The 54,027-nt window shown below is 68.6% G+C and carries 58 protein-coding genes (1 of these 58 only partly in view); 22 read left to right on the top strand and 36 right to left on the bottom strand.

The genetic code is table 11. The features are described from left to right. Together BM004_RS30260 and BM004_RS30255 are read left to right on the top strand one after the other, a co-directional pair. A protein-coding gene (locus tag BM004_RS30260) for an SLAC1 anion channel family protein (RefSeq protein WP_093218907.1) crosses the window boundary here: on the top strand, positions 1–272 show its 3' portion. It extends 754 nt beyond the left edge of the window; 272 of the gene's 1,026 nt are visible here — the last part of the coding sequence; the start codon falls outside the window, past its left edge; the stop codon is at positions 270–272. A 71-nt stretch (positions 273–343) separates the two neighbouring features. Next, entirely contained in the window at positions 344–562 is a 219-nt protein-coding gene (locus BM004_RS30255; RefSeq protein ID WP_093218906.1) for a hypothetical protein, read from the top strand. Here the strand turns inward: BM004_RS30255 and BM004_RS30250 are convergent. The 4 genes from BM004_RS30250 to BM004_RS30235 form a co-directional block, all read right to left on the bottom strand. Next, positions 547–1,746, bottom strand: coding sequence for a M24 family metallopeptidase (locus BM004_RS30250; RefSeq protein WP_093218905.1), 1,200 nt, complete (start codon positions 1,744–1,746; stop codon positions 547–549). The two genes, BM004_RS30255 and BM004_RS30250, sit on opposite strands and share 16 nt — an antisense overlap. After that, positions 1,743–2,894: a branched-chain amino acid ABC transporter substrate-binding protein gene (locus BM004_RS30245; protein ID WP_093218904.1), complete on the bottom strand. Its 1,152-nt coding sequence runs from the start codon at positions 2,892–2,894 to the stop codon at positions 1,743–1,745. Before BM004_RS30245 ends, BM004_RS30250 begins: the two co-directional genes overlap by 4 nt. 145 nt (positions 2,895–3,039) lie before the next feature. Continuing rightward, entirely contained in the window at positions 3,040–3,957 is a 918-nt protein-coding gene (locus BM004_RS30240; RefSeq protein WP_093218902.1) for a LysR family transcriptional regulator, read from the bottom strand. Positions 3,958–4,046: 89 nt separating this feature from the next. Continuing rightward, positions 4,047–4,460, bottom strand: coding sequence for a RidA family protein (locus BM004_RS30235; protein WP_093218901.1), 414 nt, complete (start codon positions 4,458–4,460; stop codon positions 4,047–4,049). Between the two features lie 128 nt (positions 4,461–4,588). On the opposite strand from BM004_RS30235, the gene BM004_RS30230 reads away from it, so the two are divergent. Beyond that, positions 4,589–5,545, top strand: coding sequence for a LysR family transcriptional regulator (locus BM004_RS30230; RefSeq protein ID WP_093218900.1), 957 nt, complete (start codon positions 4,589–4,591; stop codon positions 5,543–5,545). 1 nt (position 5,546) lies between these two features. Here the strand turns inward: BM004_RS30230 and BM004_RS30225 are convergent, their stop codons facing one another. Then, positions 5,547–6,293: a tRNA-uridine aminocarboxypropyltransferase gene (locus tag BM004_RS30225; RefSeq protein WP_093218899.1), complete on the bottom strand. Its 747-nt coding sequence runs from the start codon at positions 6,291–6,293 to the stop codon at positions 5,547–5,549. 183 nt (positions 6,294–6,476) lie between these two features. On the opposite strand from BM004_RS30225, the gene BM004_RS30220 reads away from it, so the two are divergent. After that, on the top strand, positions 6,477–7,295 hold the full coding sequence (locus tag BM004_RS30220) for a CHAP domain-containing protein (protein ID WP_093218897.1): 819 nt from the start codon (positions 6,477–6,479) through the stop codon (positions 7,293–7,295). Between the two features lie 42 nt (positions 7,296–7,337). On the opposite strand, the gene BM004_RS30215 is transcribed toward BM004_RS30220, so the two are convergent. The 5 genes from BM004_RS30215 to BM004_RS30195 form a co-directional block, all read right to left on the bottom strand. After that, positions 7,338–7,991, bottom strand: a complete 654-nt coding sequence (locus BM004_RS30215; RefSeq protein ID WP_256220117.1) for a bacteriohemerythrin — start codon at positions 7,989–7,991, stop codon at positions 7,338–7,340. Next, positions 7,988–8,746 (bottom strand): SDR family oxidoreductase, encoded by a 759-nt coding sequence (locus BM004_RS30210; protein WP_256220116.1) that lies wholly within the window; start codon positions 8,744–8,746, stop codon positions 7,988–7,990. Before BM004_RS30210 ends, BM004_RS30215 begins: the two co-directional genes overlap by 4 nt. Before the next feature lie 2 nt (positions 8,747–8,748). Beyond that, positions 8,749–9,036 carry a hypothetical protein gene (locus tag BM004_RS30205; protein ID WP_093218893.1) on the bottom strand — a complete coding sequence of 96 codons (288 nt, stop codon included), beginning with the start codon at positions 9,034–9,036 and terminating at the stop codon, positions 8,749–8,751. Positions 9,037–9,167: 131 nt separating this feature from the next. After that, positions 9,168–9,368 (bottom strand): hypothetical protein, encoded by a 201-nt coding sequence (locus tag BM004_RS30200; RefSeq protein ID WP_093131899.1) that lies wholly within the window; start codon positions 9,366–9,368, stop codon positions 9,168–9,170. A 31-nt stretch (positions 9,369–9,399) separates the two neighbouring features. Then, complete coding sequence (locus BM004_RS30195; RefSeq protein WP_093131897.1) at positions 9,400–9,654, bottom strand: hypothetical protein; 255 nt, start codon at positions 9,652–9,654, stop codon at positions 9,400–9,402. Positions 9,655–9,955: 301 nt separating this feature from the next. Between BM004_RS30195 and BM004_RS30190 the strand changes: the two genes are divergently transcribed. After that, positions 9,956–10,177 carry a hypothetical protein gene (locus BM004_RS30190; RefSeq protein ID WP_093218891.1) on the top strand — a complete coding sequence of 74 codons (222 nt, stop codon included), beginning with the start codon at positions 9,956–9,958 and terminating at the stop codon, positions 10,175–10,177. 183 nt (positions 10,178–10,360) lie between these two features. Here BM004_RS30190 and BM004_RS30185 read toward each other — a convergent pair whose 3' ends face one another. Together BM004_RS30185 and BM004_RS30180 are read right to left on the bottom strand one after the other, a co-directional pair. Continuing rightward, positions 10,361–11,047, bottom strand: coding sequence for a class I SAM-dependent methyltransferase (locus tag BM004_RS30185; protein WP_093131893.1), 687 nt, complete (start codon positions 11,045–11,047; stop codon positions 10,361–10,363). A 71-nt stretch (positions 11,048–11,118) separates the two neighbouring features. Next, complete coding sequence (locus tag BM004_RS30180; protein ID WP_093218889.1) at positions 11,119–12,939, bottom strand: MOSC and FAD-binding oxidoreductase domain-containing protein; 1,821 nt, start codon at positions 12,937–12,939, stop codon at positions 11,119–11,121. A 197-nt stretch (positions 12,940–13,136) separates the two neighbouring features. Here BM004_RS30180 and BM004_RS30175 point away from each other — a divergent pair, with 197 nt between their 5' ends. Together BM004_RS30175 and BM004_RS30170 are read left to right on the top strand one after the other, a co-directional pair. Beyond that, on the top strand, positions 13,137–13,724 hold the full coding sequence (locus BM004_RS30175) for a DNA-3-methyladenine glycosylase (RefSeq protein WP_093218888.1): 588 nt from the start codon (positions 13,137–13,139) through the stop codon (positions 13,722–13,724). A gap of 171 nt (positions 13,725–13,895) precedes the next feature. Then, a complete protein-coding gene (locus BM004_RS30170; RefSeq protein WP_093131887.1) occupies positions 13,896–14,723 on the top strand; it encodes an HDOD domain-containing protein in 828 nt (275 codons plus the stop codon). A gap of 54 nt (positions 14,724–14,777) precedes the next feature. Here the strand turns inward: BM004_RS30170 and BM004_RS30165 are convergent, their stop codons facing one another. After that, positions 14,778–15,704, bottom strand: coding sequence for a LysR family transcriptional regulator (locus BM004_RS30165; RefSeq protein WP_093218886.1), 927 nt, complete (start codon positions 15,702–15,704; stop codon positions 14,778–14,780). A 101-nt stretch (positions 15,705–15,805) separates the two neighbouring features. On the opposite strand from BM004_RS30165, the gene BM004_RS30160 reads away from it, so the two are divergent. Beyond that, on the top strand, positions 15,806–16,675 hold the full coding sequence (locus tag BM004_RS30160) for an SDR family oxidoreductase (protein WP_093219001.1): 870 nt from the start codon (positions 15,806–15,808) through the stop codon (positions 16,673–16,675). Between the two features lie 13 nt (positions 16,676–16,688). On the opposite strand, the gene BM004_RS30155 is transcribed toward BM004_RS30160, so the two are convergent. After that, positions 16,689–18,044, bottom strand: a complete 1,356-nt coding sequence (locus BM004_RS30155; protein ID WP_143072560.1) for an NHL repeat-containing protein — start codon at positions 18,042–18,044, stop codon at positions 16,689–16,691. A 306-nt stretch (positions 18,045–18,350) separates the two neighbouring features. Between BM004_RS30155 and BM004_RS30150 the strand changes: the two genes are divergently transcribed. Both BM004_RS30150 and BM004_RS30145 read left to right on the top strand, forming a co-directional pair. Next, positions 18,351–18,575 carry a hypervirulence associated TUDOR domain-containing protein gene (locus BM004_RS30150; protein ID WP_093218883.1) on the top strand — a complete coding sequence of 75 codons (225 nt, stop codon included), beginning with the start codon at positions 18,351–18,353 and terminating at the stop codon, positions 18,573–18,575. Between the two features lie 5 nt (positions 18,576–18,580). Further along, positions 18,581–18,928 carry a DUF3140 domain-containing protein gene (locus BM004_RS30145; RefSeq protein ID WP_093218882.1) on the top strand — a complete coding sequence of 116 codons (348 nt, stop codon included), beginning with the start codon at positions 18,581–18,583 and terminating at the stop codon, positions 18,926–18,928. 27 nt (positions 18,929–18,955) lie between these two features. On the opposite strand, the gene BM004_RS30140 is transcribed toward BM004_RS30145, so the two are convergent. Further along, positions 18,956–19,300 carry a hypothetical protein gene (locus tag BM004_RS30140; RefSeq protein ID WP_093218880.1) on the bottom strand — a complete coding sequence of 115 codons (345 nt, stop codon included), beginning with the start codon at positions 19,298–19,300 and terminating at the stop codon, positions 18,956–18,958. Positions 19,301–19,636: 336 nt separating this feature from the next. Then, entirely contained in the window at positions 19,637–20,362 is a 726-nt protein-coding gene (locus BM004_RS30135; RefSeq protein ID WP_093218879.1) for a DUF4336 domain-containing protein, read from the bottom strand. Between the two features lie 259 nt (positions 20,363–20,621). Here BM004_RS30135 and BM004_RS30130 point away from each other — a divergent pair, with 259 nt between their 5' ends. Beyond that, positions 20,622–20,840 (top strand): hypothetical protein, encoded by a 219-nt coding sequence (locus BM004_RS30130; protein WP_093131872.1) that lies wholly within the window; start codon positions 20,622–20,624, stop codon positions 20,838–20,840. A gap of 29 nt (positions 20,841–20,869) precedes the next feature. Here the strand turns inward: BM004_RS30130 and BM004_RS30125 are convergent, their stop codons facing one another. From BM004_RS30125 to BM004_RS30065, 12 genes are all read right to left on the bottom strand, one after another. Beyond that, a complete protein-coding gene (locus BM004_RS30125; RefSeq protein WP_093218877.1) occupies positions 20,870–22,081 on the bottom strand; it encodes a DUF1501 domain-containing protein in 1,212 nt (403 codons plus the stop codon). 613 nt (positions 22,082–22,694) lie between these two features. Continuing rightward, positions 22,695–24,254 (bottom strand): DUF1800 domain-containing protein, encoded by a 1,560-nt coding sequence (locus BM004_RS30115; RefSeq protein ID WP_093219000.1) that lies wholly within the window; start codon positions 24,252–24,254, stop codon positions 22,695–22,697. Positions 24,255–24,301: 47 nt separating this feature from the next. Continuing rightward, positions 24,302–24,772 carry a hypothetical protein gene (locus tag BM004_RS30110; protein WP_093218876.1) on the bottom strand — a complete coding sequence of 157 codons (471 nt, stop codon included), beginning with the start codon at positions 24,770–24,772 and terminating at the stop codon, positions 24,302–24,304. A gap of 123 nt (positions 24,773–24,895) precedes the next feature. Next, positions 24,896–25,585 carry a DsbA family oxidoreductase gene (locus BM004_RS30105; RefSeq protein ID WP_093218998.1) on the bottom strand — a complete coding sequence of 230 codons (690 nt, stop codon included), beginning with the start codon at positions 25,583–25,585 and terminating at the stop codon, positions 24,896–24,898. A gap of 89 nt (positions 25,586–25,674) precedes the next feature. Further along, complete coding sequence (locus BM004_RS30100) at positions 25,675–27,084, bottom strand: MFS transporter (RefSeq protein ID WP_093131862.1); 1,410 nt, start codon at positions 27,082–27,084, stop codon at positions 25,675–25,677. A 47-nt stretch (positions 27,085–27,131) separates the two neighbouring features. Next, positions 27,132–29,033: a bifunctional sugar phosphate isomerase/epimerase/4-hydroxyphenylpyruvate dioxygenase family protein gene (locus BM004_RS30095; protein ID WP_093218874.1), complete on the bottom strand. Its 1,902-nt coding sequence runs from the start codon at positions 29,031–29,033 to the stop codon at positions 27,132–27,134. A 132-nt stretch (positions 29,034–29,165) separates the two neighbouring features. Continuing rightward, on the bottom strand, positions 29,166–29,930 hold the full coding sequence (locus BM004_RS30090) for an alpha/beta fold hydrolase (RefSeq protein WP_093218873.1): 765 nt from the start codon (positions 29,928–29,930) through the stop codon (positions 29,166–29,168). After that, positions 29,927–31,120 (bottom strand): MFS transporter, encoded by a 1,194-nt coding sequence (locus BM004_RS30085; protein ID WP_371271103.1) that lies wholly within the window; start codon positions 31,118–31,120, stop codon positions 29,927–29,929. The genes BM004_RS30090 and BM004_RS30085 overlap by 4 nt, the downstream gene beginning before the upstream one ends. Positions 31,121–31,170: 50 nt before the next feature. Further along, positions 31,171–31,635: a carboxymuconolactone decarboxylase family protein gene (locus tag BM004_RS30080; protein ID WP_093218870.1), complete on the bottom strand. Its 465-nt coding sequence runs from the start codon at positions 31,633–31,635 to the stop codon at positions 31,171–31,173. Beyond that, positions 31,632–32,864, bottom strand: coding sequence for a 3-carboxy-cis,cis-muconate cycloisomerase (gene pcaB / locus BM004_RS30075; RefSeq protein WP_093218868.1), 1,233 nt, complete (start codon positions 32,862–32,864; stop codon positions 31,632–31,634). Before pcaB ends, BM004_RS30080 begins: the two co-directional genes overlap by 4 nt. 160 nt (positions 32,865–33,024) lie before the next feature. Further along, positions 33,025–33,858 carry a shikimate dehydrogenase family protein gene (locus BM004_RS30070; protein WP_093131850.1) on the bottom strand — a complete coding sequence of 278 codons (834 nt, stop codon included), beginning with the start codon at positions 33,856–33,858 and terminating at the stop codon, positions 33,025–33,027. A 27-nt stretch (positions 33,859–33,885) separates the two neighbouring features. Further along, positions 33,886–34,809 (bottom strand): shikimate dehydrogenase family protein, encoded by a 924-nt coding sequence (locus tag BM004_RS30065; RefSeq protein WP_093218997.1) that lies wholly within the window; start codon positions 34,807–34,809, stop codon positions 33,886–33,888. A 200-nt stretch (positions 34,810–35,009) separates the two neighbouring features. On the opposite strand from BM004_RS30065, the gene BM004_RS30060 reads away from it, so the two are divergent. The 6 genes from BM004_RS30060 (at position 35,010) to BM004_RS30035 (ending at position 40,772) form a co-directional block, all read left to right on the top strand. Further along, on the top strand, positions 35,010–35,843 hold the full coding sequence (locus BM004_RS30060) for an IclR family transcriptional regulator domain-containing protein (RefSeq protein WP_093218867.1): 834 nt from the start codon (positions 35,010–35,012) through the stop codon (positions 35,841–35,843). Between the two features lie 8 nt (positions 35,844–35,851). Then, entirely contained in the window at positions 35,852–36,529 is a 678-nt protein-coding gene (locus BM004_RS30055) for a BRO1 domain-containing protein (protein WP_143072559.1), read from the top strand. Between the two features lie 66 nt (positions 36,530–36,595). Continuing rightward, positions 36,596–37,615 (top strand): Bug family tripartite tricarboxylate transporter substrate binding protein, encoded by a 1,020-nt coding sequence (locus BM004_RS30050; RefSeq protein WP_093218864.1) that lies wholly within the window; start codon positions 36,596–36,598, stop codon positions 37,613–37,615. A gap of 25 nt (positions 37,616–37,640) precedes the next feature. Continuing rightward, on the top strand, positions 37,641–38,306 hold the full coding sequence (locus BM004_RS30045) for a response regulator (RefSeq protein WP_093131842.1): 666 nt from the start codon (positions 37,641–37,643) through the stop codon (positions 38,304–38,306). Further along, on the top strand, positions 38,307–39,746 hold the full coding sequence (locus BM004_RS30040; RefSeq protein ID WP_256220115.1) for a sensor histidine kinase: 1,440 nt from the start codon (positions 38,307–38,309) through the stop codon (positions 39,744–39,746). Positions 39,747–39,758: 12 nt separating this feature from the next. Continuing rightward, positions 39,759–40,772 (top strand): Bug family tripartite tricarboxylate transporter substrate binding protein, encoded by a 1,014-nt coding sequence (locus BM004_RS30035; protein WP_093218862.1) that lies wholly within the window; start codon positions 39,759–39,761, stop codon positions 40,770–40,772. Between the two features lie 49 nt (positions 40,773–40,821). On the opposite strand, the gene BM004_RS30030 is transcribed toward BM004_RS30035, so the two are convergent. Continuing rightward, positions 40,822–41,538: a hypothetical protein gene (locus tag BM004_RS30030; RefSeq protein ID WP_093131838.1), complete on the bottom strand. Its 717-nt coding sequence runs from the start codon at positions 41,536–41,538 to the stop codon at positions 40,822–40,824. 126 nt (positions 41,539–41,664) lie between these two features. Between BM004_RS30030 and BM004_RS30025 the strand changes: the two genes are divergently transcribed. The 5 genes from BM004_RS30025 (at position 41,665) to BM004_RS30010 (ending at position 45,029) form a co-directional block, all read left to right on the top strand. After that, positions 41,665–42,069, top strand: coding sequence for a DUF6194 family protein (locus BM004_RS30025; protein WP_093218861.1), 405 nt, complete (start codon positions 41,665–41,667; stop codon positions 42,067–42,069). Between the two features lie 300 nt (positions 42,070–42,369). Beyond that, positions 42,370–42,504, top strand: coding sequence for a hypothetical protein (locus BM004_RS42130; RefSeq protein ID WP_256220114.1), 135 nt, complete (start codon positions 42,370–42,372; stop codon positions 42,502–42,504). Beyond that, positions 42,486–43,211 carry a dienelactone hydrolase family protein gene (locus tag BM004_RS30020; RefSeq protein WP_218152745.1) on the top strand — a complete coding sequence of 242 codons (726 nt, stop codon included), beginning with the start codon at positions 42,486–42,488 and terminating at the stop codon, positions 43,209–43,211. Before BM004_RS42130 ends, BM004_RS30020 begins: the two co-directional genes overlap by 19 nt. A 27-nt stretch (positions 43,212–43,238) precedes the next feature. Next, positions 43,239–44,465 (top strand): PQQ-dependent sugar dehydrogenase, encoded by a 1,227-nt coding sequence (locus tag BM004_RS30015; RefSeq protein ID WP_093218859.1) that lies wholly within the window; start codon positions 43,239–43,241, stop codon positions 44,463–44,465. Between the two features lie 294 nt (positions 44,466–44,759). Then, positions 44,760–45,029, top strand: coding sequence for a hypothetical protein (locus BM004_RS30010; RefSeq protein WP_371271041.1), 270 nt, complete (start codon positions 44,760–44,762; stop codon positions 45,027–45,029). 330 nt (positions 45,030–45,359) lie between these two features. Here BM004_RS30010 and BM004_RS30005 read toward each other — a convergent pair whose 3' ends face one another. The 7 genes from BM004_RS30005 to BM004_RS29975 all read right to left on the bottom strand — a co-directional run. Continuing rightward, entirely contained in the window at positions 45,360–46,010 is a 651-nt protein-coding gene (locus tag BM004_RS30005) for a hypothetical protein (protein WP_093218858.1), read from the bottom strand. A gap of 85 nt (positions 46,011–46,095) precedes the next feature. After that, positions 46,096–47,319: an ROK family transcriptional regulator gene (locus BM004_RS30000; protein ID WP_093218856.1), complete on the bottom strand. Its 1,224-nt coding sequence runs from the start codon at positions 47,317–47,319 to the stop codon at positions 46,096–46,098. Continuing rightward, positions 47,312–48,118 carry an ATP-binding cassette domain-containing protein gene (locus BM004_RS29995; RefSeq protein ID WP_093131827.1) on the bottom strand — a complete coding sequence of 269 codons (807 nt, stop codon included), beginning with the start codon at positions 48,116–48,118 and terminating at the stop codon, positions 47,312–47,314. Before BM004_RS29995 ends, BM004_RS30000 begins: the two co-directional genes overlap by 8 nt. After that, positions 48,118–49,077 (bottom strand): ABC transporter permease, encoded by a 960-nt coding sequence (locus BM004_RS29990; protein WP_093131825.1) that lies wholly within the window; start codon positions 49,075–49,077, stop codon positions 48,118–48,120. The genes BM004_RS29995 and BM004_RS29990 overlap by 1 nt, the downstream gene beginning before the upstream one ends. Positions 49,078–49,140: 63 nt before the next feature. Then, positions 49,141–50,142 (bottom strand): sugar ABC transporter substrate-binding protein, encoded by a 1,002-nt coding sequence (locus BM004_RS29985; RefSeq protein ID WP_093131822.1) that lies wholly within the window; start codon positions 50,140–50,142, stop codon positions 49,141–49,143. Positions 50,143–50,473: 331 nt separating this feature from the next. Continuing rightward, entirely contained in the window at positions 50,474–50,878 is a 405-nt protein-coding gene (locus BM004_RS29980; RefSeq protein ID WP_143072558.1) for a VOC family protein, read from the bottom strand. Beyond that, on the bottom strand, positions 50,875–54,027 hold a 3,153-nt coding region (locus BM004_RS29975; RefSeq protein WP_143072557.1), incomplete at its 5' end, for an RHS repeat-associated core domain-containing protein. The genes BM004_RS29975 and BM004_RS29980, both read right to left, overlap by 4 nt.

Below are 54,027 nucleotides of genomic sequence, written 5' to 3'. Positions count from 1 at the left end.
CGATGCTCTTCTACTTCGGCCTGTTCGTCTTCTTCTCGCTGGTCTTCAAGATCTTCAAGCGAAGCATTCCCTTCGCGGCCGGATGGTGGGCGCTGAGCTTCCCGCTCGCCGCGCTCAGCAATGCGGCCTTGCGCTATGCGGAACACGCCCGCTACCTGCCGGTGACGGTGCTGGCGGTGGCGCTGCTGGTGCTCCTGAGCGTGCTGATCGCCGTGCTGCTGGTTCGAACGATTCACCTCGTCGCAAGCGGCAAGTTGCTCGCGCCGAAGTGAACGACCCACACGCGCTCACCGATTCCCAAGCGGCTCGGCCGCGACTCTCTTCAACTCAACGGTCCATCACCATGTCGAACCCCGCACGCCTCCGCCCCGCCCAACCCGCGACCACGACCACGACCACCACCACCACCACCGATGCCGCCGGCATCGACGCGGACGCCGCGCGCAAGCAGGCCGCAGACGCGGCCGCCCTAGCCGCCCTTGCCGCCCAGTGGGAACAGGTCGGCAACTGCAGCGGCCTGGACCAGGTCCAGGCCATCGTGCACGCTCAACCCCAGAGCTGAAAGTCGAGCGGGGTGCGCAACAAGCGCACACTGCCGCTCTCGGTGACATGCACCATGTCGCCGAGCGCCGCACCGCCGAGCCCCTTGGCGAAGAAGTTCGGATGCAGCTCGAACATGGCGCCGGTACTCGCCTCCAGCGGCGCCGACCTCCCCGTGTCGAAGGGGTCCGCATACTGCGGAAAGGCCGCCACCGACTGCGGCTCTTCGTAGCTCAAGCCCAGCCCGTGCCCGCTGCGAAAGCGGAAGATGTCGCCGGGCGGTACATGCGGCAGCCCGCGCGACAGGATGCCCTGCACGGCCTTCTCGGCGCCCGCGAGGTCCGCGCCCGCGCCGAACAGCGCCAGGGCCTCGTCGAACATCTCGTGCACGAGGCCGTGCAAGCGCAGGTGCACCGGCAAGGCTTCCACGTACGCACCCATGCGTATCGCGTGGCCCCAGTAGCCGTCGAGCTTCAGCATGACGCCCAGCAGCACCTGGTCGCCGGGCACGGGCTTGCGCCGGTTCTCGTGCGGCAGGTACTGCGGCCTCTGCGCGGCCGGGCCGATGGTGAGCCAGGTCTTGCAGTACTCGGCGCCGCTGACGAGCGCGAAGTGCTCGACGTCGCGCTGGGTCTTCCATGCCTCGCGGTCGTGCCGCAGGAACGCCGGGAAGCGTGAGAACACCTCGTCGCACAAGGCCGCCGCGGCGCTGAGCGCCTCGACTTCAGGCGCCGCCTTGGCGATGCGCCAACGATCCAGCTCGGGTGCGATGTCTTCCCATTGCGCCCGCGGCAGCGCGCGGTGCATCGACTCGATCGTCTGCCATTGCGCTTCGGGCCAACCGGCCTGCCCGATGCGCAAGGCATCGCCGCTGGAAGTCGCCAACAGGCCTTGCACCGCCTCGCCGAGCTTCGATGGCGCGGAGAACACAACCGCATCGATGCCGGCGATGCCCTGCGCCGCATGCAGCTGGAACGGGTTCGACAGGATCAGCGTGCGGCGGCCGCGCTCGACCAGCAAGCTCGTAGACGCTTCGAACCCGTCCCAGTCCGCGAACAACCGCAGGTACGCATTCGAGCGCGTGGCCGCGCCCAGCGCGCCGCCCTGCGCATGGATCAGCACCGCACGCAGGTCCTGCCGAAGCACGAGCTCCTCGAGCTGGCCGAGCCGCTGCGTTCGCAGCCGCTCCAGCGATTGCCCCGTCACTTGAGCGCAACCTTCTTGCCCGCGTCGAAGCGGTAGAGCGTCATGGCCGGGTTCTTCAACTCGCCGCTCGGCTCGAACGCAATGCGCGCCGTGATGCCGTCCAGGTGGGTGTTGAACAGCTCGCGCGCATACACCGCCGGGTCGGCCGAGCCCGCCTTCACCATCGCCGCGGCCAGCACCATGGTGGCGTCGTAGGCGTAGGGCGAATAGATCTGGAACTCGCCCGGGTACTTCGCCTCGTAGCGCTTCTTCCATTCGACGACCTTGGGCGACAGGTCGGCCGCCGTGCCGCTCTCCGCGCAGACCACGTTGGCCAGCGTGGGCGCGCCGCCCGACAGCTCGGCCAGCTTCGAGGTGCAGATGCCGTCGCCGCCGAAGAGCTTCACCTTGTCCATGCCGAGCTGCGCCAGTTGCCGCACCATCGGGCCGGCCTGCGAGTCGGTGCCGCCGTAGAAGATCGCGTCGGGCGACTTGCCGCGAATGGTGGTGAGGATGGCCGAGAAGTCGGTGGCCTTGTCGGTCGTGTACTCCTGCGCCACGATCTGGATGCCCTTGGCCAGCGCCGTCTTGCGGAACACCTCGGCCACGCCCTGGCCGTAGGCGGTGCGGTCGTCGATCACCGCCACGCGCGTGAACTTGAGCTTGTCCGCGGCCAGCGCGGCCAGGCCCGCGCCCAGCTCGTTGTCGTTGGCCATCATGCGAAAGCTGGTCTTGTAGCCGCTTTGCGTGAGCTTCGGGTTGGTGGCCGACGGCGTGAGGTTCGGCAGGTCGCAGTCGCTGTAGATCCGGGCCGCCGGAATGGCGGTGCCGGAGTTCATGTGGCCGACCACGCCGTTGACCTTGGCGTCGCAGAACTTCTGGGCCACCGCCGTGCCCTGGCGCGGGTCGGCGCCGTCGTCTTCTGCGGCGATGACGAAGTGCGCCTTCCTGCCGCCGATCGTTACGCCCTTCGCATTGAGTTCGTCCACGGCCAGGCGCACGCCGTTGGCGGTGTCGCGCCCGAGGTGGGCCTGCGCGCCCGACAGCGGAGAGGCGCTGCCGATGGTGACGGTGAGCGCGTCGGCGGCCGAAGCCGGCAACGGGGCGAAGGTTGCGAATGCAGCGAACGCGAACGCAGCGGCGGGCGGGAAGGGAGCGGGGGTGTGCATCGAAGGGATCTCCGGAAGGGGTTGAACTCCGGACAAAGTGTTCCCGCCGCGGCACCTTGCGGCAAACCAGAAATTCTTGGGGGAGGCCCCAACTTTTTGCGAGGGCTGCGCCCTGCACCCTGCGCCCTGGCTTGCCGCGGCCCGCTCAGCGCGCCAGCACGTCGCAGCGGCTGTTCGCGATGAAGTCCTCGCACGACGCGCGCGCCATGTCCACCAGCGCCTCGGCCAGCGGCGACGCGGGCTCCATGCGAAAGCTCGCGACCAGCGGCAGCGCGGCCGGTGGCGGTGCCACGTCGAGCGGCACCAGCCGGCCGTCGAGCAGGTCCTGCTGGATCACGGCCACCGGCAGCAGCGTGCTGCCGAAGCCCGAGCGCGCCATGTCGATCATGGCGCCGATCGACGAGAAGAAGCTGATGCGCAGGTCCACCGACGCACCCGCGCTCTGGGCAATGTTGCGGTAGACGCCGGAGTCGCGGTAGAACGAAATGATCGGGTGCTTCGCCAGGTCGTCGAAGCCCAGCGGCGCGCCCGCGGGCAACTGCTGCGCCAGCGAGGGGCTGGCCACCCAGCGCATGGCGAGGTTGGCGATGCGCCGGTTGTCGATGAAGCCCGGCGTGATTTCCTCCGAGAGGATCGCGAAGTCGAGCGTGCCGCGCAGCAGGTCGTCGCGCAGCCGCGGCGTGAGGTCGGAGCCGATTTCGAGCGTGGCCCTCGGGTACTTCTTGGCGAAGCGCGAGAGCAGGTCGGGCAGCCAGGTGTGGGCCACCGTCTCGATGACGCCGATGCGCAACATGCCCGAGAACGCATCGGCATGGCCGACCGCATTGAACATGCGCGTCTGCAGCTCGATCATCTTCTCGGCGTAGGGCACCAGCTCGGTGCCGCTGCGCGTGAGCAGCACGCCGCGGTGATCGCGCTCGAACAGCCGCACGCCGAACTGCTCCTCGAGCGTGGCGATGCGCCCCGCCACCGCGGCGGCCGTGGTGTGCAGCATGTCGGCGGCCGCCTTGAAGCTGCCCAGCTTGGCGACGCAGACGAAGGACTCGAGAAATCGGACGTTCATGACGCCCAGATTCTCACCTCGCGGGCGACGGATGCGAAACGCACCTGCGCGGCGTCGAGGCGTCGAGGCGTCGCGCACCGGCCGGCCCTTCACCCGGCTCGGCTGCCGCTGCCCTCCGGCAGCTTGGCGATCACCTTGATCTCGCACTGGAAGCCGTAGAGCCACGTCACGCCGATGCCGGTGAGCGTCGGGTGCGGTGCTTCGCCCCAGTACTCGGGCACGATCTTCCAGACCTTCTCGAAGTTGGTCTCGGGGTCGACGATGAACACCGTGACATCGACCACGTCGTCGAAGCTGCAGCCCGCGGCCGCGAGAACGGCGTTGAGGTTCTCGAAGGCGCGGCGCACCTGCGCCTCGATTTCGGGCTCGGGCGAGCCGTCTTCGCGGCTGCCGACCTGGCCCGAGACGAACAGGAAGCCGTTGGAGCGAACGGCCGGTGAGTAGCGGTTCTTCTCGTAGAGCGCCTGGCGCCCGGGGGGAAACACGACGTCGCGCTGGTTCATGGAATGCAATGCCTTCTTCTCGATGACGATGAAGGGACTTTAGGCAGCGCAGGCGTCGCGATAAACAGGCAAGGCCAACAATCACTGTTTGCAAAACCCAAACAATCACGGAATCGGCAGGAGCAGAGATGGACCGTTTCGATGCGATGCAGGCCTTCGCCCGCGTGGTGGAGGCCGGCAGCTTCACCAAGGCAGCCGCCACGCTGCACATGAGCAAGACCAGCGTGACGCAACTGGTGCAGCAGCTCGAGGCGCGGTTGCGCGTGAAGCTGCTCAACCGCACCACGCGCAAGGTGAACGTCACGGCCGACGGCGCGGCCTACTACGAGCGCGTGCTGCGGCTGCTGGCCGACATGGACGATGCCGAGACCAGCCTGTCGAGCGCGGCGGCCTTGCCCCGGGGCCGGCTGCGGGTGGACGTGCCCAGCCCGCTGGCCCGCACGATCCTGGTGCCGGCGCTGCCGGCCTTCCACGCGCGCTACCCCGACATCCAGCTCGACATGGGCGTGAGCGACCGCATGGTGGACCTGATCGGCGAGAACGTGGACTGCGTGCTGCGCGGCGGCGAGCTCACCGACCAGTCGCTGATGGCGCGCCGCGTGGGCGACCTGCAGCTGGGCGTGTATGCGGCGCCCAGTTACCTCGAACGCGCCGGCACGCCCGCGCACCCGAAGGAACTGGAAGACACGCACCACCGCATCGTCGGCTTCCTGTGGTCGCGCAACGGCAAGACCTTTCCGTATGCGATGCGCCGCGACGGCGAGCACATCGCGGTGCAGGGCCGCTACGTGCTCTCGGTCGACGACGGCAATGCGTACGTTGCGGCGGGCCTGGCCGGCCTGGGCGTGCTCTGGCTGCCCGACTACATGGCCAGCGCGCACGCGGCGAGCGGCGAGCTGGTGCGCCTGTTCGAGGACTGGCAGCTGGACTCGATGCCGCTGTACCTGGCGTTTCCGCCGAACCGGCATGTCAGCGCCAAGCTGCGCGTGTTCATCGAGTGGGTTGCGGAGCTGATGGCGCGGCATGCGCCCGTGCAGCCCATAGAGCCCATCAAGCCCATCAAGCCCATGAAAAGCCCGGCGTGATTCAGGCCGGCCGCGGCGCGGACACTTCGCGCAACCGCCGGTGTTCCTCGCCGTCCCACACGATGGGTTGCTGGTTCTTCGCGCGCAGGTAGTGGTGCGTGAACACCGCCAGGTAGGCCTCCAGCGTGCGCTCCGCGAGGTGTTCGCCCGCCAGATCCATGCACATGGCGGCCACCTCGCTGGTGCAGAAGTGGTCTTCCCGGCCGGAGTTGCGCAGCTTGTACTGCGTGATCTGCTCGGGCTGCAGGCTCAGCACCGGGAAGCGGTCGAGGTAGGGGCTGCGGCGGAACATCTTGCGCGCCTCGCCCCAGGTCGCGTCGAAGAGGATGAAGAGCGGGCGCTTCCGGGCAGCGGTGCTGGCCGTGTCGGCTGACGCCACGGTGAGCACCACGCGCTCGGGCTGCGCGTACTGCCCCGGGAACACCACATAGGGCTGCCATTGCGGGTCGTCGAGCAGGGCGAGCAAGGCCGGGTCGGTTTCGGTGCGGGCCCAGCCGAAGGCGAAGGTGTCGGCCACCACGTCGGCCACCAGCCAGCCGGTGTTGGTGGGCTTGAGCGGCTCGATGTCGGCCATGAGCAGGCACACGCCCGCGCGCGTCGGCACCACCGGGCGCAGGGCGCACATGCAGTGGCTGGGCAGCAGGCGGCAACCGGCACAGCGCTCGCGCTTGAAGCCGCCGCGGGCAAGAAAGGGCTTGGCGCTTCGCGCCAGGCGGGCGGCGCGAAGAAGGGAAACGGCGTGAGGCATGCGGGGATTGTCAGTGCATCGCGCCGCGCCCTGCCCGCCGCATGGCGATGCCGGGTCGCCACCGCGCGGCGCTCGCGTTGGCAAGCTCCTATCACTTCAAGCCTATGGATCTCGCTCGGGCGCAGGCGTAGATTGCGCACGCTGAACGCGCCCGATCCAACCATCCAGTAACGAGGAGCCTCCATGCCAGATGGCCAAGCCACGACATCGCCTGCATTTCCGGGTCGCACGATTCGTGCGAACGAAGCCGACAGCCAGTTGGTCTCGCAGGTGCAGGGCGCCCTTCTCCAACGTGGCTACGGTCCGTTCAAGGACGGCGTGTTCGACGCATCGATGACCGCCATCGTCAAGCTGTTCCAGGCCCAGCACAGCGACGTCGACGGCGCCCCGCTGGTGGTCGACGGCGAGGTCGGGCGCATCAGCTGGAGCGTGCTGTTCCCCCAGCCGACGGTGTTCCCCGCGACCGCGCCGTCGACGCTGATGCTGCACGCGCTTGCGGTGGCAGGAACGCAGGTGGGTCAAATGGAAGTGCCACCGGGCTCCAACCGCGGACCGATGGTCGACGAGTACCTCGACGCCGTCGGCATCCCGCCCGCGCAGGGAACGGCCGCCGACCGCTTCTGGTGCATGGCCTTCGTCTACTGGACCTTCAAGACCGCCGCCGCCTCGCTCGGAGTTCCGAATCCCTTGCCGAAGACGGCGAGTTGCGCGGGGCACTGGAAGCGCGCGCAGAACATTCCCGGCGCCGTCAGGATCACGCGCCAGGCCGCGTTCGCGAATGTGAGCCTCATCAAGCCGGGCCTGATCGCCATCCTCGACTTTGGCGGCGGCGCGGGCCACACCTTCATCGTCGAGCGCATGCTGGACAGCGGGCGCATCGCCACCATCGAAGGCAACACGAACAACGACGGCTCGAACAACGGCGTGGGCGTCTTCAGGCTCGATCGGCGCAAGCTGTCGGACAAGAGCATCGTCGGCTTTGTCGACTACTCCAAGGCATAGGCGCGAGTTTTTGCGCGCGTGCGCCGACGCCTCGCGCCACGGTCACGCGCCGAACAAGCGCTTCAGCCAACCCTGCTTGGCCTGCACGCCCGCGTGGCCCTGCTGCAATTCCCTGCCGACCTGCGCCTTGACGATTCTTTCCGCCGACGAGTCCGTGGCGTGCAGGTGCGCCTTGACGGTTGCCACGTAGGCACCGTCCTCGTGGCGGATGTGATTGAACAACCACCGGTAGAGCATGTCGTGAAGCTCACCGAGCACGGACTCGCCACGCTCGAAGCGCGTGCGGAATTCGACGACACGCCGCACGAAGATTTCATGCACCTTCTTGTGCGGGGTCGAGAACGGGTAGCCGGCATCCTCGAGCATCGCCTCCTCGAAAGCGAAGTGGGAAGCCGTGTAGTCGATCGTCTCTTCGATGATCCTGCCGACGGCCCTCTGGTCGTTCGTTTGCCGGGCATCGTCCAGTGCGTTGATGTACTGGGCGATGCGTTGATGCTGGGCATCGATTTCATGGATTCCGGTGTTGAGTTCGGTCTTCCATACAAGATGCGCCATGATTTCTGAGTCTCGATTGCAGCGTAAAAACCCAGTATCGATGTGCGCCGCCGGCCGCCGGTTGATCTGAATCAAGCGAGCGCGCGACAACGCGACAGCCGGCACGCCCGATCTCGGCGACTCCGGCTGCCGCGCCTTCAACCCGGATTCATGGCGGCAAAGGTGGCCTCGTAGCGGCCGTCTCGCTCGGCCCAGCGCCGGGCCTTGTCGCGTTCGACCAATACCTCGCCCCGCTCATGCGCGCCTTGCGCGAGCAATGCCATGACCTCCGCGACATACACGGCCACAGGCATCGCGCGCGGGTCGCCCGCCTGCTGCTCGCCGGTGAGTTCGGTCTGGACGTACGGCGGTGCCAGCTCGAGCACTTCGACGGGCACCTTGCGCAGCTGATGACGCAGCGACTGCAGCCAGGAGTGCAGGAACGCCTTGCTCGCGCAATAGGTCGGGAAGTCGGCACGGGGCACGAACGCGAGGTTGGAGCTGGTCGCCATGATCGTGGCGTGCGCCTGGCGCTTCAGCATCGGCAGGAACGCCGCCACGACCTGCAGCACGCCCATGATGTTGGTCTGCACCAGCGCCTGTGCGGCCGATGCGGCCGATGCGTCCCAACCGTCCGCCGCCATGTCTTCCGCGCGCGAGATGCCAGCGTTGGCGACCAGCATGTTGAGTTGCGGGTAGCGCGCGCGAACCTCGGTGGCGAGGTCTTGCAAGGAAGCAGGCGCGTCGAGGTCGAGCGGCAGGCCGACCAGGCCGGGCCGGGCCGCCGCGATCTCGTCGAGCAGCGCTTGCCGCCGCCCGGTGACGATGACGCGGTTGCCCAGGTCGTGAAAGGCTTCGGCGAGCGCGCGGCCGATGCCGCTGCTGCCGCCGGTGATGAGGATGGTGTTGCCGGTCATGTTCATGGTTCATTGCCCTTTGAGTTGCGTCTTTCCCGCAGGTGGTCGAACACCGCCTGCATGTGCAAGGTCTTGATCTGCCTTGCGGCATCGAAATGGAGAGCGGGTTGCGCACGCAAAGGGGGCGCGCGGCTGGGCGGGCAATGCGTGTGCGCGTCGTTCAGGTCATCGCGCGGTGCGAGCGACGGCGCGCCGGGCAGGGCGCCGGGTAGAGCGCCAACCAGAGCGCCAGGCGCGATGAACCGGAAGGGAGCGGTGCCGATGAGTGCGGCGTAAAGATGCGTCGTCATGCCAAAAGCGTTCTTGCATCGAGAAATTCCCTGCTGGGATCCTCTCGACAAAGGACGCGTTGGATGACGGTAACGCCTACGGTAGCGGCGAAGAAGCTGCTACGGGGCCGGATGTTAACCGGCGCGGCCCTTCAACGCCAGTGCATTTGCGTCAGCTCCTTCAACGCAAGAAAACCGTCCTCCAGCGCAAGGTCGAACTCGGGAAAACTCTTCGGCGAGTGTGCGACCTGCACATCGATGATGTCCGTCTCCTTGCGCTCCAGGAGCGTCCAGGAAAACGCGTGAGGTTCGAGCTCGTCGACGATGACGCGAAGCTGGCTTGCCGGGACCATGGCGCCTCCGGAGTGCGGCTGCGGCGCGGCTTCAGTGCGCGGCCAGGACGTGTGCCTGGTAGGACACGTCCAGCAGCTTGCCCTTGCGCGCGTAGTAGCGATCGAGCCGCCACTCCTTCAACACCTCGATCGCCAGGCCGAAGGTGCCGAGGCTCAGCGTGTAGAGGCTGGAAAGAGGAAATTCGTCCCCGGATTCCAAGGCCAGAACGAGTCGCGCGAGGACCAGCGATTCGTTGCCGTCCGGATCGGACGTGATGATCCGGCGTGCTTCCTTGATTGCGTTCATGCGAGAGCCCCTCGTTGAGGTCGATCGCGTGCGGTCACAGTGGCGAGATGCAGCCTTGGCCAACCGGGTTGTTGGGGCGCTGTACGTCGTCTGCCTTTGCTTTGGACGCGAAACACCGCGTTGTGCGGGTGTGAAATCCAGTCTAGCACCGAGGGCCCGGCAAGGGAACTTGCTTCGGCAAGGCGCTACATCACAGAGCGCACAGACCGGCGAGGCTACAAACTGCGACAGCATTTTTTCGGCAGACGCGTATAAGCCCGAAGCTCGGTGATCCCTCCTCTTTTGGCCGAAGGAATTCCTCATGTCCAGACATCTGTTTCAGCTGCAACATCTCTTCGTGAAGCTGCGAGACCGCTACGGCGACAGCGACCACGCCGTCTGCGAACTCGGTGCCCAACTCCAGGCACTGGAAGTCGTCGAAGCGAAGGAGAAGGAAACGCGCGTCGACACTCGCCAACTGCTGGCTGCCGGACAGTTCAGGGCGAATCGCAGCGCCTCTTCTGGCGCGCCCCGGCTGTTGTGAGGCGCGGGCGCCGCGGCGCACTTCACCTCACCTCACCTCACCTCACCTCACCTCGGCGACTTCAGGTCGGCCTTCGTGCCGCGACAGAGCTGCTGTGAGCCCGCTTCTTCGATGACTGCCATCGGCTCATTGTTGCAGTGATCGGTGAGCGGCCGGCCATGGCCGCATGCTTGCGCCCTCGCATCACGCGTAGGCAACCCATCCCCTGAACGTGAAGCCCACGTAGAAGAGGCGCACGTCGCTGAAGCCGGCCTCGCGCAGGATGGCTTCGTCTTGCGCGGGCGACAGGATCGTCAGGTCCTTCTCGACCTTCTCGCGGGTGGCGGCCGCCTGCCGCGGATCGGAACCCGATGCGGTGAGGAAGGCGGCGTAGCGGTTCATCCAGACTTCGCGTTCGCCCTCGCCATCTTCCACGCTGAGATGCGCGACGACGAACGGCGCGCCCGGCTTCAGGCGGCGATGGATTTCCCCGGCCGTCGACAGCCGCTGCTCGAGCGGCACGAAGTGAAAGGTCAGCAGGCACGTGGCGCCGTCGAAAGGCCCGGCCGGCGCATCGTGCACATAGCCTTCGTGCAAGGCCACGCGCGACATCAGCGGGCCGAGCCTGTGGGTTGCGAGTTCGAGCATCGGCGCGCTGGGGTCGACGCCGTCGACCTGCCATTGCGGGTTGGCCAGCGCAAGGTCTTCCAGCTCCAGCCCGCCACCGGCGCCGACCACCAGCACGCGGCCATCCCGGGGCACGCGCTCGGCCAGCAGGATGCGCGTCATCGGCAACAGGCCGCTGTACCCAGGCACGTTGCGCTTCGGGCCCTCCGCATATCTGGCGACCGCGTCGGAGGTACTGAAGGCGCTGTGAGAGGTGTTGGTCATCCAACGATGATGGCATGGGGCCTTGGCACTGGAATGTCCGAGGGGCTTCGAGAAATCATCGGCGGCATCGATCAGATGTCGATGACCACATCGCCCTGCGGCCGGGCGCAGCAGAGCAGCACGTTGCCTTGCGCCGGCGGGTCGAGCGGCTCGGGTCGATAGTCGACGCCGCCCGAGACCAGTCCGCTCTCGCAGTTGTGGCACACGCCCGTGCGGCACGACCAGCGCACGGGCACGTCGCACGCCTCCGCCAGCTCGAGCAGGCTCTGGTCCTGTGAAGGTCGCCAGCGAACGCTGATGCCGCTGCGTGCAAACGAAACCAGCGGGCCCGTGCCGGGCGCGCCCTCGGGCCGATGCGGCGCGCGCACTTCTGACGCGATCACGCCGGGCATCATCGAAGGGCCGCCCGCAAACACCTCGGAATGGATGCGCTGCGCAGGTACGCCCCAGGCCGCAAGGCCCTTCACGGCGTCGCCGAGAAAGCCCGATGGCCCGCAGAGGTAGAAGTCGCTGCTGCGCGGCACGTGCAGCGCGTCGAGCGCTTCCACCGCGAAGCGGCCTGCCGTGTCGTAGGCATGCACCTTGTCATGTGCGTCGCCATGTGCGTCGTCATGTGCGTCGTCATGCGCCGCCAGGTCGTTCGCATCGGGCCTGCTGTACCAGACGTGGCTTCGCCCGTGCGCCAGTCCGGCGACCAGTTGCCGCGCCTCCTCGCCGAACGAATGCGTCTTGCCGTCGCGTGCGCCGTGCAGCCACCAGACCTCCCGCGCCGAAGCGCTTTCCGCCATGGCGTGCAGCATCGCCAGCACCGGCGTGGCACCGATGCCGGCGCTCAGCAAAACCACCGGCCCCTGCCCCTGCGCCGGCTGCAGCACGAAGGCGCCCCTGGGTTCGCTGACGTCGATGACGTCGCCCACGGCAATGCTGCTGTGCAGGTAGCGCCCCGCGGCACCGTCCGGCTCGATCTTCACGCTGATGCGATAGCGCCCGCCAGAGAACGACCCCGACAGCGAGTAGCTGCGAAACAGCAGCGGCCCGTCGGGCTTCGGCCGCAAGCGGAGCACGACGAACTGGCCCGCGAGCGGCTTCGTGAGCGCCGCCCCGTCCATGGGTTCCAGCGAGAAGGAGATCACGTCCGCGCACTCGCGGTCGATCCGCGCAACCCGCAGCGGCCTGAAGCCCGGCGCTGCCGTGCGCGCACCCGCACCCGCGACCAGCCCCGCGTTGCCCGTGGCAACAGGATGCTCGAGCTGGCTTCGAACCAGTTCCTCGAACGACCATCGCCAGCCGGGCGACAGCGCGGTGATCCGCAGCGCCTTCTCGAGCCGCTCGCGCGGATGGTGGGGCGAGTACAGCAAGGCATTGACCTCGGCGACGGTCATGCGCTCGGGTCCGCGCGCCACCGTGACGATCTCGTCGTCGGCACCGACTTCGCCCTCCTCCAGAACGCGCAGGTAGAAGCCGGGCCGCCCGCTCGACGTCAGCAGCGCCGCCATGCGCGGCTCGTTGGTGCGAATGCCGACGCGGTAGCAGGTGACCCGCGGCTGGGTCACTTCGAACAGCGCGCTTCCTATGCGGTAGCGGTCGCCGATGCAGACCTCGTCGTCGGGCAGGCCCTCGATGGTGAAGTTCTCGCCGAACTGCCCGTGCGTGAAATCGCTGCGGCCCAGCTGTTGCTCCCAGTGCCGGTACGACCCGGCCTGGTAGACGAAGACCGCGCGCTGCTCGCCCCCATGGCCGCCAAGATCGCCCTGGCCGTCGCCTTCGACGTTGAGGCGGTTGACCCGCCGGCGGCCCTGCACGGACGCTTTCCAGATGCCGGTGTGCACGGTCTTGCCGCGCCACTCGATGTCGCGTGGAAGACCGACGTTGACGGAAATCAATCGGGCCATTGAAATACCTCCGGGTTTCAGCGCCTCGTTGCGTCGCAAGGCACATGGCGCAGGGCGGCGTGGCGGCGTGGCGGCGCCGGCATCTGTCCAAAGACGGATGAGGCCGTAAGGATGCCGGAGGTGCCGGGGTGTGGCAAATGGGCCAGCCCACGGCGGACACCCGAACATCCGCGCACCCGCGCACCTATCATCCGGCGATGGCAACGCCCGGCGCGCTCATCCACGCAGAGATCGACTTCGCAGCGCCGTCGCTCGACGTGGCCAGGCGCCTGATCGGCGTCACCTTGCTGGTCGACGGCGTCGGCAGGCGCATCGTCGAGACCGAGGCCTACGACCCCGAGGAACCGGCCTCGCACGCCTACAACGGCCGCACCGAGCGCAACGCAACCTTGTTCGGGCCGCCGGGCTGCGCGTATGTCTACCGCTCGTACGGCATCCACTGGTGCCTGAACTTCGTCTGCCGCGAGACCGGGCATGCGTCCGGTGTGCTCATTCGCGCGCTCGAGCCCACCCACGCCCTGGACCGCATGCGCGAGCGGCGCGGGCTGGCCGACGCGCGCCTGCTGTGCGCGGGCCCCGGCCGCGTGGGACAGGCGCTGGCCATCGACCGGAGCTTCGATGGCATGCGCCTCGATGTGGCGCCTTTCGCGTTGCTCGCGGCGCCTCATGACCCGCCGCGCCCGGACGTGGTCGAGGGACCGCGCATCGGCATCTCGAAGGCCGTGGACATGCCGTGGCGTTTCGGGGAGCGGAACTCGCGGTTCCTGAGCAAGCCTTTCGCGTGAGCTCGCTGTTCAAGCGTGCGGGTTTCGCCCTGCCCCGCCGTGCATCGGCCTGCCGGCGCATCACTCCCACCGGAATCCGTAGAAATGACGGATTCCCTCCGATCAAGGGTTTACTAAACCGCGCGCTGGAGGAGAATCTTTCGCATACCAAGGCAATACAACCACAACGCCATGACACTCGACGACCTCTTTGCCAATGACGAGTCGCTGCCCACCGTTCCGAAGGTGGTGTCCGACCTGATCGAGATGATGCGCGACGAGGAGGTGTCCTTCGCGGACATCGCGCATCGCATCGAGCTCGACCAGGTGCTCGCGGCCAAGGTGCTGCAGATGGTCAACTCGCCCTTCTTCGGGGTTCCGCGCAAGATCTCGTCGATCCAGGGCGCGATCCTGATGCTCGGCCTGTCCGCCATCCGGTCGTTCGTCGTGAGTTCGGGTTTGTCCGGAACCTTCCGCAAAGTGGAAGGCGTGGACCTCCCGGACTTCTGGGCCCACAGCCTGCGCGTGGCGTCGGTCGCACGGTACCTGGCTTCCAAGACGCGGCGCGTCGACCCCAACCTGGCGTTCACCGCGGGCAGCATGCACGCCATCGGCCACCTGCTCATGGCGCAGGCCATGCCCCGGCGCATGGCCGCGCTGAATGCCATTCACCCCTTCGAGGCGCTGGGGCGCGCGCAACTCGAGCTTGTCGAGTTCGGTTATCACTACGGCGACGTGAGCGCCTCGCTCGCGCAGCGCTGGGACTTCGCTTCGAACCTGGCCGGTGCAATGGCAAGCTTCGTGAATCCCGCGAAGGCTGAACGCGTGGACGCCCTGGGCGGCGTGCTTCACCTGGCCGTGTGGCGCGTGGCCCTGGAGCGCCAGGGCATGGACCTGAGCAACATCGCCGGCTTCTGGCCCAGCCAGCCCGCGATGGCCGTCGGCATCACCGAGAACATCGTGCAGCAGATGCCGGCGCCGCGCGTGCTTGCGGCGGAGGTCGAGTCGATGATTGCCTGACCATGCCGTTGCCCTTGCGGGGCCACGGCTGACGACTTGCTCGGGGCCGGTCGCCTATCGGCTCGAGAGCGCCACCACCTCCCTCACCACCCCCAGAAACGCCCTGAGCCCCGCCGGCACATGCCGGTGCCCCGGGTAGTAGATGCACTGCCCCGCAAAGGCCGGCGACCAGTCTTTCAGCACCTCGACCAGGCGGCCGTCGGCGATGTACGGCGCGGCCTCGTACGCGCTGGTCCACGCGATGCCCGCGCCCTCCAGTGCGGCCGCGATCATCAGGTGGTGGTTGTCCAGCGTGAGCGGCCCTTCGGCGTCGATCGACACGCGCTTGCCCTTTTTCGCGAAGTCCCACTTGTAGAGGCCGCCGCTGGCGAAGCGCGTGCGGATGCAGTCGTGCGCCGCCAGGTCGGCGGGCGTGCGCGGCTTCTTGCGGCCTGCGAAGTAGGCCGGCGACGCCACCGTGGCGAAGCGCAGCGGCGGCGTGCAGGGCACGGCGATCATGTCTTCGGGCACGCTGTCGGCCGCGCGAATGCCCGCGTCGAAGCCCTGCGCCACGATGTCGACGAAGCGGCCCTCGGTGACGATGTCGACGCGCATGTCGGGGTAGCGGCGCATGAACTCGAGCACCATCGGCGCCAGCACCATGTGCGCCGCCGCCTCGGAGGCATTGAGCCGCAGCGTGCCGGTGGGCGTGTCGCGGAATTCGTTGGTCGCCTCCATGGCCGCGGAGATTTCACGCAGCGCGGGCTGCACGCGCGCCAGGAACTGCTCGCCCGCCTCCGACAGCGCCACGCTGCGCGTGGTGCGGTTGAACAGGCGCACGCCCATGCGCTGCTCCAGCGCCGCAATGGCATGGCTCAGCGCCGAAGGCGACAGGCCCAGCTCGGCGGCCGCGCGCCGGAAGCTGCGGTGCGTGGACACGGCCACCACCGCGTTCAGTTCGAACAGGCCGGCCTTGCCGGCCGTCTTGTGGGTCTTGGGCATTGTTCTGATTCCTGCATCTCTTCATGCGAGATTGGGTGGATTGTTTCATCAGTCGGGCCGCCTTACCTTCGTTGCTCGACAACGAAAAGGCTTCCTTCACCATGACTTCCCCCTCTTCCTCCCCGTCCTCCTCGTCCTCTCCCTCCGCCAAGACCGTGCTCATCACCGGCGCCTCCACCGGCTTCGGCCAATCGACCGCGCAGCTGTTCGCACAGCGCGGCTGGAACGTGATCGCCACCATGCGCGAGCCGGCCGCGGGCGCCGCGCTGGCCGCACTGAACAACGTGCTCGTCACCCGCCTCGACGTGCAGGACCTGCCCAGCATCGACGCGGCCATTGCGCAAGGCATCGCGCGCTTCGGCCGCATCGACGCGCTGGTCAACAACGCGGGCTTCGGCCTGTTCGGCGTGTTCGAGGGCTTCTCGCGTGACAAGGTGCGCCAGCAGTTCGACGTGAACGTGTTCGGCGTGATGGACGTCACGCGCGCCTTGCTGCCGCACCTGCGCGCCAACGGCGCGGGCACCGTCGTCAACGTGAGTTCGGGCGCGGGCGTGTTCGGCCTGCCGATGATCTCGCTGTACACCGCGAGCAAGTTCGCGCTCGAAGGGTTCTCGGAATCGCTGGCGTACGAGCTGCGCTCGCAAGGCATCGCGGTGAAGATCGTCGAGCCGGGCGGCGTGGTCGAGACCGGCTTCGGCAACCGCTCGGCGTCGGAGGCCTCGCAGACCTCCGCGCCCGCCGGCTACGAGGGCTTCGTGAACGGCGCGCTGAAGGTGTTCGACGGCCTGCGCTCGGCGCGCCTGGCCACCTCGCACGACGTGGCGCAGGTGATCTTCGATGCGGCGAGCGACGGCACCGACCGGCTGCGCTACGTGGCGACGAAGGACATCGAGCCGCTGGTGAAGGCGCGGCGCGAGACCTCGGAAGACGCGTACATCGCGCTGATGCGCTCGACCTTCTCGATCGGCTGAGCGCAGGCGGGGCTCAGGGTGCGCGAACCGGCTCGACCTTGCGGATCACGCTGTTCTGGGTGTCGGCCACGTACAGCGCGCCGCCCGCATCCACCGCGATCCCCAGGGGCTGCCCGAACCTGGCGGCCTTGCCGATGCCGTCTTGCGCGCCCGTCTGAAACGCCACGCCGGCGAGCGTGGAAACCTCGCCTGCCAGCGTGATCCTGCGCAGCACGCTGCTGCCTGGCTCGGCCACGTAGACATTGCCGTCGACGTCCAGCGCCAGCGCGGCCGGGAAGGCGAAAGTCGCCGAGTTGCGAGGGCCGTCGGCCGAGCCGATCAGGCCCGTTCCGGCAAACGTGGAGACCACGCGGTCGGGTGTGATCTTGCGGATGCGGCTGTTGGCGGCGTCGGCAACGTAGAGGTTGCCGGCCGCGTCCAGCGCAAGGCCGAAGGGCTGGTTGAATCTTGCGTTGTCTCCCGTGCCCTCGGCAAAGCCGGACATCCCCGCCTTTCCGGCGAAGGTGCTCACATCGCCGTCGGGCGTGATCTTGCGAATGACAGCCGCGACCACCTCAGCCACGTAGACGTTTCCGGCAGCGTCCACAGCCACCGATACGGGCGCATTGAATGTCGCGGCTGTGCGGTAGCCATCGAGCGAACTGGCGGTGCCGTTGCCGGCGAAGGTGGTCACCTCGCCCGCGGGGCTGATCTTTCGGATGCGGTTGCCCGAGGAATCCGCAACATAGGAGTTTCCCGCGGCATCCATCGCGACACCGATCGGGCCGTCGAACGTGGCGGCACTGCCGTTGCCGTCCTGCGAGGTGGGGGCGCCACCACCGCCGGCAAGGAATGCGACATCCCGGGCGGAAGAGATCTTTCGCAGGAGACCGCTGATGCCATCCGTGACGAGCAGGCCGCCGCTCTTGGCGAGGGCGACGCCGGCCGGGGCGCTGAACGATGCGGCGGCGCCGTTGCCGTCGGCAGCGCCGACAGTGCCGGCCGTCCCGGCGAAGGTGGACACCTGCGCCACCGCCGCCGAGCAGGCCACCGCCACGTCGGCAACATCGGCCGCGGCATTGCCGTTGCCCTTGGTCACGGTGCAGAACTGCCACAACGGCTGGGCGCGCACGCTGACCTCATAGGCCGTGCCTTCGACAAGCGCGGTGGCAAAGCTGAACTTGCCGTCGGCCGAGAGCTTCAGGTCGTCGCCCGCGTTGTTCTGCAGCACGAGGCTGCCGGTCAGGCCGGTGACGCTGCCGCCGACCGTGTGCGTCACGACAGGCGCAGGGGCCGGGGCAGCGGGCGGCACGACGATCGGCAGGAAGCCCGAGCCACCGCCGCCGCCACCCCCGCCGCAGGAAGCCAGCACCAGGATCGCGCCGGCCACGGCGCCGCAGCGCACCTGAAAACTCATTCGACTGGAAAACATCAATGCCCTCTTGTTTTGCTGATGGGTGAAGAAACCCGCACCTCACTGCACCTTGTGCAAAGCATGGAGAGAAGTTTCATATTGTTGATTTTTGTTATCTATTTGTTTTTTTGCCATCGCTGAAATTGGGTATATGACCGCGTGCGCGCTGGCGGCCGAAGCGCCCGACCCTGGCCACAAAGCGGCATGGACCTACACCGGTTGCGCTGGGTGCGCATAGCTTCATTTCACGCAACGTTGTGCGCGAACCATGGAGCAGCAGCAATGGAAACCAGACCCAAAGCGGGTGACGCCGTCGATTGGAAGACGTCGCAAGGCAAGACCACGGGCAAGGTGGTTCGCAAGGTGACGAAGACCGCCCACGTCAAAGGCCACACGGCCAAAGCCTCGAATGCCGAGCCCCAGTACGAGGTGAAGAGCGACAAGAGCGGCAAACGCGCGATTCACAAGGCCTCCGCGCTCCAGCGGCATGCCGGCGGCAAGGGGTGACCCTCATGTCGGCACAGGCACCGGACACCCATGAGGTGGTGCGCGACTTCGAGGCGGCGGTGAACATGACACCCGCGCAACTCGAACACTGGCTCGCCGAAGAACACTCGCGCGAGGTCGGCTTCAAGGGCCGCGGCGGCGGGGAGTCCGTCGGACACAGGTCAGGCCGCAGGATCGTTCGTTTGCTCAAGAAGCCGCACAGCGACCTGACGCCCGGCGACGTCGCGCACATGCGCAAGGTCGTCGGCTACGTGCATCGGCACCTGGCGCAGCGGCCCGAAGGCGACGTGCGTGAAACCCCCTGGCGCTATTCGCTGATGAACTGGGGACATGACCCGGTGCGCAAGTCCTGACCTGCCGTTCGGGCCAGTGGGGCAGTGCTAGTCCCAGTGCCAGTCCCGCTGGTCCGTCAGCGCCTCGCACTGGCTTTCGATGCGGGCATGAAGCAGGGCCAGCGACACCGCGAGAAACCGCTGCAGCGCGCTGCGCTGGCATGCGTCGAAAAGCGGCGCGGGATCTGCATCGGACAGCGCCGCGTCGCGCCGGTCTTCATCCCACGCGAGCAACTGGGCCAGCGTGTGCGCGCCCTGCACGGCGTCGCGTGCGTCGTTGAGGAATGCGGCGCGGCTTTGCCGTGAAGGATCGAGCCGCTCGCCCTGGACCCATTCGAAGGGCTTGAACTGGGCGGTGGGGCGATAAGGCGCGTCTGTAGAAGCGTGGGCCATGGGCCTCCGAGGATGTCGATTTGCAAAAACCGACGCCCTCGACGCCAATCGGGGGCGGCAGCTCGAACAGGTTGGCGTACCGGGACATCCTTGCGGAAACCGGCAGGGCGTGAGCCCTCCCGTTCGAGCCGCCTAAAAAGGAGCACGAACGAAAAAGCCGCAGACCTGTGCGGTGACTGCGGCTTTCGTCGCAGGATGTCAGCGGGACGCCAATCCCGGCCCCGCTCATCACGAGGCAGGGGCAATGTACGCGTTCTGTGGAGAGGCAGTCAAGTCGAGGCCGGGGCAAAGCAGATCGGCGCCGCGTCGGTCGGCCAGCGCATCGCTTCTCGCGGGTCAGTCGGCCACTTCGCCCGCAATTCTCTCCAGCACCTCGCGCGGCCGGTCCGTGATCACATCGCCATGGCTCACGACGATGCGCACCAGGCCCGGCTCGGCCGCCCACGCGCGCATGGCTGCCGCGGTCGCCGCATGGTCCTTCACGAACATCTTCTCGCCCACCCACGGCATCTGCGGCTCCTTCACACCGAAGCCCATGAGGCGCGCCATCACCTTCGCGCCCAAGCCGTCGGGGTGGCGCACGTTGGCGATGATGTCGTTGACGACCAGCGAGGTGCCGTCGGGGCGCCGGACGATGAGCGCGGCTTCTTTTTCTTCGACGCCCGGCACGGTGAGGAACGCCACGCTCGGGTCGCCGAGCACGTCGGTGGTCGCATCCACGGGCACGGCCTCGGACACCGCCTCTCGCGCGCCCGGCGGGCAGACGACCTGCGCGGCCGGATAGCGCCGCTTCCAGGCCTTGACGTCGAGGCGGTGCGCAATGCCGGGCACGATCAGGAACGCCACCGGGCCCATCGCTTCGAGTTGCTCCATCTCCCGCTCACGAAGCGGAATGGCGCTCCACACGGCGAGCCGGCGGTCCTGCAAGGTGAGCACGGTCATCCGGCGCGGGAAATGGCCGAGCGGCATGTCGATTTCACCGGCCACGGTGTGCAAGCCCTCGCCCAGCATTTCGAGCGGGCCGTGCTTGCCGACCTTCCATTCGTCGTTGAGTCTGGACATGTGGGTACCTCCGGCATGCAGGGCGGTTGAATGATGCGGTGCGCTGACACGATGCAACGTGAACCTGCGGCTCGCACCCGAGCGCCGGTCGCCTGCGCAAGATCGTGTAGGAGACCTGATGCCCTTCAACGCGCATGGCGCGCTCACGGCGAGCTGCCGGCCGGTCCGTGCCAAACTCCGGCTCACGCCCCGCCGTTCACCTTGAACCAGGCATTCATGGCCGCACATTCACGCCAGAGAGCCAACCCGTAGAACCCACATGAAGACCATCGACGAGATGCTGAATCTCGACTTGCTTACCGCCGAGCAGCACCATGAGATCGGCGCGTGGATCGCGCGCGCCAATTCGCCCGAGGAAATCCTGAAGATGCCGGCGTCGCTCTGGCAGGCCGTGGAGCGCGCCAGCGAGGTCATGGGCATCGACGAAGACCTGACGCGCCCGCCTTCACTCGACGCCGGCGGCGCCGACCTCGGCTAGCGCGGCGGGCCTGCGCGTCACGCGGGCTGTCACACCAGCCGCAGGTCCTTCGGCGCCACGCCGTCGAACACCCGCGCCAGCTGCCCCGCCGACAGCCCGTACATGCGCTGGAACAACCCGCCGAACACCGCGCGGTATTCGTTGAGCACCGGATAGTCGCGGTTCTGGAACAGCGTGGCCTGCGTGAGCGCCTGCTGCTCGCCCACCACGCGTCCGCCGACCTGCGCGGAGAGCCCACCACCGAGCACCCAGTACACCGTGCCGTGCCCGTGGTCCGTGCCGCGGTTGCCGTTCTCGCGGAAGGTGCGGCCGAACTCGCTGATGACGACCACCACGGTCTGGCGCCATGCGTCGTCGCCCATCTCCTGCGCGAAGCCGGCCACGCCGCGGCCCAGTTCTTCAAAACGGTTGGCAAGGTAGCCGCTTGCGGCGCCCTGCCCCACGTGCGTGTCCCAGCCGCCGACATCGACAAAGCCGAGGTCGAAGCGGTCGCGCATCAGCAGCGCCATGCGGCGCGCCACCAACTCGAAGCCTTTCGCTGTCATGGCGTTGCGGCTGGCCGCGTCCATCTCGGCCTGCACGGCGCGCATGACCTCGTCGCGCACCTGGAAGCCTTCGGCCACCGGCTGCGCCAGTGCCGTGTTGCGGTACATGGCCGCGATGACCTGGCTCTGCCGCGCATCGATGCCCGAGCGCGCATTGCCAGCCAGCGCCATGTTGGCGGCCTTGGCGTCGCCGCGCATCGAGATCGGCAACTGGTCGGTGAAGGCGATGGGCGACACGTCGGTGATGGGCCCCGCGCCGAGCACGCCGGCCAGCCGGTTGAGAAAACCCGAGCGGTAGTCGCGGCGCTTGTCGAGCGCCTGGCCGAGCTCGATGGAGTCCTGCGTCTCGAAGTGGCTGCGCGTGAGGTCGTCGGTGCCGGCAAAGGCGATGAACGCGGCCTGCTTCTGCTGGAAGAGCGGCATCACGCTCTGCGCCAGGGCCGGGTGCAGGCCCCAGTTGCCGTCGAGCGGCAGCGCGCCGTTGGGCGTGCCGGGGCGCGCGATGGCGATGTTGGGACGCGAGGCGTAGTAGAAGTCGCTGGAGGTCGGCACGAGCAGGCTGGTGCTGTCGTACGCGCCGCGCAGGAACACGACCAGCAGCTTGGCACCTTCGCCCGCGGGCGCGGCCATCAGCTGGCCCGCAGCGCCTGCGAAGGGGGCTGCGGCCATGAGTTTCAAGAGGTCTCTGCGTTGCATGACGATGTCCTTTCTTCTGCCTTGCGCCTTCCCTCTTTAAGGGAAGGTTGAGATGGGGGCAAGCGGTGCTTGTTTTGAAGCAGTGCTTCATCGAACGCCGCTTGCCCCCACCCCTGCCCTCCCCCGGAAGGGGAGGGAGAAAAACCAAGAACCACGCCCCATGACGCTCCCTGCCTTGCTCCTTCCCCTTCCGGGGGAAGGTTGGGATGGGGGCAAGCGGCGCTTGCTTTTGCAGCAGCGCTCTATCGAGCGCCGCTTGCCCCCACCCCTGCCCTCCCCCGGAAGGGGAGGGAGAAAAACCAAAAACCACGCCCCATGGCGCACCCTGTCTTGCTCCTTCCCCTTCCGGGGGAAGGCTGGGATGGGGGCAAGCGGCGCTTGCTTCGCAGCAGCGCTTCATCGACCGCCGCTTGCCCCCACCCCTGCCCTCCCCGAGCGGGGGAGGGAGAAAAACCAAAAACCACGCCCCATGGCGCTCCCTGTCTTGCTCCTTCCCCTCCCGGGGGAAGGCTGGGATGGGGCAAGCGGCGCTTGCTTCACAGCAGCGCTTCATCGAACGCCGCTTGCCCCCACCCCTGCCCTCCCCCGGAAGGGGAGGAAAAAAACCAGAACCTCAACGGCGCATCAGCTCCGGCGACGCCAGCAGAAAGGTATTCCACTCCTGCGGATTCTTCGCCTGCGCCAGCGCCTCGCGCGTGTCCGCGCTCAGGCCGCCCTGCATCGCTCGCACCGCGTGCGACTCGGCCAGTTGCGGAAACGCGGGTTTCTCCAGCGGCGCCTTGTCGTCCGCGCGGAACAGCACCGCGCCGTTCGCGCCGATGGCGCGCGCGATCTCGAAGCGCGTGTTCATCTGCCCCGCGCTCGCCCATGCGGCTTCGTTGAGCGGATAGCCGTCGGGCGTCTCGTGGCCGTACAGCGGCTCGCCCATGCGGTTGATCCAGTTGAGCATCGGGTTCACGTTGAGCACCACGCGCTCGTCGTACGCGAGCCGCACGCCGGCCATCACGTAGTGCACCGGGTCGCGAAACTTGTGGCCCAGCGACGCGGCGAACTCGGGCGACTCGAACAGCGCCTTCAGCGTGACGGCAATGTCGCCGTCGCTGCGCGTGAAGGCCGCGGCCATGCGCTCGACCAGTGCCTGCGGCGGCTCGTCGGAGACGAAGTACACGGCGAGCTTGCGCGAGACGAAGCGCGCGGTGGCCGGCGCGCGCGCGAGGCGGTCGAGCGCTTCGTCGGCCTCGGCCAGGCCGCGGCTTCGAATGGGCTCCCCCATCAGCGTCTTCGGCCCGTAGTCGTGCCGGTTCGGGTTGAACTCGAAGAGGCCCTTGCGCACGTAGTCGGCACGCAGCGCGGGGCGCACGTTGGGCGGCGGTGCATCCAGCGGCTGCATGCTCACGCCCACGCCGGTGAGCACGCGCGCCAGCTCCTGCACGTCGGCCTGCGAATAGCCGCTGCCCACGCCCATGGTGTGCAGCTCCATCAGCTCGCGCGCGTAGTTTTCGTTGATGCGGTTGCCGGCGTTCTGCGCGTTGTCGAGGTAGCGCAGCATCGCGGGGTGGTGCAGCGTGGCGCCGAGCAGGGCGCGGAACTTGCCGAGCGCATGCGGGCGGATGGCGTTCTCTTCGTAGTCGCCGACCATCGCGCGGATGTTGTCCTTGCGCAGGTTGACGTTGAAGTGGTTCATCCAGAACCAGGTCATCTGCTCCTGCAGCTGGTTGGGCGAGTACAGCGCGCGCAGCACGAAGCGCGTCTGCGCCTCGCGTGCAAGGTTGCTGAGTTGCTGCTGGTAGGCTTGGCGCGCGGCCTTCTTCTGGTCTTCGTCGGGCAGCGCGTCGGCGGCCTTGCGTTGCGCGTCGAGCGCGGTCACGAGCTGGTCGAGCGGCGTGCGCGAGATGGCCATGGCGTCGATCTGCGCCTGCGCCGCGGGGGGCAGCGGCACAGCACGCGGGTTGAGCTGGTCGCGCATCCACAGCGACAGGCCGCGCTGCGACAGTTGCGCGTCGCTGCTGGCGTTGGCACCCCAGCTCACGCGGTCGAGCCAGCGCAGGCGCGTGGCCTCGTTCAATGGCGTGGAGGGCAGCGACACCGACACCAGCGGTCGTCGCTCGCCTGGCGCGCCAGACATGCCGGCGCAGGCCGCGAGCAACGCCAGCGCGCAGGCACCGAGCGCCATCGACGCGCGGCGCACCGGCAAGACCGGGGCAGTGGCCGGCACCGCGCTCACTCCCCGCGCATGTCGTGGTGGCGCACGTCGCCGATGGCGTGTTGCGCGGTGTTCAGCGCCACGTCCACGTGCGCCAGGCCGCGCTGCTGGAACGGGCGCGAGCGCGGGTCGTCTTCTTCGCGCGCCACGTCGGAGCGCACCTTGCGCAGCAGGTCGACCGCCACGTGCAGGCGGCCTTCTCGCGGCAGCCATGCGTCGGTGGGCTCGCGCCATTCGACGGGCTTGCCGTCCAGCCATGCCGCATGCTGCAGGTCGCCGATGGCGGCGTGGATCTCGTCGACCACCACCTGCTCGTCGCGCGAGACGCGGCCGTCTTCGGGCCGGCGGTGCGCCACCTGCCACTCGGCGGTGCGCAGGTCGGACAAGGCATGCAGATAGAACGGATGCTTGCCGTATTCGTCGGCCAGCGCGGGCAGCGAAGCCGCGGCCAGGATGGCAAGCGCGGCAATGAGGCTTTTCTTCTTCATCTTCGGGGCTCCTGAGGGTGACAGCAATTCGAGGATGCCACCTCAACCGCTGAAACCCCTTGCCCGTTGACGCCCTTTACTTTCGTAACGCTGCGCAAAGACGGCGCCTGTGCGCCACCCAGGTCAGGCTACCGACAGGCTCGCCGGTGCAGCGCCGGCAATCTGGCGCAGCGCGCGCTCGAACACCTCAACGGGCTGGCCGCCGGAGATCAGGTGCTGGTCGTTGATGATGATCGCGGGCACCGAGTGGATGCCGGCGTCGGTGTACATGCGCTCGCGGTCGCGGGTTTCCTGCGCGAACTCGTCGCTGTTCAGGATCTCGCGGGCGCGGGCCGCGTCGAGCCCCGCTTCGGTGGCCGCGCGCACCAGCACCTCGGGGTCCGAAGGATTCTGGCTGTCGGTGAAGTAGGCCTTCAGCAGCAGCTTCTTCAGCGCGGCCTGCTTGGCGGGGCTTTCGAGCTCGGCCCAATGCAGCAGGCGGTGGGCGTTGAAGGTGTTGTAGACGCGGGGACGGCCTGCGGGGCTGAACTCGAAGCCGACGGCGGCGCCGCGCTGGCGGATCATTTCGCGCGACTGGGCCTGTTGCTCGAGGGTGGAACCGTACTTCTGGTTCAGGTGCTCGAAGGTGTCCTGGCCTTCGGCGGGCATCTGCGGGTTCAGCTCGAAGGGCTGGAAGTGCAGCTCCGCGGTGACGTCGGGCGCCACCTTCTTCAGTGCCGCCTCGAGAGCGCCCAGGCCCACGGCGCACCAGGGGCAGGACACATCGGAGACGAAGTCGATCTTGAGGTGCGAGGGAGAAGCAGAAGAGGTCATGGCGCCATTCTTCACGGCGCCACAACCCTTGGTGCGCGAAAGGTCTTCAGCCTTTCGCACCCTTCTGTTCTCTTCAGTTCACCGCCGCCTCAGGCCACGGCCTTGCTCATGCGCGCGGTGGCCAGTGTCTGCTCGCGCAGGCGGTCGTATTCCTGCTTGTCGACCGGCACGGCGTCGGGCTTGCCCAGGTCCTTCATGTGCACGCGGTAGGTTTCGCGTGCGGTCATGGCCGCCAGTGCCGCCAGGATGGTCACGGCGAAGGTGATGGCGCCCACGGTGAGCCACACGTTGGTCGAGCCGGGAGGCGCCACGGCGGCGAACAGGGCCGGCAGCAGCGCGGTGATGGTGGTGCCCACGTTCTGCGAGATGGCCATGGCCGATACGCGGTTGCGGGTGCGGAACAGCTCGGGGTAGAAGCTCGGGAAGGTGGCGTTGTAGCCCTGGTACACGATGCCCCACATCAGCAGCGACATGCACACGGCCAGCGGCACGTTCTTGATGCTGATGGCGTACAGGTAGGCAAACGACAGCAGGCCCGATGCCAGCGCACCCACGATGATCGGCGGGCGGCGGCCGATGCGGTCCGACAGGTTGCCCACGTACGGGATCACGATCACGGCCAGGATGTTGCCCAGCACGGGGATCCACAGGTACACGTCTTTCTGGAAGCCGATGCCGTAGGCGGCCTGCACGGCATAGGCCGCGCCGAACACGGTGGCCACCACCGGAATCACGTTCATCAGCGCCATGCAGACCACGCGCAGCATGTCGCCCCAGCTGTCGGTGAAGGCCTGCACGATCGGTGCCTTGGCGGTTTCGCCCTTCTGGTCGACTTCGGCGAAGGCCGGGGTCTCGTCGACTTCGCGGCGAATGATGTAGCCGGCCACGATGACCAGGAAGCTCAGCAGGAACGGAATGCGCCAGCCCCACGAGTTGAACGCGTCCTCGGGCATGTAGTGCGCCAGCGGCAGGAACACGGCGGCCGCCAGGATCTGGCCGGCCTGCACGCCCTGCAGCGTGAAGCTCGCGAAGAAGCCGCGGCGACCGAACGGGGCGTGCTCGAGAATCATCGAGCTCGCGCCCGAGATTTCACCGGCCACCGCAAAGCCCTGGATCAGGCGCAGCAGCACCAGCAGCGCGGGGGCCAGCAGGCCGACCTGGTCGTAGGTCGGCAGCAGGCCGACGGCCACGGTGGAGAAACCCATCAGGAACATGCACAGCACCAGCACCTGCTTGCGGCCGTGGGTGTCCCCCCAGTGGCCGAGCACGAAGGCGCCGATGGGGCGCGCGACGTAGCCCACGCCGTAGGTCGCGAGCGACGCGATGATGGCGGTCTTGGGGTCGCCCTTGGGGAAGAAGATCTGCGGAAAGATCAGCGCCGCCGCGGTGGCGTAGATGAAGAAGTCGTAGTACTCCAGCGCCGAGCCGATCCAGCCGCTTGCCGCGGCCTTCTTCGACTGGTGCCTGCCTTGCGGCTCATGGGCTGTGTTGTTGGCCATGTGTTGTCTCCAGTGTTGACGGGTAAGTAATCAGAAAACCCAACGGATCAATCCTGCGCCTGGGAAGCCATGCGCGCCGGTGCATTGAGGGCACCGTACGCGTCGTAGTTGCCTACGCGTTGTGCGACCTCGAAGAACAGTCCACCCTCGAAACTCTCGGTATAGATGTGCAGGTAGTCGCCGGCCGGCGAGCGGTCGAACAGCACGCCCGCTTCGCGCATGCGCGCCAGCAGTTCGGGTGCGAGGTCGATGCGCGTGGCCAGGTCGTCGTAGTAGTTGTCCGAAATGGGCACGAAGCGCGTGCCGTTGGCGCGCAGCCTGGCGGCCGTGTCGAAGATGTCGGTGCAGCTCAGCGCGATGTGGTGCACCGCGCCGCCGCCGGTCACGCTCAGCGTGCGCGCGGTGCGGGTGCGCTGGCTCAGCGACACGTTCAGCACCAGGCGCAGGCTGCGCTCGGCGTTGGCCACGCCGCGGCTGCGAATGAGGCCGAAGGGGTCGGCCAGCTCCAGGCTTTCGCCGGGCTCCAGGCCGAGCACGGCGCGCGTGAACAGCACCCAGGTGTCGAGCTGGTCCAGCGCCAGGCCCAGGGCCACGTGGTCGATGCGCTGCAGGCCCGCGTCGCCGGCCTCGGCGCCGTGGTCGTCGAGCACGAAGTCGGCTTCGTACAGGCCGTTGGCGCCCAGTGCCTCGGGCACGAAGTGAATCAGGTTGCCGCCCGGCGCCACGATGGCGGGCACGCGCAGCTCGTTCGGCCCCACCGGGCTGTCGTGCCGCTGCGAGCGCATGGCGGTGGCGCGGCCGACTGCGGCGAGCGGGTCGTCGCAGCGCACGCCCAGCGCGCACACCGAGGTGCCGTGCGCCTCGAAGCGCTGGCGCGCAAAGGAGTCGGGCTGCGCGTTCACGATCAGGTTGATGTCGCCCTGGCGGTACAGCGTCACGGCCTTGGAGCGGTGCTTGCCGATGCGGCGAAAGCCCAGTTGCTCGACCAGCGTGGCCAGCGTGGCGGCCGAGGCCTCGTCGGCCGCGAACTCGATGAACGACAGGCCCGAGAGCGCCGGTGCCGGCGGCGGGTTGAACAGCTCCACACGAAGGGGCTGCAGGGGCTGCACGGGATGCGACGGCTTTGCCGTGGCCATGCGCTCGCGCGCCTCGCTCTCCAGGTACAGCAACGAGCGCATCGCGTCCACCGCGGTGCGGCGGTTCGGCGTCTCGCGGAAGATGTCGTTGAAGATTTCGAGCGACAGCGGCCCGGTGTAGCCCGCGCGCAGCACCTGCTCGAAGAAGCCGACGACGTCGAAGTCGCCCTGCCCCGGAAACGAGCGGTGGTGGCGCGCCCACTGCAGCACGTCCATGGCCAGCAGCGGCGCGTCGGCCATCTGCAGGAAGAAGATCTTGTCGCCCGGAATGCCGGCGATGCCGGCCGGGTCGTCCTTCAGCGAGAGGGTGTGGAAGCTGTCGAGGATCAGCCCCAGGTGCGCGTGCCCTGCCTGCTTCACGATGTTCCAGGCCTGGCCGTACAGCGAGGTGTGGCGGCCCCAGGCCAGTGCCTCGAAGCCCACGCGCAGGTTGCGGCGCGCGGCGCGCTCGGCCAGTTCGTGCAGCTGCGCGGCGGCCAGCGCGGGGTCGTTCACCGCGAGCGGCGAGGTGTTGGAGCAGCACAGCACCAGCGGCGCGCCCATGGCTTCCATCAGGTCGAACTTGCGTTCGGCGCGGTCCAGGCTGCGGCGGAACTGCGGCTCGGGCATGCCCTCGAAGTCGCGGAACGGCTGGTACAGGTCGATCGACAGGCCCAGGTCGCCCGTGATTCGGCGCAGTTCGGCGGCGGTGCCCTTGAAGTTGATGAAGTCGGCTTCGAACAGCTCGATGCCGTCGAAACCGGCGGCGGCGACGGCTTCGAGCTTCTGGCGAAGGGTGCCGCTGAGCGACACGGTGGCGATGGAGCGGTGCATGGGTGGACTTTAGAAACACCCGGCCCGCGCCACAATCTATTCAGAGGCCATTTGATCGATCATCGATCACGCGCGTTCATCATTCGTACGAAATACGGGATACACCTAGGGCCGCCGGCCGGCCCAGGGCCCTCAAAGACTGCGCCAGAAGTCGATCAGCAGCTGCGAGAGCTCCACCGGCCGCTCCACCGCGCTCAGGTGTGCGGCGTCCATGGTGGCCAGCCGCGCGCCCGGAATGGCGGTGGCCATGGCCTCGGACATGGCCAGCGGCGTGGCCTCGTCCTGCAGCCCGCCGACCACCAGCGTGGGCACGGCGAAGCGGCGGTTGCTCTCGCGGAAGTCGATGGCGGCCACGGCGTTGCAGCTCTCGATGTAGCCCTGCGCGTCGGTGCGCACCAGCGTGTCGTGCAGCGCCTTGGCGGCGGCCGCGCCCTCGGGCGTGCCCACGTAGGCCGGCGTGAGCCAGCGCGCCACCGCGCCGGGCGCGACGGCGGCCACGCCCTTGGCGGCCACCGTCTCGGCGCGCGCGCGCCAGGGGGCCTGGTCGGGGTAGTGGGCGGCCGAATTGGCGATGACCACCGTCTTCAGCAGCTCGGGGTGGCGCACGGCCAGCGCCTGCGCGGTCATGCCGCCCATCGACAGCCCGACGAAGTGCACCGGCTCGCCGCCCGTCTCGCGCCGGATGAGCTCGGCCGCGTCCTGCGCCAGCGTCTCGATGCGCAGCGCGCCGGGCACCACCTCGGAGGCGCCGTGGTTGCGGTGGTCGTAGCGCAGCACGGTGTGGGCGCGCGCCAGCTGCGCGGCCACGCCGTCCCACATGTGCAGGTCGCACCCCAGCGCATGGCTGAGCACGACGAAGGGGCCGGAGCCCTCGCGAACGACGTTCAAACGGGTCATGGTGCGGGTTCCTTTGATGGAGGTGAAGGATGTGAAGGAGGTTGAGGGTGCTGCAGGCGCGGCAGCCAGAAAAACGCGATGGCCATCAGCACGCAGCCGGCCAGCAGCATCGGCAGGACCATGGGCCAGGCGCCGTTCGAATACCCGGCATCGACGAAGCGCGCGGCCAGCTGTCCCACGCAGAACGCGACCATCATCATGCCGAAGCCCGACCACGACACGGCCCGCCCCGCCAGGTGCGGCAGGTCGCCCACGGCGCCGGCCTGCCCGCAGGGCTGGTGGATGCCGTGGCCCAGGCAGTACACCGCGTGGCCCACCAGCAGCGGCACCGCGCTCAGCGGCAGCAGCAGGCAGCCCAGCGCCTGGATCACCGGGCCCGCCAGGCTCAGCGAGGCGCCCAGGCGCACGGTGCGCACCGGCCCGTAGCGCCGCAGCAGCGTGCGGCACATGGTGGTGCTGAAGATGTAGACCAGCGAGCCGCCCGCCGGGATCCAGCCGTACCACGCGGGCGACCAGCCCAGGTAGCCGATGTAGACCATCGGCGACAGCAGCAGGAAGCAGAAGAGCCCGCCGTAGGTGGTGGCCGCCACCGACGCCCAGGCGCGGAACGAGCGGCTGGCGAACACGGCGCGCGTGCTGCCGCGCGGCGCGGACGATTCACCCGTCAGCGGTTGCCGCGTTTCGCCGAACGCATGCCAGCACAGCGCGAACAGCACCGAGGCGTAGAGCGCCATCGCCACCATCACCCAGCGCCAGCCCGCGCCCTGCACCAGCCATGCGCCCAGCAGCGGGGCCACCAGGCCGACCACGCCCAGCCCGGTGAGGCCGCGCGCCATCACGTGCGGGCCTTCGTGCGCGGGGTACAGGTCGCGCACGGCCGCGCGCGAGCACACGAGGATGGCCGCCATCGAGAAGCCCTGCAGCGTGCGCCAGCCCGCCAGCAGCGCCACGCTGCCCGCGAACGCGCCGCCCAGCGCCGCGACGGCGTAGCAGCCCAGCCCCGCCAGCAGCACCGGCCGGCGCCCGAAGCGGTCGGCCAGCGGGCCGCACAGCAGCTGCGCAAAGCCGAAGGCCAGCACGAACAGCGTCAGGCTGGTGCTGGCCGAGCCGAGCTCCTTCGCAATGGCGGGGAGCGCGGGAAGATAGCTGTCGGTGGCCACCGGCTGCGCCGCCAGCAGCAGCGGCAGCATCAGGGTGAAGCTGACGTCGAACCGGCCCTTCTTGCGGGCGTCCGGCGCGCTCACCTGGAGGCGGGCTGGGGTGATTGGGGTGCGGCCGCCGCCAGCAGGCCCTTCTCGCGCAGGATGCCGGTGGCAATGCCGAAGGCGTGGTTGGCCACCGGCACGCCGCAGTAGATGGCGGCCATCATGATCACTTCCTTGATGTCCTCGGGCGTCAGGCGCGACTCGGGCGGGCCGTCGAGCGCGGCGCGCACGTGCATCGCGAACTCCTCGTAGGCGTGGATGCCCAGCATCATCGACAGCACCATGTAGCGGCGCGTCTTGTCGCCCAGCGCGGGGCGGCCCCAGATGTCGTTCCACGCGTGGCGCGTGATGAGCTCCTGGAACTCGGCGTTGAACTCGTTGCGGTTGGCGAGCGACTTGTCGACCCAGGCGTCGCCCAGCACGCGGCGGCGGTTCAGGAGGCCGGATTCGTAGCCGTCGGCCGGCACGTCGGGTGTTGCGGGAAATTCGGGGGCGGTCATTTCGAGGGTTCCTTGTGTTCTCTGTGTTCTTCGTGTTCGGTCAGCCGGGCCTGCAGCGCCTTCACTTCGGCGAGCGCGGTCTGCCCGGCGTTGTGCGCGAGCGCGGGGTCGAACCATTCGTCGGCCGCGTCGCGCGGGAGTTCGGCGCGCAGCCGGTCGATGTTGGCGCGCATGCGCGCGGCGTCCACCTGCAGGCCGGGCAACGCGCCCGCCATGGCGCGCACGCTGCCGTGCGCCGACATCAGCAGCTGGGGCCACTCGCCCAGCTCGGCCTGCCAGGCGCCGAGCGCGCGCTCGTGCTGTTGCGGCATGGCGCCGAGCAAGGCGGCCACGCGCTGCGGCGCGCGGTGCGCGGCGGCAATGGCCACCATCGAGGCCACCGGGTTGCGCTTGTGCGGCATGGCCGACGAGCCGCCACGCCCGGGCTCGCTGGGCTCGGCGACCTCGGCCACTTCGTACTGGCCGAGCAGCGCGATGTCGACCGCGATCTTGCCGAGGCTGCCCGTCATCAGGCCGAGCTCGCAGCCCAGCGCCACCCATTCGTCGCGCTGCGTGTGCCAGGTGGCGCCGGGGTCGCCCAGGCCCAGTTCCTTGGCCATGCGCTTGCGCACCGCCGCGCCCTGCCCCCCCATCTGCGCCAGCGTGCCGACGGCACCGCCCAGCTGCAGCTGCAGCGCGTGCCTTGCGGCCTCGCGCAGGCGGATGCGGCTGCGCACCAGCGGCGCGGCCCAGCCGGCGCACTTGAAGCCGAAGCTGGTCACGGAGGCCGGCTGCATCAGCGTGCGCGCGAGCATCGGCGTTTCGGCGTGCGTGACGGCCAGGCGCAGCAGCGCGTCGGCGGCCTTGGCCAGGTCGGTCTCGACCAGCGCCACGGCCTCGCGCGTGACCAGCGCCATGGCGCTGTCGATCACGTCCTGGCTGGTGCTGCCGAAGTGCACGAAGGGCGCGGCCTCGGCATTGAACAGGCCCACGGCTTCGCGCAGCGCCTTCACCAGCGGAATGGCGACGCTGCCGGCACGCCCGCTTTCGCGCACGATCTTGGCCACGTCGAACAGCTCGACCTTGCAGCTGCTCACGATCGAGTGGGCGGCGCTTTCGGGAATCAGCCCTTCGGCGGCCTGCGCGCGCGCCAGCGCGGCTTCGAAGCGCAGCATGGCGTCGACGAACGCGCGGTCGCTGAAGGCGCCCAGCGTTTCGGAGGTGGAGAGGAAGCCTTCGAAGATGCTCATGTCAGGTCTTTTTTCTTTCTCCCTCTCCCTTGGGGAGAGGGTTGGGGTGAGGGGCCGCAGCCTTCGCGAGGCCACGACCGGTGATGAGGCCGCCGGCCTTCACCCCCGGGGAGAGGGGCAAGGCAAGGCAGGGCTGGCCTGGGCTTCATCCATATTTCAATCAGTATTTCAGCTGGGCCACGGCGCGCAGTTCGTCGGGCGACGCGGTGCCGAAGCCAAAGAACTCCAGGTACGCCGGAATCATCTCGAACAGCATGTCGGTGCCCACCTGCACCGCGCAGCCCTTGGCCTTGGCGGCCTGCAGCAGCGGCGTGAACTCGGTCTTCATCACGACCTCGCCGACGAAGGTGGCGGGGTCGATGCGGTCGATGTCGAAGGGCAGCGGGTCGCCCTCCTTCATGCCGAGTGGCGTGGCGTTGACCACCACGTCGTAGCCGGCCGGGTCTTTGGAGCCCGTGTTCACCTTCATCTGCGAATAGTTCTCGCGCAGCCGCGCGGCCAGTGCATTGGCGGAAGCCTCGCTCATGTCGAACAGCATCAGCTCGGCCGCGCCGGCGGCGGCGATCGACGCGGCAATGGCCGAGCCCACGCCGCCCGTGCCCGACACCAGCACGCGCGCGCCCTTGAACAGGCGCCCCTTGCGCTCCACGCCGCGCACGAAACCCGCGCCGTCGAACTGGTCGCCCAGCAGCGTGCCGTCGGGCCGCTTCAGGATGGCGTTGCAGGCGCCCGCCACGCGCGCGGTGGGCGTCACCTCGTCGACCAGCGACATGGTCGTGACCTTGTGCGGCATGGTCACGAGCGCGCCGCGCAGGTTGCTGAATCTGAAGATCTGCGGCAGCGACGCCGCGTAGTCCTCGGGCTTCACGCCCATGGGCACGACCACCGCGTCGATGCCCTTCTGGTCGAACCAGGGGTTGTAGATCATCGGGGCCTTGAAGGCCTCGGTGGGGAAACCCAGGTGGGCGATGAGGGTGGTCTTGCCGGAGATCATGTCGGTCGTTTCTTTGGTGAAGGGGGCTCAGGCCACGCTGGGCGAGTGGTAGCGCAGGGGCTGCGCAATCTCGGCCTGCATGGCCGGCGGGTAGATGATTTCGCGCAGGAAATCGGCGTCCGCCTGCATCGCCTCGGCCGCGTCCAGGTGGCCGAAGTAGCGGAAGTAGTGCGGCATCTGCTGAATGAGCATCTCGAAGCCCGCCTGCGCATTGAGCCCGCGCGCGCGGGCCGCGCGCACCAGCGGCGTGGGCTGGTTGCGCAGAAGAATGTCGAACAGCGCCGCATGGCCGTCCATGCGCGTCACGTCGACCGGCAGCGCGTCGCCCTCGACCAGCCCGAGCGGCGTGGCGTTGATGACGAGGTCATAGCCCTCGGGCGCGTTGCTTTCCACCGCGACCACCGTCGCGTCGAAGAAGGCATTCAGCTTGGCGGCCACGCCGGCCGCCTTGCCGGCGGCCGTGTCGTGAAAGGCGATGTGCTCCGCGCCGTTCACGGTACCGCCCTCGGCCAGCGCCACGCCGATGGCCGCGGCGCTCACGCCCGCGCCGAGGATCAGCACGCGCTTGCCGCGGAACGGGATGTTGCAGTGGTCGAGCGCGCCGATCAGGCCTTCGCCGTCGAACAGGTCGCCCTCGAGCTGGTCGCCCTCGGTGCGGCGCACCACGTTGACCGAACCGGCCACGCGCCCGAACAGGCCGCAGCCGTCGAGCAGGTCGACCACCAGCGGCTTGTGCGGCGGCGCGATCACCATGCCGCGCACGTTGCGCGCGAGAAAGGCCGACTTGAAGAACATCGCGAAGTCGCGCACCGGCACCTGCATGGGCAGCAGCACCGCGTCGATCTCGTAGCGCTCGAAGGCGGCGTTGAACATGCGCGGCAGCCGCACATTGCGAACCGGGTCGCCCGGAATCAGGTATGCCTGGGTGCTGCCGCGGATGGAATGGCTCATGTGCTTGCTTCCGTTCGTCAATCGCTCGTTTCGAGGCCGGATGCCGAGCTTTATAGTCTCTTCGCTTGATCCTTGCAGCCTGCGGGGCGCTTGAACGTGCGATTATCGAACTGCAAAAATCGTCAATCGTTCAAATCTAGGGTTTTCCGGGATGCCGGAGGCGTTCACCGCAGACCCGCCCGAAGGCACACTTCCCGCCCATGACCGTCGCTGCCACTGCCACTGCCGCCGCCCTCCCCGCCGCCAAGGACACCCAGGACGACTCCGCCCCGCCCGCGGGCCTGGACAAGCGCGACTGGATCGCGGGGCTGGAGCGCGGCGTGAGCATCATCGAAGCCTTCGACGACGCCAACCCGCGCCTGACCGCCAGCCAGGCCGGCCAGCGCACCAACATGACCCGCACCGCCGCGCGGCGCTACCTGCTCACGCTGCAGCACATGGGCTACGTGGCCAGCGACGGCAAGCTGTTCTGGCTCACGCCGCGCGTGCTGCGCCTGGGGCAGTCGTACCTGGAATCGGCCCGGCTGCCGCGCGTGGTGCAGCCCTTCCTGCAGCGGGTGGCGGCCGGCACCAACGAGATCGCGTACCTCAGCGTGATGGACGGCGACGAGGTCGTCTACATCGCGCGCAACGGCCCCAACCGCAGCATGAGCACTGGCTACGTGCTGGGCGCGCGCGTGCCGGCGCAGGTCACGGCCTCGGGCATGCTGATGCTCGCGCTGCGCAGCGACGCCGAGCTCAACGCCTGGCTCACTGCGCGCCAGCTGACCGTGTTCACCTCGCACACCATCGCCAGCATGGAGCGCATGAAGCTCGAGCTGGCGCGCATCCGCGCGCAGGGCTGGGCGCTGTCGGAACAGCAGCTCGACCTGAACTCGCGCGGCATCGCGGTGCCGCTGCGCGACCGGCACGGCACGCTGGTGGGCGCGCTGAACATCACGATGCCGATGGGGCACGAGAGCTCGGAAGACGCGGTGGCCCGCGTGCTGCCGGTGCTGCGCGAGACGGCGCAGGCGATGCGCAACCTGATCTGACGCGCGGCATGGCCCATCCGCCAGGGGTGCCCACGATGCCCGACGTGCCCGACCCCCCCGACTGGGCCGCGCGAGCCGAGCCGGTGGACGACGTGCGCATCGACGTCGCCTTCATCGTCGAACCCTCGTTCTACTACGGCCCGTCGTCGCAGATCTCGCCCGAACAGTGGGAGACCCTGCGCGAGCCGCTGTACATGCCGGAGATTCCGGGCGCGGCACAAGGCTTCGTGCTGTCGGCCGACTGCACGGGCCGCGAAGACGCGCTGTGCCGCCACTACCGCGACCTGCTGGCCAAGGCCGCGCGGCACGGCAAGGACCCGGCCGACGGCACGCATTTCTGGAGCCGGCCGGTGGTCCACGCCCCCGGACGCTTGCTGGTGGAGTTTCCGTGGCACGACCGCTTCAGCGATGCCCGGGCCTTCCTCGAGTCGCTGGCACCCGGCACGCCCGGCGAGGTGTTTTCCGACTACGAGCAGGGCTGGTACCTCGACCTGCGGCTGCACGACGGCACGCTGTACCTGCGCAACGACGACCCCGACGAGGGCACGATCTTCCACAACCTGCGCTTCGCCTACGCGCCGGTGCGCGCGCAGGTCGACGGTGTGCTGGCGCGGGTGGAGGCGCTCATCGCCCGGCTCACGGACGCGCTGGGCCGGGACCACTGGACGCACGGCCAGCCCGACTGACAGCATTCCGACAGCATCGCCCGGGCACGATGCGCCCTTTCAAACCAAAAGCGCTGGAGACACACCATGTCCGACCTCTTTCCCCACGATGTCCCGAACGACGCCGCCCACAACCGCCGCCACTGGCTGCAGGCCGGCGGCGCCCTCGCCCTCGGCGGGCTGCTGCCCTCGCTGGCCTCGGCGCAAGACACCTGGCCCAGCAAGTCGATTCGCTTCGTCGTGCCCTTCGCGCCCGGCGGCAGCTCGGAAATCGTCGCGCGCTCGACCGCCGCCGAACTCTCGCGCACCCTCGGCCAGAGCGTGTTCGTCGACAACAAGCCCGGCGCGGCCGGCAACATCGCCATGAGCGAAGTGGCGCGCAGCACCGACCAGCACACGGTCATCCTGGGCCACATCGGCACGCTGGCGGTCAACCCGTACATCTTTGCCAAGCTGCCCTACGACCCCAACAAGGACTTCAAGCCCGTGAGCCTGCTGGCCAAGGTGCCCAGCCTCTACGTGGTGCACCCCGACGTGCCGGCGAAAAACCTGAAGGAGTTCATCGCCTACGCCAAGTCCAAGCCCGGCAAGCTCAGCTACGGGTCCGCGGGCAACGGCAGCGCAGGCCACCTGGCCTTCGAGTACCTGAAGATGACGGCCGACGTGTTCATGCTGCACGTGCCCTACCGCGGCACCGGCCCGATGGTGACCGACCTGCTCTCGGGCCGGCTCGACGCCTCGGCCATCGGTGCGGCCGCGATCATTCCGTTCATCAAGGCCGGCAAGGTGCGCTGCATCGCGACCGGCTCGGCCCATCGCCTGGCACAGTTGCCCGACGTGCCGACCGTGGCCGAGCAGGGCTTCCCGGGCTTCGAAATGACGCAGTGGTACGGCATGCTCGCGCCGGCCAACTTCACGCCCGCGCAGATGACCAAGCTCTCGGCCGAGACGATGAAGGCGGTGAAGTCGCCCGACTCGATGCAGCGCCTGACGGCCGATGCGGCCGAGGCCGTGGGCGGCACGCCGGAGCAGTTCGCGCAGTTCATCGCGGCCGAGCAGAAGCGCTGGCAGAAGGTGATCGCAAGGGCAAACATCAAGCCGGATTGATGGGCGCAGGCCCTAGCATCGCGCCATGCGCATCCTGCTGGCCGAAGACGAACACACCCTGGGCACCTGGCTCTGCAAGGCGCTCGAGCACGCGGGCATCCAGGTCGAATGGGTGGACGACGGGCGCCTGGCCGACCGGGCGCTGCAGCAGCGCGACCACGACGCGCTGGTGCTCGACCTGGGCCTGCCGGGCATGGACGGCCACACGGTGCTGCAGCGGCTGCGCGAACGCGACCAGCGGCTGCCCGCGCTCATCCTCACCGCGCGCGATTCGCTGAACGAACGCGTGGCCTCGCTCAATGCGGGGGCGGACGACTTTCTTGCCAAGCCCTTCGCGCTGGCCGAACTCGAAGCGCGGCTGCACGCGCTGGTGCGCCGCGCGCGCGGCGTGGAACATCCGCGCCTGGCCTGCGGCGCGCTGGTGTACGACGGCGCGCGCCGGCATTTCACGCTGAACGGCGAGGCGCTGGCGCTCTCCCCGCGCGAGCTGGCCGTGCTGCGCGTGCTGGTGCAGCGCAGCGGCGAGCCGCTGTCGAAGCAACAGATACTGGAGCGCGTGTTCTCCGACGACGAAGAGGTGCACCCCGAGGCGGTCGAGGTCTTCGTCTACCGGCTGCGCAAGCGGCTGGACGGCAGCGGCGTGCGCATCGTGACGCTGCGCGGGCTGGGCTATGTGCTGGAAGCCGACTGAGTGAGCGTGCGCCCGCCGACCTTGCGATGCCGTGAGCGGCTCCAGCGCGCGAGCCTGTGGCAGCGCCTTGCGCTGCTGCTGTTCCCTGCACTGCTGATCGTGACCGGCCTGGAGCTGTGGATGACGCGTCACGACGCGCTCGCCGCCGCCAACGCGGCCTACGACCGCTCGCTGCTGGGCGCGCTCAAGTCCATCGACGCCAACATCTCGACCGCCTCGGGCGGCCTGTCGGTCGAGCTGCCGTACACCATGTTCGAGTTCTTCGAGCTCACGGCCAGCGGGCAGGTGTTCTTTCGCGTCTCGACCTCCGACGGACTGGTGGAGCTGGGCAGCGCCGACCTGCCCGCGCCGCCCGCCGAACTGGCGATGGGCGTGCCGGCCTTCTACGACGCAACCTACTTCGGCGAGGCCGTGCGCCTGGCCGCCTACCGGCGCGACCTGGACCGCGCGCCGGCCGGCAGCACCGGGCGCAGCGTGCTGATCCAGGTCGGCGAGAGCACGCGCTCGCGCCAGGAGTTCAGCGCGCGCTTCGTGCGCAGCGCGGCGCTGCGCGACGCCCTGGTGCTGGCCATGCTGCTGTGCGGCACCGCGGTGGCGCTGGCGACTGCGCTGCGGCCGTTGTCGCGCCTTGCGCGCGAGGTGCAGGCGCGCACGCCCGACGACCTCACGCGCATCGCCGAGACCGACCTGCCCGCCGAAGTGCGCCCGCTGGTGGCCGCCGTCAACCAGCAGATGTCGCGCACGCAGGACCTGGTGACGCAGCAGCGCCAGTTCCTGGACGACGCCTCGCACCAGCTGCGCACGCACCTCACCACGCTGCAGATGCAGGCCGACTACGCACGCCGCGAGCAGGACCCGGCGCAGGTACAGGTGGCGCTCGACGCGCTCGGCACCGAAATCGGCCGCGCCACGCGCAGCGCGCAGCAGCTGCTGGCGCTGGGCCGCAGCGACACGGTGCTGGTGGAGCCCGCCGCGTTCGACATGGCCGCGCTGCTGCGCGAAGTGGCGGTCGACCTGCTGCCGCTGGCGCGCGCCAAGCGGATCGACCTGGGCATCGACCTGGGCATTCATTCACCGACGCCGGAGTTCCTCGCCGTGGCCGACCGCGGGCTGATGCGCGAAGCGCTGAGCAACCTGGTGACCAACGCCATCACCTACACGCCGGCCGAGGGCACCATCACGCTCTTTGCGGCCGGCGACGCGGCGGGCTGGAGCCTCAACGTCGAGGACGACGGGCCGGGCCTGAGCGACGAAGAACGCGCCGCGCTGGGCCAGCGCTTTCGCCGCGGCGCGCGCGCGGGCAAGGGCGGCTTCGGGCTCGGGCTGGCCATTGCGCGCTCCATCGCGCAGCGGCACCAGGGCGAGCTGCGGCTCGAGGCACGCGAGGCCGGCCCGGGGCTGCATGCGATCATCTGGTGGCCGCGCCCGGCTGTCGCCTGACAGGCCCGCCCCATGCAAATTCCATTCACCCGCCGCCACGCACTTCGCGCGCTGTCCGCGCTGCTGACGCCGCTGGCCGGCACGCGCGCGATGGCCGCGGGCGACCCTTCCGAAGACGCCGCCGACTGCGTGATTCCCGCCAAGGCCGGCGGCGGTTTCGCGCTGACCTGCGCCCTGGCGCGCGATGCACTGCAGGCCGTGCGGCCCGCGCGCCCACCGCTGGCCCAGCGCTACCTGCCGGGCGGCATCGGCGCGGTCGCGTTCGACCGCATCGCCACCGGCAAGCTCGGCGGGCCGGGCACGCTGGTGGCTTTTTCGAGCGGCTCGCTGCTCAACCTGGCGCAGGGCCGCTTCGGGCCGCACCCGCCGTCCGCCGTGCGATGGATCGCCACGCTGGGCACCGACTACGGCGTGATTGCCGTGCACCGCGACTCGCCCTGCAAGCGCCTGCAGGACCTGGTCGCCGCGCTGCGCCAGGACACCTCGCGCATCGCCTTCGGCGCGGGCGGCACCGTCGGCAGCCAGGACTGGGTGAAGGCCGCGCTGCTGGTGCGCGCCGCGGGGCGCGACCACAAGGCGATGCGCTTCGTGTCCTTCGAAGGCGGCGGCGATGCGCTGGGCGCGCTGCAGGGCAAGCACGTCGATGCCTTCCCCGGCGACGCGGCCGAGGCGCTGCAGGCCATGGCGGGCGGCGCGGCGGTGCGGCTGCTCGCGGTGCTGTCGGAGAACCGCCTGGGCGGCGCGCTCACCGGCGTGCCGACCGCGCGCGAGCAAGGCGTCGACCTGGTATGGCCGACCGTGCGCGGCCTGTACCTGAGCGCCGACGTGCCCGAGGCGGCCGCGCGCGCGTGGGTCGCGGCCTTCCGCGAAGCGAGCGCCGCGCCCGGCTATGCGGCGCTGCGCGAGCAGCACGGCCTGTACCCCTTCGCGCTCACCGGTGCCGCGCTCGACGACTACGTGCAGGCGCAGATCCAGCGCTACCGCCAACTCGCCGAAGAACTCGGGCTGCGGCGCTGGAAGCCCTGAGCCGGGGCCCTAGGTCGCCGGGACGCCGGGACGCCGGGTCACCGCGCAGTCAAGGCGTGCTCGCAGGCAGGCCGGCGCGCTCGCGCACCTGCGCCGTCAGCGCGCGCGTCTGCGGCCCGTTCGCCTCCACCTTGTCGAGGAACGGCAGCAGCTCCGCCGAGTTGGCGCGCAGGGCTTCGGGCTGCGCCTCGCGCAGCACCACCAATGCGTTGACCACGCCGCTCGGGTTGCCCGCCTTGCCGCCGGCCGCGGCGATGGTCTCGGGCACCACCTTCGGGTCGCTCGACCATTGGCGCACCAGCTCGGTGGTGGCCTGGATGCGCGTCTGCTTGTTGTCGTCGAAGGCGCGCTCCAGCAGTTGCTTGCGCTTGACGTCGAGCGACGACAGCGCCTCGGTGGCGCGCGCCTTCTCCTGGTCGGTGCCCTTGGCCTGCAGCGTCTCGAGCACGCTCGTGGCCTTGAGCTTCTCGGCCAGCTGGGTCACGAACTCCTGGTCGGTGAAGGCGGCCATGGTCAGCAGCGCGGCGTCGCGCGTCTCCGGCTTCTGCAGGTGCGGAATGAACTTCTCCACCGTCTGCGCGGTGCTCAGGCGGCTCTGCATGAAGGCCACGGCCACCTGCAGCAGCGAGACCACCAGCGCCACCATCGAGATCGCGATGGTCACGCGCTGCATCTTCTTCTGCTCGAATTCCAGCTTCTCGCGCTCGAGCCGTTCGCGGTCGAGCCCCAGTTGCTTCTGCGTGGCGAGCATTTCGGCTTCGGTCATGGGCGGCAGTGTGAGCTTTCGCAGGCCGTTGCTCCATCTGCCATTGGCGGTATGCAGGCATCATGCGCATCTGGCTGTTCGACAGACCCGAAGGGCGACAGAGCGACAGCGCTTTTTTTGCAGCACATGACCGAAGACGACATCACCCAACACCTCATCGACATGCTCGGCGGTGGCCATTTCGTGGTTGCCGGCGACAACAGCTTTTTCTTTCACGGGACGGACAACAAGCTGCCGTTCGCGACCCTCGTCACGAAGGACAGCGACGCCGACAGCGCCTCGAACCTGAACCGCCCCGGCGTGTTCCGGCTCAACATCCGCACAGGCGAGCAAACCTTTCATGCACTCTTCGGCGAACAGGAACGGGCGGGCATCGACTACACCGCGCTCGACCGGCTCATGCCGCATCCGACGGAGGCCAACATGCACTGGGTGAGCGTGATCAACCCGAGCGCGAAAACCTTCGAAGCGGTGAAGCCGCTGCTCGTGGAAGCACGCAACCTGCTGGCCTCGCAGGGCAAGGGCACATAGCGGATGGGGTTCGCTCGGTTCGAGCACGGAGCTCGAGCCCGCGCGGGCTTTCTGTTCTTGTGCCGGCCTTGGTGTGTCCGTTGCATTGCTGCTGGCGGGAAGCCTGATGTGCCTGTTCGGGATTCCGAAGGATCGAAAAGAGCCGACATGAGCGCGTCGCCGGACGAACGCTCGCGGACCCCGTCGCTTCCCGGCCGACGCGGCCACGCTCAACGACCGGGAAAGACCCCTTGCTTGCTGCCCGTCGCGATTCGTGGGAAAAGCGGACCCCTGACGCAACCCCGACAAGGTAGACCCGACATGTGTGATCTGAACGACCAGGAAGAGCTCAAGAAGTACACCCGCCGCGACTTCGGCACGTGGGCCGCATCCGCCGGCCTGCTGACGGCGTTGCCCGGCGTGGCCAACGCGGGGGCGTGGCCGAACGCGAGGTGACCATCACCACGGTGGACGGCAGCTGCGACGCCTACTTTGTCGCACCCACGGCGGGCGCGGCACCCGGCGTGCTGATCTGGCCCGACGTGTTCGGCCTACGCCCGGCCTTCAGGCAAATGGGTCGGCGCCTGGCCGAATCGGGCTACAGCGTGCTGGTGGTGAACCCCTTCTACCGGCAGAAGAAAGCGCCCACCGCGGCGCAGGGCGGCCAGACGGCCATCGCCGAGGTGATGCCGCTGATGCAGGCCCTGACCCCGGCCATGCACCTGAGCGACGCCAAAGCCTTCGTGGCCTGGCTCGATGCCCAAAAAGAGGTGGACAAGGCGCGCAAGCTCGGCACCACCGGCTACTGCATGGGCGGGCCGATTGCGGTGCGTACCGCGACCGTGGCGCCCGACCGCGTGGGCGCCGTCGGCACCTTCCACGGTGCCGCCATGGTGAACGGGTCGCCCGACAGCCCCCATCGCCTGCTGGCCCAGACGAAGGCGCGCTACCTGATTGCAGTGGCCGAGAACGACGACGCCAAGGAGCCCGAAACCAAGACCACGCTGCGCACCGCGTTCGAGAGCGCGAAGCTGTCCGCCGAGGTGGAGGTGTACCCCGCAGCCCACGGATGGTGCCCGCCCGACTCACGGGTCTACGACGCAGCCCAGGCCGAGCGCGCATGGACGCGCCTGCTGGCGACATTCAACCAGGCACTGGCCTGATCGCGGCAACGGGCGGACGAGCGAAGCATGCAACTGCCGAAGTCGGGTCTCATCCCTTGCGTGCTTGTGGCGGCAACGCCCGTGCTTGCGCAGATCAACGCCGGAGCGCTTCCCGCCAGCCCAACGCCTCCCTTCAAGCTCACGAAGGTTGCGCAGTTCGACTTGCCATGGCGCATCGCCTTCCTGCCCGACGCACGCATGCTGATCACCGAGAAGAGCGGCAAGCTCTTTCTGGCGACGCCAGCGGGGCAGAAGCTCGAGGTCACGGGCGTGCCGCCGGTGCTTTATCAAGGCCAGAACGGCCTGCTCGGCGTGTACCTGGCCCCGTCCTATTCGAGCGACGGGGCCATCTACCTCACCTATTCGGAGCCCGGGCAGCAGCCGAACACATCGAGCCTGGCGCTGGCCCGTGCGACGCTGAAGCTCGGCACCGGCACCGCGTCGCTGGAGAACCTGAAGGTCGTCTGGCGCGACCCGATCAAGGGCAAAGGGGGCCAGGTCGGCGCTGCCGTGGCCTTTTCGCCGGACCAGAAATTTCTGTTCCTTACGGCCGGCGACAGGCAGCGCTTCACCCCCGCCCAGGACCCGAACCAACCGGCCGGCAAGATCCTGCGACTGACCCTGGATGGCAAGCCCGCGCCCGGCAACCCGATGGAGGGCAAGACCGGCGCACGGTCCGTTCCGGTGATCGATCCGCCAAGAGATACCGAGGCCGCCAAGACCGCACCCGTCGTGCGCACCCATGTTTTCGACGGCCCCAACCTGACGCCGTCGGAGACCTGGACATCAGGGCATCGCACGCCCTACGGCCTTGCGTTCGCGCCGGACGGCCGCCTCTGGGAGCTCGAGCACGGCCCGCGCGGCGGCGACGAGCTGAACCTGATCGAGCCGGGCAAGAACTACGGCTGGCCGCTCGTTTCCTATGCGGTGAACTACGACGGCGTGCCCATTGCCAGCCCCGACACCCGCCCCGACCTCGCCAAGCCCGCGATCTACTGGACCCCTGTGCTGGCGCCCGGCAACCTGATGTTCTACAGCGGCGCGATGTTTGCGCAGTGGAAGGGCTCGGCGTTCGCGCCTGGCCTGGTCAGCCGTGCCCTGCACCGGATCGATGTGCAAGGCGCCGTCGCGACACCGGCCGAGCACTGGACGGTCGGCTTTCGCGTGCGCGCCGTCGAGCAGGCGCCGGACGGCGCGCTGTGGTTGATCGAGGACGAGCACGAGGGCGGCTTGTATCGGCTCACGCCGAATTGACCAGCGCAGTCCGCGCAGCGCCCGCGAGCGCTTGAGGACAGCGCCCGCCGAGGTGGTCTTGCGAAGCAGGTGGCTGCCGGTGTCCGCCACACGGCCACGGCAAACGACCCGCCCGCGGTCGGTACCGCGCCGCCACCGCACCACCACACCACCGCACCACGTGGGGGATGCCCAGCCTCTGCTGCGCCGACACAACCGAAACGCGCCTACAGCCGGAGCCACCCGCCGCGTACGCTCGCCGGCGCGCAGACAGCTAGCCTGAGTGTCCCCAAGCTTCAAAGACAAGGACCTCCGATGAAGACTTCGTTCGCTTTACTCGCGGCGGCTACCGCCGCCGCATTCCTCGCCATGCCCGTCGCCGCAGACGCAAAGGGCTGCATCAAGGGTGCCGTCGTGGGCGGTGTGGGCGGGCATGTCGCAGGACACCACGGCCTGATCGGCGCCGCGGGCGGTTGCGTGGTCGGGCGGCACATGGCCAACAAGAAGGACAAGGAAGCGGAAGCGGCTGCCGCCGCCCAGCGGGCCCCGGCGGACTCATCCGGCAACACGCACGTCAAGCAGTAAGGCGAAGGCGGGCAGCGAAGGCATTGCGGACTGCGCGATCAAGACCTGGCGAGCCATGGCGCAGGCGCGGGGAAAGGCGAACGACGCGGCGGTGCCGGTGCCGTTGGCCGAGCCCGGTGCTCCAGAGCCCGCCAGCGTCGTGAAAACGCCGGTTGGTGATGCCCGGGCAAAGCACCCGAGGCGCTCGCACTGCAGCAGCGCCCCTTGGTGCGCAGGGCACCGGGTGCTCTCGGCGGCGAAAAAAAGGAGGAGCGGCGAAGCCCCGGGGGACATTCGCGCGGGGAGCACCCGATGGCCTGCGCACGCGCCCCGAACAGCGATGTAAAGAACTCAGCCCGCAGAACGCCCCAACGTGGCCAGTTTCTTCTTCGCGCTCTGCAACAGCCCCACCTTCTCGACAGCCAGCTGCGCCTTCGTATCCCCCGGCGCGATGACCTCGATGGCCGACCCGGACGCGAGCTTCGCCATCACCGCATCGCGCGGCGTCAGTCCATTGAAGCTGATGTTCGAGATCACCTGCATCTTCAGATGCCGATGGATGTTTTTGGACAGCTTCTGGCACGCCAGCGTCATCGCCACTTCGTCGGGCATCAGCTGCCCGTGCACGACCAGCAGTTCCAGCGTGCCGTCCGCGTCCTCTCCCAGGATGAAAGCGCGCACCACCGAGTCCTTGAACTTGCCGCGCAGCATCGCGCGAACCGGCTCTGCCGCGGCGAACGACTTGAACGCGATGCTGCGCAGTTCGTCATGGAAGACAAACGTGGGGTCGATAGACACGGCCTCGGCTTCGTCCGCTTTCGGCTTGTGCAGCTTCAGAATGCCGCTGCCCACAAGATGCGCCACCGTGCGCGCCACATCCTCGGAAGGCAGCTTGCAACGCTGCGCCAGCTCACTGGCAGAAAACTGCTGACCGGGCGCCGCGTAGACGACCGTCAATATCTTTTGCACCTCGGGGGCAAGAAGGAAATCTGCGGCGCTCATGTGTTCCTGGTTCCGAATGACAGGGCTGCATTATCGGGACCGCCCCGGCCCACGCCCTGAACACGCGCCCCGCCCCCACAGGTCTTCAGGCTGCCTTCAAGAACACGTCGTGGTCCGGCGCGAAGTTCGCGTGCAGCGGCAGCATCGCGCCGCCCAGCGCGCAGGCCTGCGCGCCCGCCCTGCCGCCGTGCAGCTGCGGCTGCCACAGCCCTTCCCAGTTGCACCGGTCCAGCGCGGCGCGCGTGCGTTCGAGCAGCGCCTGCAGCAGCACGCGCGACATCGAGCCGTCGACCACCACGTCGGCCAGGTCGAGCATGGCCGTGCCGCTCACGATGGCATGCGCCAGCGCCTGCGAGGCGCTGTCCAGCCACGCCAGCGTGATGGCCGCATGCGGCGGCTGCAACGCGCGCTCGTCATAAGCGGCCATTGCGTCGAGGCCTTCGGCAGTCAGGCGCTGCTCCAGCTCCCAGAGCGAGGCCTGCGCGATGAGTTGCATCGGCAACGTTCCGCCGTTGCCCGGCGGCTGCATCGGCAGCGACGCCAGCGCGCCTGCGTTGCCGTGCACGCCCGTGTGCAGGTGCGAGTTGATGACCAGCCCGCCGCCCACGAAGGTGTCGACGAAGATGTACAGAAAGCTCTTCAGGTCGTGCCCGCGTCCGCCCACCAGTTCGGCCACGCAGGCGGCCACGGTGTCGCGCGCGAAGCTCACCGGCACGTCGGTGCGCGCGCGCACCTCGCCCGCCAGGTCCATCTGGTTCCACAGGTCGGCCTGCGCCTTCGACAGGCCCAGCGTGCGGTGCCAGCCGCCGAGCTGGAACGGCGCGGCCAGGCCCGCGCCCACGTTGCGCACGGCCAGCGGGCCAAGGCCGTCGCGCAGCCGGTGGATGTGTTGCGCAATGGCGGGCAGCAGCTCGTCCACGTCGGGAAAGTCGTAGCTGATGGCGTGGCGCTCGCGCACCTGCGCGGTGAAGTCGATCAGCAGCCATTCGGCGCCGCGCCGCCCCACCTTGATGCCGATGGAGAACGCGCCGTCGGGGTTCAGCGCCAGCGGCACCGATGGCTGGCCGATGCGTCCGCGCACGCGGCTCTGCTTGACGATGAGGCCGTCTTCCTCCAGCCGCGCGGTGATGAGACCGATGGTCTGCGCGCTGAGCCCGGTCAGCCGCGCGAGGTCGGCCTTGGGCAGGCTGGTGTGAACGCGCAGGGCCTGCAGCACCGTGCGTTCGTTGAACTGGCGCATGCCGACCTGGTTGGACCCGCGGGGCCGCAACAGGTCGGGCATGCGCACAGGGGTGTCCGCATCAGGCATGCGCCTCCGCGGGCAACTGGTCGGCCGTCATGGCGCCGGTCATCACGGCGACGGTGTCGCTCATGCTGATCTTCTTCGGGTCGAGCACGGCCGCGCGCTTGCCCAGCCGCGCCACGTGGATGCGGTCGGCCACCTCGAACACGTGCGGCATGTTGTGGCTGATGAGCACCACGGGCAGGCCGCGGTCGCGCACGCGGCGGATCAGCTCCAGCACCATGTTGCCCTCCTTCACGCCGAGCGCGGCGGTCGGCTCGTCCATGATGACCACGTGCCGCGCGAAGGCCGCGCTGCGCGCCACGGCCACGCACTGGCGCTGGCCGCCCGAGAGCGTTTCGACGGCCTGCGTCATCGACTGGATGCCCACCTTCAGGTCGGCCATGCGCGCGGCGCTTTCCTGCAGCATCTTCTTCTTGTCGAGCATGCGCAGCACGTTGCCCAGGAAGCCCGGGCGGCGCAGCTCGCGGCCGAGGAACAGGTTCTCGTAGATGGTCATGGCCGGGGCAACGGCCAGGTCCTGATACACGGTCTCGATGCCCGCGCGGCGTGCGTCCAGCGGGTTGCGAAACTGCACCGGCTTGCCGTCGAGCAGGATCTGCCCTTCGTCGGGAACCACCGCGCCCGACAGCGCCTTGATGAGCGAGGACTTGCCCGCGCCGTTGTCGCCGATCACCGCGAGGATCTCGCCCTCGCGCAGCTCGAAGTCGACGCCGTCGAGCGCCGTGACCTGGCCGTAGCGCTTCACCAGGCCCTTGGCCTGCATCACGATCTTGGCGGACCGCGGGTTTGCAGCGGTGTTCATCAGCGTGCCCCCCTGCGCGAAAGCTGGTCGGCGGCCACCGCAAGAATCACCAGCACGCCCGTGACCAGCACCTGGTAGATCGACGACACGCCCATCAGCGTGAGCCCGTTGCGGAACACGCCCACGATGAGCACGCCGATCAGCGAGCCCAGCACCACGCCGCGTCCGCCGAAGAGGCTGGTGCCGCCGAGCACCACCGCCGTGATGGCGTCGAGGTTCTCGGTCTGGCCCGCGTTCGGGTCGCCCACGCCGGTGCGCGCCACCGACAGCAGCGAGGCAATGCCGTACAGCACGCCCGCGGCCACGTACACGCCCAGCAGCACGCGCTGCGTGGGAATGCCCACCAGCCGAGTGGCCTCCGCGTTGTTGCCCACCGCATAGATGTGGCGGCCCGCGCCCGTCTCGCGCAGCACGAACCACACGAGCGCGTAGAGCGCCACCATCAGCACCGAACCCCACGCCACCTCGGCGCTGCCGATGGTGAAGGTGGTGCCCAGCCCCGTGAGGCCCGCGGGCAGGTCGGTGATGGTCTGCGACGACGAGTACAGCTGCGTGATCGCGAAGGCGATGTTCAGCGTGCCCAGCGTCACGATGAAAGGCGGCAGCTTGATGCGCGTGACCAAGAGGCCGTTGAGCAGGCCGAACAGCGTGGTCACGCCGATGCCGCACAGGATGGCCACCGGCACGGGCAGGCCGAGCTCGGTGGCGAACTTGCTCATGATGATCCCGCCCAGCGCCATCACCATGCCGCACGACAGGTCGATGCCCGCCGTGAGGATGATCAGCGTCTGGCCGATGGCGATCACGCCCACCACCATCACCTGCTGAAGAATCAGCGAGAGGTTGCCGCCCGTGAGGAAGCGGTCGGACTGGGTTGCAAAGAAGATGCACGCGCCGAGCAGGGCCAGCCACGGCCCGAGGGCGCCCCACGGGATGTGGTGCTTGGAAGACTTGGCCATGGCGGGTCCTGGGTACTTGAATGCGGGGGCTTTGGTTCTAGATGCCGGTGCCGGTGCGCCGGATCACTTCTTGCCCCAGCACAGCTCGGCACCGGTCTTGGTGTCCTTGCTGTCGACGCCCGCCACGCTCTTGCCGGCGATCAGCGTCACGCCGGTGTCGACGTAGCCCGAGGCCTTCTTGCCCGTCTTCGCGAACTCCACGCCCGCGGCCACGCCCATGGCGGCCATCTTCAGCGGGTACTGCTGCGAGGTCGCGGCGATGATGCCGGCGTTGGTGTCCTTGATGCCCTGGCAGCCGCCGTCCACCGAGACGATCAGCACGCCCTTCTCCTTGCCGGCGCGCTTCAGCGCGTTGTACGCACCGGCCGCGGCGGGCTCGTTGATGGTGTAGACCAGGTTCACCTCGGGCGCCTTCTGCAGGCAGTTTTCCATCACCGTCTGCGCCTTGGCCTGGTCGCCGTAGCTGTCGGCCATGCAGACGATCTCGGGCGACTTCGACAGCTCGTTCGACTTGGCCTCGTTGGCCGGCAGGCCGAAGCCCTTCATGAAGCCGTTGTGGCGCTGCGCGCCCACCGGGTGGCCCGGCAGCAGGTCGAGCGCGACGATCTTGGGCGTCTTGCCGGCCATGGCGGCCTTGGCGTATTCGCCGATCAGCACGCCGGCCGTGTAGTTGTTGGTGGCGAAGAGCGCGTCGGTCGCGTCCGGCGGATCGGCCGGGCTGTCGAGCGCGATCACCATCACGCCCTTGTCGCGCGCCTTCTTGATGGCCGGCACGATCGCCTTGGCGTCGCTGGGCGTGATGAGGATGGTCTTGGCGCCCGCGGCAATCATGTTTTCCATCGCGGTGATCTGCCCCGCGTTGTCGCCGTCGGCCTTGCCCGCGCCCGACAGCAGCTTGGCACCGAGCTTCTTGGCCTCTTCCTGCGCGCCTTCTTTCATCTTCACGAAGAAGGGGTTGGTCTCGGTCTTGGTGACCAGGCCGATGACGGGCTGGTCGGCAGCGGACGCAGCCACTGCGACGAGGGACATGGCCGCCATGGCCAGGATGGAACGGGTGCCGAACATGGTTTGTCTCCTTGAGCGGGCGGCGAGGCGCCTGCGGTCTTTTGGAACCGGATCGCTCGGGCTTTGCTGAAACTGAAAGCCTCGACGTCCGGGCGCAGGGCGACTATCGGCCAGGAAAGCGACTAAATCAAGATGATTTAGTTATCGAAAACCCGGAGGTCGGGAGTAGCAGGCTCGGCGGGCAAAGTGCTGCCCGAGGGTGGCGCCGGAGGCCTTGCCGACAGTGAGGACCGGCGCGGGCCAGCCCTCGATGACGCGCGACGGCGCGCGATGGCGCGCTCGCGGGCCGCCGCGATGGCCGCGCCAGTTGCGCCTGCTGCGCCTACTGCGCTCAATCCATGTCCTGGTAGCCGCTCCACCCCGACACATCGACCCCGGCTTCGTCCTCGAAGTTTTCCGAGATCACCTCGATGAAGTTGCCCGACGGGTCCAGGAACCTCGCGAAATAGAAGCCGGGCGTGCGCGCCAGCATGTCGAACGCGACACCCTTGTCTTTCAGGCGCGCGCAGAAGCTGGGGAAGTTCTTCTCCAGAGAAAACTCGTACAGCGCCCCGCTTCTTTTCTCGCCCCGGTCGGCGTACTTGAAGCAGACCGCCAGGTTCGCGTGCCCCGGCACCCTCAAGACGCCGAGCTCCGCGTCGCGCTCGTAGCCCAGAACATCTTCGTAGAAGGTGTTCATCTGCTCGGGCATGTCCTTCTTGCGCAGCATCGGAATGTGAATGGTCAATGGCTTCATCTTCCGTACCGTCCTTTTGCCTTGGGCCGCGAGCTTTCCTTGGCGCCGTCGCGTGCCGCCACGGTGGCGCACTGGTTCGACCTGTAGACCTTCGCGCCGACCCGGCCCAGGGCCTTCTTCTCGGCCGCATAGAACGGGCTGCGGTTGGCCGCGCCGTCGATCCCGATGTCGATGAAGTCGTAGCCTTCGGCCGCACGCTGCCGCACCCACAGCGCGTTGGCGGCCACGGCCTTCTGCTCCCAGGCCTTGCTGCCGAACTTCTCCTGTGTCGCGCCGGAGGCGGTGGTGATGGGGATCCAGTCTTTCTTGATGGTCCGGAATTCGTCGCAGGGGAACTTGAGCCGCATGGCCGCAGCATAAGCTTCGACCGAGGTCTGCCCTTCGCCCAGGATCACGTACTTCTTCAGGCCCAGCGGGTCGATGAACGCGGTCGGATTCGGCGCATAGGCCATGGCATTCAGCCCGCCGGCCGGCCCGATCGGGTCTTGCGACACGAAGCGCCCGCTCTCCGGGTCGTAGTAGCGGTAGCGGCTGTAGTGCAGCCCCGTCTCCTCGTCGAAGTACTGCCCCTGGAACCGTATCGGGTTGCGCACGCCGGCCCGCCGGCCGGCCTCGGTGATGGCCTCGCGCGCCTCGCCCCAGGCCTTGTACTGCGCAGACCACGCCACCTGCCCCTCGTGGTCGGTCAGCTCCTGCGGCGTGCCCAGGTGGTCGCACTGGTAGAACGAAATCTCGCGCCGGTCGAAGGGCGCGGGCACCCGTCGCTGCGCCCCGTTCCACAACGGGTCCTGCTCGATGTCGTACACGCCGCCGTTGGCGTCCATCAACGCCTTCGTGTCCGTGGTTTCGCCCAGCAGCACGGCATGCGCCTGGCGGACCTGCAGCAGCGGCACGAACGCATCGCGCTCGTGGATGTAGTGCACGCCGAAGCCCTGGTCGCGCCCTTCGTCCTGCGCGGCGCGGCTTTGCGTGCTCTCGAACGCGAGCAGGTCGCCGTCCCAGCCGAACAGCGTCGTGGCATCGCCCGATTGCTTGGCGATGCGGCGGCCCATGGGGTCGTAGCTGAAGGTGGTGGTGGCGCCGCCCTGGTCGGTGGCCGCGGTCATGCGGTTGAAGCCGTCCCACGCGAACACGGTGCGCCAGCCGTTGCGCACGCGCTCGGTCATGTTGCCGCGTTCGTCGTAGCGGTAGCTGGTGCCGGCGTAGTTCTTCAGCAGGTTGTCCAGCAGCTTGCCGGCCGGGTGCCCGAGCGCGTCGCCGGCCGCCGGCGGCTCGGCGATGTTGCCCGCCGGATCGAAGGCGAACACCTCGCGCCCGACACGGCTGTTGGCTTCGAGCAGGCGCCCCACCGGGTCGTAGCGGTAGCCGAGCGCGCCGCGCCGGCTGTCGCCGATGCCGACGAGCTGGCCGGCCTTGTCGTAGCTGTAGCTGCGCTGGATGCCGGTGAGTTCGATGCCTCCGGGCCGGGTGCGCGAGATCTGCTGCTCGAGCAGCCGGCCCGCGGGGTCGTACTTCAGCCGCTGGCTCAGGCCGTTGCCCTGCTCGCGCGCCACCTCGCGGTGCAGGTCGTCGCGCTCGAAGCCCAGGATGTCCTGCCCGTCGAGCATCAGGCCGTGTACATGGCCTGAGCCGTAGGTCAGCCATTGCGTCACGTGGCCGTCGGGCCGCACGGTGGCGACGCGCTGGTTGAGTTCGTCGTAGCGGTGCTGCCACACGGCCGTGCGCTTGCGCGCCAGGTAGTGGTGGTGCTCGCGCGTCAGGTTGCCGGCCGCGTCATGGAACCACTGCAGGCGCGCGTCGGCATTGGCCGCCTCGGTCAGGCGGCCGTCGCGGTCGTAGGCGAATCGCTCCGACTGCCCGCCGGCGCGGCGCTCGGTCAAGCGGCCCATCGAATCGAATTCGAGCTCTGTGCGCACGCCCGCCTCGATCACCCCGGCCAGCACACCGGTGGCCTCGTCGCGCAGGTACTGCGTGGTCTTGCGGTCGAAGCCGGTCTCCTCGAGCAGTCGGTCCACCGGGTCGTAGCGGAAGTTGTAGTGGCTGCCGTTCTCGTTGTGCAGTTCCGTGAGGCGGCCCAGCAGGTCCCAGTGGTAGCGCAGCGCGCGGCCTGCGGCGTCGGTGCGCCCGGCGATGAGGCCGGCGCGCGTGTAGCTGTAGCGCGTGGCACGGCCTAGCGCATCGGTGTGCGTCAGCAGGCGGCCTTCGGCGTCGTGCACGAAGTGCTCGCTGGTCTCGTCGGGCAGCACGAGTTCCTCGAGATGGCCGGCGGCGTAGCGGTAGCTGGTGGCGCCGCCCGCCGCGTCGGTGGCCTTGGCGAGGCGGCCGCGCTCGTCGTACTCCCAGTGGCTGGTCTTCGCGGAGCAGTCGGTGTAGCTGAGCAGTTGGCCGGAAGGCGAATAGGCCAGCGCCTTCACGCCGCCCTTCGCATCGGTGATGCGCACCGGCCGGCCGGCCTTGTCGTAGGCGTACGCGGTCTTGTGGCCCAGCGGATCGGTTTCTTCCGTGAGGCGGCCCTGCGCGTCGTGGTCGCGCTTCCACGCGCCGCCCTCGCCGTCGAGGATGCCCGTGAGCCGGTGCGCAGCGTCGTACTCGAAGTGCACGCGGCTGCCGTCGGCGCGCGTGTGCATCTGCAGGTTGCCGTCGGCGTCGTAGCTGTAGTCGTCGGTGCTGCCGTCGGTGTGGATGTGGCGCGTGACGTTCTTCGCGTCGTCGCGGAAGAACCACTCCTGCAGCCGGTCGGGATGAATGATGCGGTAGGTGTAGCCCTGGATGTCGTAGTAATGCCAGGTCTCTCCGCCCAGCGCATCGGTCACGTAGGTCAGGCGGATATTGCGGTCCCACTCCAGCGTGAGCGCGAAGCTGCCGTCGTCCGACCACTCGCGCACGGCCTTCGCATTGGCGCCGGTGCCGTCGTAAAGCAGGTTCATGCCGCGACCGGTGCGGTCGGTGTAGCGCGTGACGAGGTGGTGCGCGTAGGTGTAGCTCCAGCTCGCGCCGTCTTCGTCCTGCGCGGCCACGAGGTCGCGCTCGGCATCGTGCGTGTAGGCCGCAAGCTGGCGCACCACCTGGCCGTCCTTCAGCTCATGCAGCGACTGGATCAGGCCGGTCTGCATGTCGGGCCGCGTGCCCACGTGCGCCATGATCGATTC

The sequence above is a fragment of the Variovorax sp. OK212 genome, assembly GCF_900112425.1.
Classification (GTDB): Bacteria; Pseudomonadota; Gammaproteobacteria; order Burkholderiales; family Burkholderiaceae_C; genus Variovorax.
The sequence above is the reverse complement of the archived record's forward strand: the minus strand, read 5'-3'. Positions and strand labels throughout refer to the sequence as shown.

What these genes read in the sequence shown, in the direction of transcription:
- BM004_RS30230 (WP_093218900.1), top strand. Translation starts at nt 4,589, where the DNA reads ATGGACCGTTTCGATGCGATGCAGGCCTTCGCCCGCGTGGTGGAGGCC.
- BM004_RS30110 (WP_093218876.1), bottom strand. Translation starts at nt 24,772, where the DNA reads ATGAAGAAGAAAAGCCTCATTGCCGCGCTTGCCATCCTGGCCGCGGCT.
- BM004_RS30015 (WP_093218859.1), top strand. Translation starts at nt 43,239, where the DNA reads ATGCAACTGCCGAAGTCGGGTCTCATCCCTTGCGTGCTTGTGGCGGCA.
- BM004_RS30190 (WP_093218891.1), top strand. Translation starts at nt 9,956, where the DNA reads ATGTCCAGACATCTGTTTCAGCTGCAACATCTCTTCGTGAAGCTGCGA.
- BM004_RS30200 (WP_093131899.1), bottom strand. Translation starts at nt 9,368, where the DNA reads ATGGTCCCGGCAAGCCAGCTTCGCGTCATCGTCGACGAGCTCGAACCT.
- BM004_RS30135 (WP_093218879.1), bottom strand. Translation starts at nt 20,362, where the DNA reads ATGTCCAGACTCAACGACGAATGGAAGGTCGGCAAGCACGGCCCGCTC.
- BM004_RS30080 (WP_093218870.1), bottom strand. Translation starts at nt 31,635, where the DNA reads ATGACCGCCCCCGAATTTCCCGCAACACCCGACGTGCCGGCCGACGGC.
- BM004_RS30125 (WP_093218877.1), bottom strand. Translation starts at nt 22,081, where the DNA reads ATGCAACGCAGAGACCTCTTGAAACTCATGGCCGCAGCCCCCTTCGCA.
- BM004_RS30225 (WP_093218899.1), bottom strand. Translation starts at nt 6,293, where the DNA reads ATGCCTCACGCCGTTTCCCTTCTTCGCGCCGCCCGCCTGGCGCGAAGC.
- BM004_RS29980 (WP_143072558.1), bottom strand. Translation starts at nt 50,878, where the DNA reads ATGAAGCCATTGACCATTCACATTCCGATGCTGCGCAAGAAGGACATG.
- BM004_RS30185 (WP_093131893.1), bottom strand. Translation starts at nt 11,047, where the DNA reads ATGACCAACACCTCTCACAGCGCCTTCAGTACCTCCGACGCGGTCGCC.
- BM004_RS30235 (WP_093218901.1), bottom strand. Translation starts at nt 4,460, where the DNA reads ATGAACCAGCGCGACGTCGTGTTTCCCCCCGGGCGCCAGGCGCTCTAC.
- BM004_RS30130 (WP_093131872.1), top strand. Translation starts at nt 20,622, where the DNA reads ATGAAGACCATCGACGAGATGCTGAATCTCGACTTGCTTACCGCCGAG.
- BM004_RS30180 (WP_093218889.1), bottom strand. Translation starts at nt 12,939, where the DNA reads ATGGCCCGATTGATTTCCGTCAACGTCGGTCTTCCACGCGACATCGAG.
- BM004_RS30045 (WP_093131842.1), top strand. Translation starts at nt 37,641, where the DNA reads ATGCGCATCCTGCTGGCCGAAGACGAACACACCCTGGGCACCTGGCTC.
- BM004_RS29990 (WP_093131825.1), bottom strand. Translation starts at nt 49,077, where the DNA reads ATGGCCAAGTCTTCCAAGCACCACATCCCGTGGGGCGCCCTCGGGCCG.
- BM004_RS42130 (WP_256220114.1), top strand. Translation starts at nt 42,370, where the DNA reads ATGTGTGATCTGAACGACCAGGAAGAGCTCAAGAAGTACACCCGCCGC.
- BM004_RS30090 (WP_093218873.1), bottom strand. Translation starts at nt 29,930, where the DNA reads ATGACCCGTTTGAACGTCGTTCGCGAGGGCTCCGGCCCCTTCGTCGTG.
- BM004_RS30140 (WP_093218880.1), bottom strand. Translation starts at nt 19,300, where the DNA reads ATGGCCCACGCTTCTACAGACGCGCCTTATCGCCCCACCGCCCAGTTC.
- BM004_RS30000 (WP_093218856.1), bottom strand. Translation starts at nt 47,319, where the DNA reads ATGCCTGATGCGGACACCCCTGTGCGCATGCCCGACCTGTTGCGGCCC.
- BM004_RS30240 (WP_093218902.1), bottom strand. Translation starts at nt 3,957, where the DNA reads ATGAACGTCCGATTTCTCGAGTCCTTCGTCTGCGTCGCCAAGCTGGGC.
- BM004_RS30195 (WP_093131897.1), bottom strand. Translation starts at nt 9,654, where the DNA reads ATGAACGCAATCAAGGAAGCACGCCGGATCATCACGTCCGATCCGGAC.
- BM004_RS30255 (WP_093218906.1), top strand. Translation starts at nt 344, where the DNA reads ATGTCGAACCCCGCACGCCTCCGCCCCGCCCAACCCGCGACCACGACC.
- BM004_RS30030 (WP_093131838.1), bottom strand. Translation starts at nt 41,538, where the DNA reads ATGACCGAAGCCGAAATGCTCGCCACGCAGAAGCAACTGGGGCTCGAC.
- BM004_RS30160 (WP_093219001.1), top strand. Translation starts at nt 15,806, where the DNA reads ATGACTTCCCCCTCTTCCTCCCCGTCCTCCTCGTCCTCTCCCTCCGCC.
- BM004_RS30210 (WP_256220116.1), bottom strand. Translation starts at nt 8,746, where the DNA reads ATGACCGGCAACACCATCCTCATCACCGGCGGCAGCAGCGGCATCGGC.
- BM004_RS30005 (WP_093218858.1), bottom strand. Translation starts at nt 46,010, where the DNA reads ATGAGCGCCGCAGATTTCCTTCTTGCCCCCGAGGTGCAAAAGATATTG.
- BM004_RS30085 (WP_371271103.1), bottom strand. Translation starts at nt 31,120, where the DNA reads ATGCTGCCGCTGCTGCTGGCGGCGCAGCCGGTGGCCACCGACAGCTAT.
- BM004_RS30205 (WP_093218893.1), bottom strand. Translation starts at nt 9,036, where the DNA reads ATGACGACGCATCTTTACGCCGCACTCATCGGCACCGCTCCCTTCCGG.
- BM004_RS30150 (WP_093218883.1), top strand. Translation starts at nt 18,351, where the DNA reads ATGGAAACCAGACCCAAAGCGGGTGACGCCGTCGATTGGAAGACGTCG.
- BM004_RS30010 (WP_371271041.1), top strand. Translation starts at nt 44,760, where the DNA reads ATGAAGACTTCGTTCGCTTTACTCGCGGCGGCTACCGCCGCCGCATTC.
- BM004_RS30055 (WP_143072559.1), top strand. Translation starts at nt 35,852, where the DNA reads ATGGCCCATCCGCCAGGGGTGCCCACGATGCCCGACGTGCCCGACCCC.
- BM004_RS30170 (WP_093131887.1), top strand. Translation starts at nt 13,896, where the DNA reads ATGACACTCGACGACCTCTTTGCCAATGACGAGTCGCTGCCCACCGTT.
- BM004_RS29985 (WP_093131822.1), bottom strand. Translation starts at nt 50,142, where the DNA reads ATGTTCGGCACCCGTTCCATCCTGGCCATGGCGGCCATGTCCCTCGTC.
- BM004_RS30105 (WP_093218998.1), bottom strand. Translation starts at nt 25,585, where the DNA reads ATGACCTCTTCTGCTTCTCCCTCGCACCTCAAGATCGACTTCGTCTCC.
- BM004_RS30220 (WP_093218897.1), top strand. Translation starts at nt 6,477, where the DNA reads ATGCCAGATGGCCAAGCCACGACATCGCCTGCATTTCCGGGTCGCACG.
- BM004_RS30060 (WP_093218867.1), top strand. Translation starts at nt 35,010, where the DNA reads ATGACCGTCGCTGCCACTGCCACTGCCGCCGCCCTCCCCGCCGCCAAG.
- BM004_RS30100 (WP_093131862.1), bottom strand. Translation starts at nt 27,084, where the DNA reads ATGGCCAACAACACAGCCCATGAGCCGCAAGGCAGGCACCAGTCGAAG.
- BM004_RS30245 (WP_093218904.1), bottom strand. Translation starts at nt 2,894, where the DNA reads ATGCACACCCCCGCTCCCTTCCCGCCCGCCGCTGCGTTCGCGTTCGCT.
- BM004_RS29995 (WP_093131827.1), bottom strand. Translation starts at nt 48,118, where the DNA reads ATGAACACCGCTGCAAACCCGCGGTCCGCCAAGATCGTGATGCAGGCC.
- BM004_RS30165 (WP_093218886.1), bottom strand. Translation starts at nt 15,704, where the DNA reads ATGCCCAAGACCCACAAGACGGCCGGCAAGGCCGGCCTGTTCGAACTG.
- BM004_RS30035 (WP_093218862.1), top strand. Translation starts at nt 39,759, where the DNA reads ATGCAAATTCCATTCACCCGCCGCCACGCACTTCGCGCGCTGTCCGCG.
- BM004_RS30145 (WP_093218882.1), top strand. Translation starts at nt 18,581, where the DNA reads ATGTCGGCACAGGCACCGGACACCCATGAGGTGGTGCGCGACTTCGAG.
- BM004_RS30095 (WP_093218874.1), bottom strand. Translation starts at nt 29,033, where the DNA reads ATGCACCGCTCCATCGCCACCGTGTCGCTCAGCGGCACCCTTCGCCAG.
- BM004_RS30115 (WP_093219000.1), bottom strand. Translation starts at nt 24,254, where the DNA reads ATGGCGCTCGGTGCCTGCGCGCTGGCGTTGCTCGCGGCCTGCGCCGGC.
- BM004_RS30175 (WP_093218888.1), top strand. Translation starts at nt 13,137, where the DNA reads ATGGCAACGCCCGGCGCGCTCATCCACGCAGAGATCGACTTCGCAGCG.
- BM004_RS30070 (WP_093131850.1), bottom strand. Translation starts at nt 33,858, where the DNA reads ATGATCTCCGGCAAGACCACCCTCATCGCCCACCTGGGTTTCCCCACC.
- pcaB (WP_093218868.1), bottom strand. Translation starts at nt 32,864, where the DNA reads ATGAGCATCTTCGAAGGCTTCCTCTCCACCTCCGAAACGCTGGGCGCC.
- BM004_RS30050 (WP_093218864.1), top strand. Translation starts at nt 36,596, where the DNA reads ATGTCCGACCTCTTTCCCCACGATGTCCCGAACGACGCCGCCCACAAC.
- BM004_RS30065 (WP_093218997.1), bottom strand. Translation starts at nt 34,809, where the DNA reads ATGAGCCATTCCATCCGCGGCAGCACCCAGGCATACCTGATTCCGGGC.
- BM004_RS30025 (WP_093218861.1), top strand. Translation starts at nt 41,665, where the DNA reads ATGACCGAAGACGACATCACCCAACACCTCATCGACATGCTCGGCGGT.